Genomic DNA, 56,005 nt, shown 5'->3' with positions numbered 1-56,005 from the left:
CCGGCCGGACAATCTCTTCGTGGCCGGCTTCATCGGCTCGCCCGCCATGAACATGATGACCGGGGCCGTCGATCCGAGCGACCGCGCGACCTTCGTCACCGGCCACGGGCACCGGCTGCCGATCGCGCGGCCTGGCAAGGCCGAGCCGGGCCGCGAGACGATCTATGGCGTCAGGCCTGAATCCTTCCGCCTCGGCGGCGACATTCCGCTGCGGGTGGAGGTGGTCGAGCCGACCGGCTCGGAGACCCACGTCATCGCCAAGCTGGGCGACAGCGACGTGATGTGCGTGTTCCGCGAGCGGATTTCGGCGGGGCCGGGCGACGAACTGCCGGTCTCGATCGACGCGGAAGCGGTGCATCTGTTCGACGCGGCGACGGGCGCGCGCGTTTCGGCCTGAAGCCGGCAGGGCTTCGGGCGGCCGGTCGGGTTGGAGGACCCGGCCGGCAAGGGAGGACGGCCGTGACGGCAGCGGGAGCGCCGTCACTTCGGGGCACAGAATCGCACGCTCCCGCGCAAGTGGAGGAGATCACGATGACCATCAATCGCAGGACGCTTCTGGCCGGCACGGCCGGCCTCGCCGCCAGCGCGGCCTTCATCGGGCCGTTCGGCATGCGCGGTGCGCTGGCCCAGGCGGCCGCGCCGAAATTCAAGCCGGAGGAAGGCGCCTCGCTGCGGCTTCTGCGCTGGGTGCCCTTCGTCGCCGGCGAGGAGGAAGCCTGGAACGCCAATACCAAGGCCTTCACCGAGGCGACCGGCGTCGAGGTGCAGATCGACCAGGAAAGCTGGGAGGACGTGCGCCCGAAGGCCGCCGTGGCCGCCAATGTCGGCTCGGGCCCCGACATGGTGATGAGCTGGTTCGACGACCCGTTCCAGTATCCCGACAAGCTCGTCGACGTGACCGACCTTGCGACCTCGCTCGGCGAGCAGCATGGCGGCTGGTACGAGGGCCTGGAAGGTTATGCCAAGCAGGGCGACAAGTTCATCGCCGTGCCGCTCTGCGCCATCGGCAACGCCATCTGCTATCGCGACAGCCACATGAAGGCGGCGGGCTTCGAGGAATTCCCCTCCGACACGGCGGGCTTCCTGGAACTGTGCAAGGCGATGCAGGCCAATGGCACGCCGGCCGGCTTCCCGCACGGCAAGGCGGTGGGCGACGGCAACAACTACGCCCACTGGCTGCTGTGGAGCCATGGCGGCAAGACCGTCGACGAGGCCGGCAAGCCGGCGATCGACAGCCCCGAGACGCGGGCGGCGATCGAATACGCCAAGGCGCTCTATGCCACCTTCATCCCCGGCACCGAGAGCTGGCTCGACATCAACAACAACCGCGCCTTCCTGGCCGGCCAGATCTCGCTGACGGCGAATGGCGTGTCGCTCTATTACGCGGCCACCAAGGACCCGGAGATGGCCGAGATCGCCGAGGACATCCGCACCACCACCATGCCGGTCGGGCCGGTCGGCCAGCCGGCGGAGCTGCACCAGACCTCGACGCTCAACATCTTCCAGCACACGAAGTACCCGGAAGCGGCCAAGGCCTATATCGAGTTCATGTTCCAGCCGGAGCAGATGAACGCCTGGATCGAGGGCGCCAGCGCCTATTGCTGCCAGTCGCTCAAGGCCTATGCCGACAATCCGGTGTGGACCTCGAACCCGATCCACGAGCCCTATTCCAAGGCCTCGGCCAGCCTGCGGCCGAACGGCTTTGCCGGGCCGCTCGGACCCTCGTCGGCCGCCGTCATGGCCGATTACGTGCTCGTCGACATGTTCGCCGAGGCGGTGACAGGCCAGCGCACCGCGGACGAGGCCATCGCCAACGCCGAGCGGCGCATCGCCCGCTACTACCGCTGAGGCTGCCGGCACCGGCCTGAACGGCCGGTGCCACGAGACGCGGGCGCGCGGGCGTTGCTGCCCGGGCGCCTGTCGGCGGCGGCTTCGGCCGCACGTCCTTTCGGCAACGGAGACGATCGACGATGTCCAGCATAGAGGCGACCGCCAGGCCCTCGGCATTCCGCCGGTTCGTGCAGAGCCGCGGCGGGCTCGGCCTGTTGTTCATGCTGCCGGCGGCGGCGTTTCTCTTGTGCTTCCTGACCTATCCGCTCGGTCTCGGCATCTGGCTGAGCTTCACCGACACGACCATCGGCCGGACCGGCATCTTCATCGGCCTGGAGAACTATGCCTGGCTGTTCGACGATCCGGTGTTCTGGCTGTCGGTCTACAACACCATGCTCTACACGACGGTCGCCTCGGTGCTGAAATTCGGGCTCGGCCTGTGGCTGGCGCTGATTCTCAACGAGCATCTGCCGTTCAAGAACTTCTTCCGCGCCATCATCCTTCTGCCCTGGGTCGTGCCGACCGTCCTGTCGGCGCTGGCCTTCTGGTGGATCTTCGACAGCCAGTTCTCGATCATCTCCTTCGTCCTGATGAAATGGGGCTGGATCGATGCGCCGATAAACTTCCTGGGCGATCCGACCAATGCGCGGGCCTCGGTGATCGCCGCCAATGTGTGGCGCGGCATTCCCTTCGTGGCGATCTCGCTGCTCGCCGGCCTGCAGACCATCCCGCAATCGCTGAACGAGGCGGCGGCGCTGGACGGCGCGACCTCCTGGCAGCGCTTCACCAAGATCACCCTGCCGCTGCTGACGCCGATCATCGCCGTGGTGATGACCTTTTCGGTGCTGTTCACCTTCACCGATTTCCAGCTGATCTACGTCCTGACCCGCGGCGGCCCGGTCAACGCCACCCATCTGATGGCGACCCTGTCCTTCCAGCGGGCGATCCCCGGCGGCCAGCTCGGCGAGGGCGCGGCCATCGCCGTGGCGATGATCCCGTTCCTTCTCGCCGCGATCCTGTTCTCCTTCTTCGGCCTGCAGCGGCGCAGATGGCAGCAGGGAGGCGGCGAATGAGGCGCGTTCAGATGCGGGGAGGAACGATCCGATGAGCAAGCAATCGGCGGCCGCCAAGGCGGCGAACGACCGGGCTGAAGCCTCCGGCCTCAGCCAGTTCGACACGCTGCCGCGGCGGATCCTGACGCTCTACCTGCCGCTGTTCGTCTTCGTCTTCGTCCTGCTGTTCCCGTTCTACTGGATGGTGATCACGGCGGTGAAGCCGGACAACCAGCTCACCGACTACCAGACCTACAGCCCGTTCTGGGTGGTCGGGCCGACGCTGGAGCACATCAAGTATCTCCTGTTCGAGACCTCCTATCCGGGCTGGCTGTGGAACACGATGGTGGTCGCCGTCTGCTCGACCTTCCTGGCGCTGGCCGCGTCGGTCTTCGCCGCCTATGCGATCGAGCGGATCCGCTTCACGGGGGCGCGGGTGACCGGCTTGATGATCTTCCTCGCCTATCTGGTGCCGCCGTCGATCCTGTTCATTCCGCTGGCCTTCATCGTCTTCCAGGTCGGCATCTTCGATTCCATGTTCGCGCTGATCCTGACCTATCCGACCTTCCTGATCCCGTTCTGCACATGGCTGCTGATGGGCTATTTCCGCACCATCCCCTTCGAGCTGGAGGAGTCGGCGCTGGTCGACGGGGCGACGCGCTGGCAGATCCTGACCAAGGTGGTGCTGCCGCTGGCCGTGCCCGGGCTGATCTCCGCCGGCATCTTCGCCTTCACCCTGTCCTGGAACGAGTTCATCTACGCGCTCACCTTCATCTCCTCCTCGGAGAACAAGACGGTGCCGGTCGGCGTCCTGACCGAACTCGTGCGCGGCGACATCTACGAATGGGGAGCACTGATGTCCGGCGCGCTGCTGGGCTCGCTGCCGGTGGTGATCCTCTACTCCTTCTTCGTCGATTACTACGTCTCGTCGATGACCGGGGCCGTGAAGGAGTAGCGCGGCGATCCGGGACGCCGATCAGTGGCAGGCGGCGCACCGAGGCGCGCGCCGGTGTGGTCGCGGCTGCCAAATTTTCCGACATCCGCGCGCATCCTTTAGGGGGCTACGAGTCTTATCCGAGTGAACATCCCTTCACCCGGAGCAGACATGACTCAGCAATCGAACGCGGATAAGCCGCTGAACGCCGGTACGACGCAGGACTATCGCGGCGAGGGCGGCGAGCTGCACCAGGTCGCCGGCGGCGACGTTCCCCAGATGACGACCCAGGGCGGCGCCCCGATTGGCGACGACCAGAACACCCTGAAGGTCGGTCCGCGGGGCCCGACGCTGATCGAGGACCAGGCGTTCCGCGAGAAGATCTTCCATTTCGACCACGAGCGCATTCCCGAGCGCGTGGTCCATGCGCGGGGCTTCGGCGTCCATGGCGTCTTCGAGACCTATGAATCCTTGTCGGACATCACCCGGGCGGACATGTTCCAGCGGGCCGGCGAACAGACCGAGATGTTCGTCCGCTTCTCGACCGTGGCCGGCAACAAGGGCTCGGCCGACCTTGCCCGCGACGTGCGCGGCTTCGCCTGCCGCTTCTACACCAAGGAAGGCAACTGGGATCTCGTCGGCAACAACATCCCGGTGTTCTTCATCCAGGACGCCATCAAGTTCCCCGACCTGATCCATGCGGCCAAGCAGGAGCCGGATCGCGGCTTCCCGCAGGCCCAGACCGCGCATGACAATTTCTGGGACTTCATGTCGCTGACCCCGGAAGCCATGCACATGGCGATGTGGATCATGTCCGACCGCACGATCCCGCGCTCCTTCCGCTTCATGGAAGGCTTCGGCGTCCACACCTTCCGGATGATCAATGCCGAAGGCAAGTCGACCTACGTCAAGTTCCACTGGAAGCCCAAGCAGGGCCTGCAGTCCGTCGTGTGGAACGAGGCGCTGAAGCTGAACGGCGCCGATCCGGACTTCCATCGCCGCGACCTGTGGGACGCGATCCAGATGGGCGACTATCCGGAGTGGGAGCTCGGCCTGCAGATCTTCGACGACGAGTTCGCCGACCGCTTCGACTTCGACATCCTCGACGCCACCAAGATCATTCCCGAGGAGGAAGTGCCGATCCGCGTCGTCGGCAAGATGACGCTGAACCGCGTCGTCGACAATTTCTTCCAGGAGACCGAGCAGGTGGCGTTCCAGACCGGGAACATCGTGCCGGGCATCGACTTCACCAACGACCCGCTGCTGCAGGGCCGCAACTTCTCCTATCTGGACACCCAGCTGAAGCGTCTCGGCGGCCCGAACTTCACCCATATCCCGGTGAATGCGCCGCGCACCGAGGTCCGGCACTTCCAGCAGGACGGCCATATGTCGATGCGCAACCCGAAGGGTCGCGCCAATTACGAGCCGAACTCCTGGGGCGGTGCGGCCGGTGGCCCCCGCGAGGCACCGCGGGGCATGTATCAGAGCTTCCCGGCCGAGGAAGCCGGCCAGAAGCGCCGCATCCGCTCGGAGACCTTCGCCGACCATTACAGCCAGGCGCGGCAGTTCTACCTGTCGCAGACCCAGACCGAGCAGCAGCACATCGCTGACGCCTTCGCCTTCGAGCTGTCCAAGGTCGAGACGGTGGCGATCCGCGCGCGCATCGTCTCGCATCTCCTGAATGTCGACGAGGATCTGGCCAAGACGGTCGCCAAGAGCCTGCGTCTGAAGGAGATGCCGGCCCCGGCCGAGGCCGCCATGCCGACGCGCATGGATCTGAAGACCTCGCCGAAGCTGTCGATCATCCTCAACGGTCCGGAGAGCTTCAAGGGCCGCAAGGTCGGCGTGCTGGTCACCGACGGTGTCGACGCCGCGCTGCTGTCCGGCCTGAAATCCGCCATCGAGGCGGAGGGCGCGATGATGGAAATCGTCGCCCCGATGGTCGGCGGCGTCGAGGCCAGCGACGGCAGCTGGATCGAGGCCAAGCAGAAGGTCGATGGCGGTCCGTCGCTGCTCTACGACGCGGTGGCGGTGCTCGCGTCGAAGGACGGCGCATCCACCCTGACCAAGGAGGCGACGGCCCGCGACTTCGTCACCGACGCTTTCGCCCATTGCAAGTTCATTGCCTATTCGGCCGAGGCGATGCCGCTGTTCGAGAAGGCCGGCGTCGCCGGTGATCTCGACGAGGGCTGCGTGAAACTCGCCAGTGCCGAGGACGCGAAGGGCTTCATCGTCCAGTGCCGCAAGCTGCGCCACTGGCAGCGCGAACCGAACGTCAATGCGGTCTGACGCTTCGACCATTGGACGGGGCGCCCTGCGCGCCCCGTCAGGCGGCCTTGATTATCGGCCGATCGTGGCGGTTCCCGCCCGCAACGAGGAGGAGCGCCTGCCGGCGCTTCTCCGCGCGCTTGCCGAACAGTCCTGGCTTGCCGGCACTGGCCGGCAGCTCGACGTCGTCATCGTTCTCAACAACACCGACGACCGGTCGCGCGCGGCAGCGGAGGCGGCGGCGGCCGGCACCATGCTGCGGCTGCATCTGGTCGAGTGCCTGTTTCCGGCGCCCTTCGCCCATGTCGGCGCGGCGCGCCGGCTCGGCATGGACCTCGCCTGCACCCTGTCGCCGGATACCGGCCGCACGATCCTGCTGACCACGGATGCCGACGCCGTGCCGGCACCCGACTGGATCGCGGCCAATCTCGCGGCGATCGAACGCGGTGCCGATGTGGTCGGCGGCCTGATCATCGGCGACCGGCGCGAAGAGGCCTTGCTCGGGCCGGCCTTCGCGGCGCGCGCCAGGAATTACCTTCTCTATGCCGAATTGTGCGACCGGCTCGCCTGTCATGTCGATCCGCTGGCTCACGATCCCTGGCCGCGGCATCGCGACCACACCGGCGCGAGCCTGGCCGTGCGCGCCAGCGTCTACGAGGCGGTCGCCGGCCTGCCGGCGGCGTCCTTCCGGGAGGATCTCGCCTTCGTCGCCCGTGTCCGGCAGGCTGGCTTCAGGCTGCGCCACGATCCGGCCGTGCGGGTCGAGGTGTCGGCGCGCACCCATGGCCGGGCGGCCGGCGGCATGGCCGATACGTTGGCGCAATGGGTGGCCGAGGCGGAAGCCGGGCGTCCGCATCTGGTGGAGGCCCCGCAGCGCGTTCTGGCGCGGGCCATCCGCCGCAGCTTGCTGCGCGACGCGGCCCATGTCGAACCGGACGGGCTCGCGGCCATCGCGACGCGGCTCGGGCTCAAGCCCGCAGAGCTCCATGATCGCGACGGCCGGGTCCTGCCGCCGCACCTGCTGGTCGAGCGCCATGCGCCGGACGAGCCCGATTCCCCCGGCACGGTACCGGTGCTGGATGCGATTGCGGAATTGAGAGCGTTGATCGGCGAGGATGAGGCGAGGGAACATGCTGCATAAGCTCCGGCCACAGGACGAGGCGGCGTCGCTGCGACGCGCATTGGTGGCGCTGCCGCGCAGCTACGAGACGGAGGCCGAGTTCCCCCATGCGGGTTTCGCGCTGCTGTCGGGCTCGTCGCTGGCCGCCGATCCGCCGCTGGAACCCGCCGCCATCGGCGATCTCCTGCATCTTCTGGCGGAGGTGGGGCGCGGCGATCTCGGCGTCGGCCGCATCTATGAGGGGCACGTCAACGCGCTCTTGCTGATCCGCGCCTATGGCAGCGAGGCCCAGAATGCAGCGGTCCGCAATGCGGCGACTGAGGGCGCATGGCTGGGCGTCTGGAATACCGATGCGCCCGGCAAGCCGCTGACCGAGAATGACGGTGTTCTCTCGGGCGCCAAGAATTTCGCCTCCGGCGTCGACGGGCTGACCCGTGCGATCGTCACGGTTCCGGACGAGGCGGGCCGGAAGATGCTGCTGATGCCGCTGGCCGATGCGCCGGTCGACCGGTCGTGGTGGGACCCGATGGGCATGCGCGGCTCCGGCAGCCACGTCGTCGACTTCACCGGACTGGAGATCGAGGACGCACATCGTCTCGGTCAGCCGGGCGACTATACGCGCGAGCCCTGGTTCAGCGGCGGGGCGATCCGCTTTGCCGCGGTGCAGACCGGCGGCCTGCACGCCGTCTTCGACGTGGCGCGGGACCACCTGCTGCGCACCGACCGGGCCGGCGATCCCTATCAGGCACAGCGGCTCGCCCGCATGGGCCTGCATGTCGATGCCGCCCATGGCTGGCTGGCGCGCGGCGCAGAGGCCTGGAGCGCGGCCGCGGCCGACCCGGACGATACCGCAAAGGCGAGGCGTCTCGTGGCGACGGCTAATGCCGTGCGCTCAACGGTGGAAGCGGCGGCGCTGGCGGTGCTGGAAGAGGCGGAGCGGGCCGTGGGCGCTGCCGGCTTCAACCGGCCGCATCCGCTGGAGCGGCTGGTCCGCGACCTGCGCACCTATCTGCGCCAGCCCAATCCGGATGGCGCCCTGCGCAATCTGGGCGATGCCATCGCCGCCGGCGACTGGCTGCCGGGAGAGGGCGCATGAGCGAGGCGCGCGATCCGCGCACTTTGACCGCCCGCAGCATCCTCATCGTCGCGCCCCATGCCGACGACGAGTCGCTTGGATGCGGCGGGCTGGCGGCCATCCTCGCCAGGGACGGCCGGCAGTTCCATACGCTGTTCGTCACCGATGGCGGGGCGTCGCATCGCAATTCCGCGACATGGCCGCGGGCAGCACTGGCTGCCAAGCGCCACCGCGAGGCCGAGGACGCGCTCGCCATTCTCGGCCTCGGCACCATGCCGCGCAGCTTTCTCGGCCTGCCCGACGCCGATCTGCCGCCGGAAGGCTCGCCCGGCTGGGACGCGGCCCGCGCCCGGGTCGTCGAGATCGTTGCCGACGCTGCGCCCGACCTGGTGCTGCTGCCCTGGCGGCGCGATCCGCATTCGGACCATCGCGCCGCCTGGCATCTGGTCACCCAGGCGCTGGAACAGACGGGACTCGCCCCGGCGCGGATGGAATATGCGATCTGGCTCGACGAACTCGGGGCGCCGGAGGATCATCCGCGTCCCGGGGAAATGCACCGGGTCTCCTTCGACATCGCCGATGTCGTCGAGATCAAGCGGGCGGCGGTGGCCGCGCATCTGTCCCAGACCACGGCGCTGATCGACGATGACCCGGACGGGTTCATGCTCGACGCGGCCACCATTGCCCGGCTGACGGGCCCGATCGAAAGTTACTGGCAGGATGGCGAAGCCGATTGATCTGGACGGGTTCGAGGCGATGTTCGCCGCCGATCCCGATCCCTGGGGTTATGCCGCCTCGCCCTTCGAGCAGTTCAAGCGCCGCATCCTGATGGAGGCGGTGGGCACGCGGATCTATGGCCGCGGGCTGGAGCTGGCCTGCGCCAATGGCGAGAACAGCGCGGTGCTGGGCCGCAAATGCCTGCGGCTCGTCGCGCTGGACGGCTCGCCGACGGCGCTGGCCATCGCGCGGGACCGCAACCGGGCGACGCCGCGCATCCGTTTCGCCGAGGCCGTGCTGCCGGGCGGGATGCCTCGCGGGCCGTTCGACCTGATCGTCGTGTCGGAACTGCTCTATTATCTCGCGCCGAACGATCTGCAGGTGATGCTCGCCCGCTTGCGCGCGGCCGTCGCGCCCGGCGGGCGGATCGTGTTCCTCCACCATTTCCTCGATTTCGACGATGCGGCGACGCCGCCGGCCCTGGTCGCCGAGGCCGTCGATCGCGCCTTCGCAGCGGGCTTTGGCGTCGGCTACCGCGCCCGGACCGGCCGCTTCGTCGCCGTCGCCTTCGACCGCTGAGGCGGGTCCGGCGGTGTGCGGCGGGCGGTCAGTTCCCGCCGGCGGCGCCCAGCAGCGTGCCGACGAAGCGGGTCGTCCTCGGATCGGTGGGCGTGCGGAAGATCGTCTCCGGCGGTCCCTCCTCGACGATCTGGCCGCCGTCGAGAAAGGCGACATGATCGGCGATCTGGGCGGCCAGCCGCAGATCGTGGGTGGCCATCAGCATGGTCATGCCCTCCTCGGCGAGGGTCCGCAGCACCTCGACGACCTCGATGGCGAGTTCCGGATCGAGCGCCGAGGTCGGCTCGTCGCACAGAAGCAGCCTCGGCGAGGCGGCGATGGCCCGCGCGATGGCGACGCGCTGCTGCTGGCCGCCCGACAGCGTTGCCGGCCAGGCATCGGCCTTGTGGGCCATGCCGACCTTTTCCAGAAGCGTCATTGCGTGGCTTCGCGCCTTGGCGGCCGGCCATTTCCAGACGGTGGTGAGCCCTTCGGTCACATTGTCGGCGACCGAGCGATGCGGAAACAGCTGGAAGTTCTGGAACACCATGCCGGTCCTGCGGCGCAGCGCCAGGATCTCGCCCTGCGAAGGGCGCCGGCCCGGCGCAAAATCGACCGTCGCATCGCCGATCTCCAGCGTGCCGGCTTCGGGCATTTCCAGAAGGTTGGCGGTGCGCAGCAGCGTGCTCTTGCCGCTGCCGGACGGGCCGATCAGGGCGGTGACGCGGCCCTCGGCGATGGTCAGATCGACGCCGTCGAGGACGGTGTTCTCGCCGAAACTCTTGGCAATGCCGGACAGGCGGATCATGCGCCGGACTCCAGATAGCCGCCCTGACGCCCGAAGCGCGCCTCCAGTCGGCTCTGCAGGGCGGAGAGGACCGAGGACAGGACGAGGTAGAGCAGCGCCGCCTCGACATAGAGAATCAGCGGCTCGTAGGTCGTCGCGACGATGCGCTGGGCCTGCTGGAACAGCTCCGGCACGGTGATCGCCGCGGCCAGCGAGGTGTCCTTGACCAGCGAAATGAAGGAATTTGACAGCGGTGGCACGGCGACGCGCACCGCCTGGGGCACGATGGTGCGCTTCATCGCCTGGTTCCGGGTCATGCCGATCGCATAGGCGGCTTCCCACTGGCCCTTGTTGATGGAGGACAGGGCCGCGCGGATGATCTCCGACGTATAGGCGCCGACGCTGAGGGTGAAGCCGATCAGCGCGGCCGGAAAGGCGTCGATCAGGATGCCGACGCTGGGCAGGCCGTAGAAGATGACGAAGAGCTGGACGAGCAGCGGCGTGCCGCGGATGAACCAGACATAGAAGCGGGCGATGGCGGCCAGCGGCTTCGGCCCGAACAGCCGCACCACGGCGGTCATGAAGCCGAGCGACAGGCCGAAGGCGAAGGACAGGATCGCCAGCGGCACGGTGAAGACGAGACCCGCCCGGACCAGTGGCCAGAGCGAGTCGAGCATCAATTTGCAGGGTGGGGGGCAAGGCACGGTCCGATCCTGTCGCGGCAAGCGGGCGCGGGTAACCCGGTTCCGGTGCTCGGCCGGAACCTCACCCTTCGGCGACGATGTAGGGCAGCGGCAGCGGCGGGCATCCCGCCGCCGCCGTCGAAGATCAGCGCGAGACGTCGGCGCCGAAATATTTCTGGGAGATGGTCTCGTAGGTGCCGTCGGCGCGGATCGCATCGAGCGCCTTGTCGATCTCGGCGACGAGCTCGGGATTGTCCTTCTGGACGACCACGCCGGAAGCGGCGGCCTCGGCCTCCGAGGCGACGATCTTCACCGGCGCGTCGGGCTTCTGCTTCTTGAAGTCGAGATAGGAGAGGTTGTCGTTGATCGTCGCGTCGGCGCGGCCGGTGAGAACGAGCTGGATCGACTGGTCGAAGCCTTCCGTGCCGACGAGGCTGGCGCCGGCTTCCTCGGCGATCCGGCCGTAATTGGAGGTCAGCGACTGGGCCGCCCGCTTGCCGTCGAGATCGGCGAAGCTGGCGATGTCCTCATTGTCGTCCTTCACGATCAGGACCGCCTTGGAGACGATGTAGGGCTTGGAGAAGTCGAAGCGGGCCTGCCGCTCCTCGGTGATGCCGACCTGGTTGATCACTGCGTCGTAGCGGTCGGAGGCGAGGCCGGCGATCAGGCCGTCCCACTTGCCTTCGACGAACTCGACCTCGACGCCGAGCCGTTCGGCGATTTCGCGGCCGATCTCGACATCGAAGCCGACGAGGGCGCCGGAGGCATCGTGATAGGTGAAGGGGGCATAGGTGCCCTCGGTGCCGATCCGCAATGTGCCGGCGGACTTGATGTCCTCGAGGCTGCCGGCATGGGCGGCGGTGCCGAGGAGGAGGGCGGCGGTGAGGGTTGCGAGCGTGAGCTTCATGGGGGTCATTCCTGGATCGGGGGGACGCCTGTCGCGCATTGACCGGAAACTCGGTATTCGCGGGGCCTCCATCAAGGAATGGATTGGCGCGGGGACGCCGGATCGGAGTTGGTTCTTCCCATCTTCGCCATTCGGCGCGCGTGGAGCATGGGAGCGGACGACCGGTCGCGGTCGCCCGCCCTTGCGACGTCAGCCTTCGGCGAAGAAGACGCCGTCCTGCTCGCTGCGCAGCCGGTGCAGCGTGCTCGCCGTATCGAAGGCGACGGCGTCGCAGGTGACGATCTCGCCGGCCGCGACCGGGGCGCGCAGGGTGCGCCCGTCCAGCAGATAGTAGGGCGCGGGCGCGCCTGATCCGAGCGGCCGGGCCGGCATCAGCAGGTGATCCAGCGGCTCGATCTGGTGGCGCGCACCGATGGCCAGCGTCTCGCCCGCGGCGAGATCGCGCCGGGCGCGCGCGACGAGGTCGTAGCGGGGCCTCACCTCGGTGCCGCCGGTCGAGCTGCCGAGACGGGCCGCCGACAACACCGACATCGGCGCCTCGACGCCGAGAAGATGCACCGGGTTGTGGATCAGGAGATGGCGGCCATCCGGGCTCGCCGGAATGCCCTTGCCCGCGAGCAGCCGGCCGGTCGCCGCATCGGGCGCCTCGACGATGACGAAGACGCCGCCGGCAAAGCTGAGCTCGTCGGGCCGGCGCAGGCAGTTGAACATGTCCACGACGCCGGAGCGGCCGAGAAGGCCACCGGCGGCGCAGGGCCGCATGAGATGCGGCAGTTCCACCGTGCGGGCGATGGGCGCATGCAGTTCCGGCACGTCCGGATCGAGATCGGTGTGATTGGCGACGATGCCCATCTCGCAGAGATCGGGCACGGTGGTGCGGGCAAATTCCGCCAGTTCGCGGGGCAGGATCGCGGCGGTCGGATCGCCGGTCGCGAAGAGATCGCGAAAATGCGGCGCCGCCACCGACCGCCCCCAGGCGGTGACGGTGTCGTCGGCCGGGTTCCAGACGAAGTCGGATTCGCTGGCCTTGCCGGCGGCGACGATCTTGAGGCCGAGAAGCCGCGCCCAGCCGATCAGGCCGATCAGCAGGCTCGGCTGGTCGCCATCCACCGGCGTGTGGACCACGCCGGCCGAAGCGGCGCGCCGGGCGAGGATCGGGCCGACGACGATCTCGGCTTCCTTGGTGGCGATGACGCTGTGGCGGCCGTTGTCGATGGCGGCGGCAGCCGTCGCGGCGGCGCCTTCGGGATGGCCGGTCGCTTCGACGACCACGTCGAGCGGCAGGGCGGCCAGAAGCATGGCATCGTCGACGACCGCCGTCCGGCCTGCTTCGATGGCCGCCAGCGCGTCGGCGCGCGTGTCGCACAGCGCGATGGCCTCCGCCGCGACGCCTGCCGCCAGCAGCGAGCGGCGGGCACGGTCCATGTCGCGGTCGCAGATCGCCGGGACGACGAGCCCCGGAATATGCCGCGACTGCGCCACGAAGGTCGCACCGAACTCGCCGGCACCGACCAGCCCGGCCCGGATTTCGCGTTCCTCGCTCCGCGCGAAAACTGCATGCAGGTTCATGGATCCCCTCCCGAAATGAATTCCCCCGCGGCTGGTCTAGGCCAGATTGTCGCAGGGCGGAAGGGTCCGGCCGCGAGACCCGGCCGGCCGCAAGATGGCATGCCAGGCGTCGGGCGGCGCCCGGCGAGGCTGGCGCCGCGCCGCCGTCAGCCGGCCGCGATCCGGTTGCGGCGCGCGATGGCCGTCGGGGCAGCGGCGACGACGAGCAGGGCAAGGCCGGCCATGTCGATCCAGATGTTGGTCGGGAACATCAAGAGGCCGCCGGCAACGAGGAACAGCGCGCGGCGCAGCGGCGTGACGACACCGCCGACAGGCTCGGTGCCCTGCAGCGCGATGGCGAAAAGCACGCAGCCAAGGGCGTAGAGCGCCGTCGTGTAGGCGATGTCGAGCGGCGTTCCTTCGAGAAGCAACTGCGGGACGTAGACGAAGCTGAAGGGCATCAGCACCAGCGTGGCGCCGAACTTGAGGGCCGCGAAACCGGTCTTCATTGGCGGCGCGTCGGCGATCGCGGCACCGGCGAAGGCGGCGACGCAGACCGGCGGCGTGATGTTGGACAGGCACGCAGCGTAGAACACCGCCAGATGCGCGGCCACCACGGGAACGCCGAGATTGATCAAGGCGGGCGCGGCGACCACCGACAGGATGATGTAGGAGCCGGTGGTGCTCGACCCCATGCCGATGATGATCGAGACGACCGTCACGAGGCAGAGCGCGACGAAGAGATTGCCGCCGGAAAAGTCGATCAGGACGGCGGAGAATTTCAGCCCGAGGCCGGCCAGGACGATGCCGCCGATGATAATGCCGAGAGTACCGATGGCCGCGCCCGCCGCCGCGTTGCTGCGGGCGCCGCCGACCATGGCCTGGGCGATGGCGGTCGGTCCCATGCGGGTGTCGCGGCGCAGCCAGGACAGGGCGGCGGCCGAGACGGTGCCCCAGAAGGCGCAGAAATCGGCCGAATAGCCGGAAAACAGGAGGCCGATCACCGCGATCAGCGGCACGAAGAACTGCCAGCCCTTGGCCAGCACCGAGCGCAGGCTGGGGATTTCTTCCGCCGGCAGGCCCTTCAGGTCGAGGCGGACGGCTTCCAGGTCGACCATGGACAGGAGGAAGATGAAGAAGACCACGGCCGGGATGACGTTCATCAGGGCGATGGTCAGGTAGCTGGTCTCGGTCAGCGTCGCGAGAATGAAGACGCCGGCGCCCATGACCGGGGGCATGAACTGGCCGCCGGTGGAGGAAATCGCCTCGATGGCGCCGGCATCATGGTTGCGGAAGCCGGTGCGCTTCATCAGCGGAATGGTGAAGGCGCCGGTGGTCACGACATTGGCGACGGAGGAGCCGGAGATGGAGCCGAACAGCGCCGAGGTCATCACCGCGATCTTGGCCGGGCCACCGCGCCAGCGACCGGCCAGCGCCGTGCCAAGATCCATGAAGAAGGCGCCGGCGCCCGAGCGCTCGAGAAAGGCGCCGAAGATCATGAAGGGGAAGACGAAGGTGGCGAAGGTCGCGGTGACGACGCCGAACAGCGCTTCCTGGGTAGAATAGGTGAATTCCAGGATACGCTCGACCGACATGCCGGGATTGGCGAGGCGGCCGGGCAGATATTCGCCGAAATAGAGCTGGCCGAGAAAGACGATGGCGATGATCGAGATGATCGGGCCGAGCGCCCGGCGGCTGGTCTCCAGCATCACGCCGATGGCGATGGCGCCCATCACCAGATCGGCGGTGTTGGGCGAGGAGACGCGGAACATCGCGTAGCTGACATACTGGTCGATCCAGTACCAGACGCTGGCGACGGTGGCGGCGACGAGAACGAGGTCGACGATGCTCGGGCGGTGGGACGGCGAGCCGGCGCGTGCCGGATAGAGCAGGAACACCAGCACCGAGGTCAGCATCAGATAGATGCCGCGATTGGTCTGGGTCGAGACGAGGCCGAAGCCGGAGGTGTAGAGGTAGAAGCCGGTGAAGCCCAGCGCCACCAGATTGAAGGCGAGGGCGTAGAAACCGGTCAGGGACCGGCGTGCGCCATCGACGCGCAACAGCCAGGATGCGTCCACCATCGTCTCGTCTTTTCGTGGTTGAAAGGCCCCCGCCTTCCGGTCAGCCGGAAAACGGGGGCGTCAGCAATGCGTTGACTGCAGCGGGTGGCTACTTCGCCGCGCCGCTCTCGGCGTAATAGGCGGCGGCGCCGGGATGCATCGGGGCGCCGAGCGCCTCGAAGTTCTCGACGTCGGGCTTCATCTGGGCCCAGGCCTTGTGGCCGTTGGCCAGCGCGTCCTGCCTCTCATAAGCCGAGGCCACCATCCGCTTGACCACGTCCTCCGGCACGCTCTCATGGGCGACCCAGTAGACGGTGGTGTAGGGCATGTCGGTGGCCGGAACGCCCTTGTAGGTGGTCTCCGGCATCGTGCCCGTATGGTAGAAGGGATAGGTCTCGCTGATCTTGGCGAGCTGGTCCTCCTCATAGGGCAGCACCACCACGTCACGCGTCTCGGCGAGCTCGGTGACGGCCGCGGCCGGCGAGGAGGACTGGCAGAAGGCGTCGATCTGGCCGTTGCCCAGCGCCCGGCCGGCGTCGGCGAAGGTCATCATCTGCGGCTCGACCTGGTCGAGGATGCCGAGCGCCGTCAGGATGTTGGAGCAGTTGAAGACGGTGCCCGATCCCGGCGGTCCGAGCGCCACCTTCTTGCCGGCGAGATCGGCGATCGACGACAGGCCGCTGTCGGCGAGGGTGACGAAATAGGTCGGGCCCTCATAGGCCATGGCGACGCCGCGCAGCATGTCGCCCTTCTCCCCGTCCTTGAACGGGCCGGTCGGCTCCTGCGCCATGAAGACGTGGCTGCCATAGACGATGCCCATGTCGAGCTCGCCCTTGATCAGCCGCTTGGCGTTCTCGGTGGAGCCGCCGGTGGTCACCTGGGTGATGTTGACGTCCGGCAGGTCCTTGCCGAGCTCGGTGCCGGCGACGCCGACCATGTAGTACATGACGCCGCCCGGATTGGAGCCGCCCCAGGCGATGCTGGTCTTGTCCTGCGCCACGGCGTCGGTTGCGAGCGATGCGGCGGCGAGCCCTGCCGCGAGCGTGCAGGCGATTGTCCTGAGTGTCATCCTGTCTTCCTCCCCATTGTTGTCGTTACTGGCGGACGGGATTCTCCAAGGTCCCGAGCCCGTCGATCGTGACCGCCACGCGGTCGCCGTCGGCGAGATAGCGCGGCGGGTCGAAGCCGATGCCGACGCCGGCTGGCGTGCCGGTGGCGATGATGTCGCCCGGCAGCAGCGTCATGGTGGCCGTCATCGTCTCGATCAGCGTCGGAATGTCGAAGATCAGATCGGCGACGCTGGCCTTCTGGCGGGTCTCGCCATTGACCGTGGTGGTCACTGTGAGCTTGGTGACGTCCGGCACCTCGTCGGCGGTGACCAGCACCGGGCCCATCGGCGCGAAGGTGTCGATGCCCTTGCCAATCACCCACTGGCTGTGGTGGCGCTGCAGCTCGCGCGAGGTGACGTCGTTGATGACGACATAGCCGAAGACGTAGTCCATGGCGTCGGCCTTCGTCACGCCGAAGGCGCGCTTGCCGATGACCACGCCGAGCTCACCCTCGTAATCGACGGTGCGGGTGCGATCGAGGCCGGCCTCGATGGTCGCGCCGGGTCCGATGATCGCCGACAGCGACTTGGTGAAGATGACGGGCGCGACCGGGATGGCCTGCTTGCCGCCGGAATCGAAGCCGCTGTTGTGAAACTCGGAGGCATGCTCGCGGTAGTTCTTGCCGACGCAGAAGATGTCGCGGCGCGTCTCGGGCAGCGGCGCGAGAAGGGTCACGTCGGACTGCGAGAGGCGCTCGGCGCCATTGGCAGCCTTGGTCTTCCACGCATCCAGCAGCTCCGCGTCGCCCTCGGCGATGCGCCGCACCGCAAGGCGGGCCGCCGCGCCGGTCTCGCAGACCACGATCTCGTTCCCATCCAGCAGGCCGGCGCCCGGAACACCGTCCCGTTCGAATGTCAGCAGCTTCATTTCCGCAATGCTTCCTTGTTTTATCGATAAAACATGCAAACATATGGAAAGTGACGGGTCAAGCGGCCTTGTGCCGGGAGCCCCGCGGATTGCCAAGTCGGCGCGGAGCCGGCATGCGGGCGCCAGCGAAGGAAAGGCTGCCACACTCATGGATCTGGACGTGTCGACGCGCCCCCTGAAACCGGACACCGGCATGACGCTGACCGACGCGGCCTACCGGCAGTTGCGAACCGACATCATCGCCGGGGTGCGGGCGCCGACGGAGCGGCTGCGGATCGAGCGGCTGAGCCGGATCTACGAAGTCGGGCCGACGCCGCTGCGCGAGGCGCTGCAGCGGCTGGCGGCCGACGGGCTTGTCATCGCGACGGGCAATCGCGGCTTTGCGGTGGCGCCGCTCGATGCCGACGAGTTCGAGGACCTCAATACCGCCCGGACCGCCATCGAGCTGCAGATGCTGCGCATGGCGATCGAGAAGGGCGACGCGATGTGGGAATCGGGCGTCGTCGCCGCGGCCTACCGGCTGGGCAAGCTGGACGACCGGATCATGTCCGACGATCACGAGACCCTGTCGGAATGGGAGACCGCCAACCGGGACTTCCACTACGCCACGGTGTCGGCCTGCGGGTCGAAATGGCTGCTGCATGTGCGCAGCCTCCTGCACGACCAGTGCGAGCGCTACCGCCGGGCCTCGGTCGATCTGAAGCGCCACGAGCGCGATCTGGCCGAGGAACATCGGCAGATCGCCGCGGCGGTTCTGGAGCGCGATGCCGACCGGGCGAGCGATCTGGTGGCGGCGCATTTCGAGCGCACGACGCGGTTCCTGGTGCAGGTGCTCGGCGCGCGGGCCTGACCCGCGTCGCCGTCAGCCCTGACGCGCGAAGCGCTGGATGATGGCGTCCGCGATCGCGCCGAGATCGGCGGCGACGATGTCGGGCCTTGGTGTTTCGGGCACGTGCAGCACGGCGTTGCCGGGCCGGGTGACGAGCGCGCCGTGACAGCCGGCGGCCTATGCGCCGATCGTATCCCAGACATGGCAAGCGACGAGGCAGAGATCGCCGGTGGCAACGCCGTGGGCCTCGGCGACGAGGCGATAGGTCTCCGGCGCCGGCTTGAACCGGCCGACGCTGTCGACGCTGTGGGATGCCTCGAAGAACTCTGCGATGCCGGCCTTGTCCAGCGGGGTCGGCGCGGCCGACGGCGGCGAATTGGTCAGGGTAACGAGGCGAAAGCCGGCGTCGCGCAGCTTTGTCAGCGCCGGGGCGACGTCGGGATGGGCCGGCATGCTGCCGATCCGCTGGCGCAGTTCGGCGACATCGTCATCGCTGACGGCGACATTCCGGGTCTCCCCGACCATGCGGATGACCCCCGCGGCGATCTCGCCGAAGGGTGTGTAGCGGCCTGACAGGGTCAGCGTCTGGGAATAGAGAACGAGCTGGGCGAACCATTCCCGCATCACCGCCGCATCGCCGAAGATCCGCTCGAACAACGGCTCCAGCGTGGTGATGTCGAGCAGCGTCTCGTTGACGTCGAAGACGATGATCGGCGGAACCCGGCTGGTCATGGCTGAACGCTCCCTGGTCGGCGCCGATCCTCACCGGATCGGCATCCCTTCTAGATGGGCGCTCCCTTGCAACATCCAGCCCGGCATCTGATCTGCGTCACAACCGGACACAAGGATTGCGACCATGATGCAGGACAATGAAATGATGATGGATTCCGGCCCGATGGGCTGGATGATGGGCGGCATGGGGATCGGCGCGGTGCTGGTGCTCGCCATCCTGGTGCTGGGGGTCTTCGCCCTCGTCAAATATCTGCGGAGCTGACGACGCCGGCACGCCGTCGCGGCCGACCTGATCGGGCGTCCGACGCGGGATCGCCCGGTCAGGCCGCCTCGGTCGTACTGATCCTGACGGGGCCGCCGCGGGCCAGCATCGCCTGGATGTCGGACCATGGCTGGGGCCGGGCGAAGTAATAGCCCTGCAAGAGCTTGCAGCCGGCGGTGCTGGCCAACAGCATCTGTTCGGCGGTCTCCACGCCTTCCGCGACGATGGCCAGCCCCATGGCGTTGGCCACGCTGGCAAGGGCGGTGATGAGGACGTTGTCGGCCTCGCTGTCCCCCAGCTTGACCACGAAGCTGCGGTCGATCTTGATCGAATCGATCGGAAAGGCGCGGAGGTACGAAAAGCCGCTGTAGCCGGTGCCGAAATCGTCGAGCGAAATGCGCAGGCCGAGGGCGCGCAGCGCGGCGAGACGGCGAATGACGCCGTCATTGGCGTTCATGGCGACGGATTCGGTGATCTCGATGACGATGCGCCTTGCCGGCATGCCGGTTTCCGCCAGGACGCGTTCGACCATCGTCACGACGTCGTCACGCTTGAGCTGGCTGGCCGAGAAATTGACGCCGATGGACAATCGGTCCGTTTCGACGCCATCCCGGCAGGCACGGCGGAACACCCATTCGCCGAGCAGGTAGATGAGCAGCGACTGTTCGGCAATGGGGATGAAGTCCACCGGCGGAATGATGCCGCGCGACGGATGGCGCCAGCGCACCAGCGCCTCGCAGCCATGCAGCTTGCCCTCGGCGGTGACGATCGGCTGATAGGCGAGTTCCAACTCGTTCAAAAGGATCGCGGCGCGCAGCTCGCGTTCGATATAGCGGGTGTGCTTCTGGTCCCGGAGCATCTCGTTTTCGAAGAGGGTCGCCTGGGCGCGGCCGTTCCGCTTGCTCTGGTAGAGCGCAAGATCGGCATATTGCATCAGCTCGTCGAACAGGGCGGTGTCGCCCGGACCAAAGGCGATGCCGATCGAGGCCGACAGGTTCAGCGGCCGGCCGGCATGATAGGCGGTGTGGTCGAGCGCGATCAGGAAGCTCTCGGCCAGCCGGGTCGCCGCCTCGGGCGAGGCGCATTCGATCAAAAGCGCGAATTCGTCGCCGCCGACCCGGCCGATGAGGCTGCCGGGGAAGATGCGTCGGGCGACCGTCGCCAGATGACGCAGGGCGGCATCGCCCATGTCGTGTCCGTAGGCGTCGTTGATCTGCTTGAGATAATCCATGTCGACGAGGAGCAGCGCGTAGCCGCCGGATGCGGGGGCGATCTTGAGCTGCGCTCCGCAGCGGGTGATGAAAACCCGGCGGGTCAATGTCCTGGTGACGCCGTCGCGCTCGTGGATCAGCGCATTCTGGCGGTCCGTGGCGTCCTTCTGGCGAACCAGCTCGGTCTCAAGGCGATGCTGCCGGCACGCCCAGAACAGGGCGATGATGGCGACCGCAGTCGTCGCGGCGAGAATCCGGGTATGCCAGAGATCCTCGCTGCCGGCGCCGGTGAGGCCCAGGACGGACAGGCCGATGATGGCGAGAAGCCAACCCACCATCGAATAATGGCTGATCCGCATCATGGCGCGAGGGTCGCGAAAACCGGACAATTCATTACCCTGACAGTTGCATATGCGACTTTGTGCAGGACGAACTCATAAGACCGGGTAAACAGTTTGTGATGACCTCATGACAGTTCACGTTCGGTGAATCGTTCCTTATCGGCCCTGTCTGCCGGACGTCCGTCGCGCGGCTTCTACCGGCGGCCGCCGCGTGACCGGTAGTTCTTGCGGCTAGGCGGATGTGCGCGCCACGATCCGGAATCCGAGATCGGTGACGGGTGCCTGCGGGCCGGTGCCATCGAAACGGGCGAGGATCGCTTCCGCCGCGGCGCGCCCGAAGGCCGGGCGGTCGACCCGCACGGTGGTCAGCGCCGGCTCGACATGGGCGGCAAAATCCTGGTCACCGAAGCCGATCACGGCGATGTCCGCCGGAACGGCGAGCCCGCGGGCCCTGGCTTCGATCAGCACGCCATGCGCCAGGAGATCGGAGCTGCAGAAGACCACCCCGCCGGCGAAGCCTCGTGTATCGATGAGTTCGGCAAGGCCCTGCCGGCCCCGTTCCAGGCTGGCCGGGCCGTCGAAATCGACCGCCTCGATCGCCCTCTCCGCGGCGGGAGCAAAGCGCGCGACGAAGGCCGCCTTGCGACGTGCCGCCCGCTCGTCGTCGGCCGACACCGTGCCGGCCCGGACGTAGCCGGCTGAGATGGCATAGTCGGCCGCCGCGCGCCCGGCTTCGGCATGGGAAAAGCCGACGCACAGATCGATGGGCGAGTCGGTGATGTCCCAGACCTCGACCACCGGAATGCCGGCGCCCAGCAGCATTCGGCGGGCCCGCGGCGTGTGATGGATGCCGGTCAGGAGCATGGCGTCCGGCCGGCGGGACAGATGCGTCTCGATCAGCACTTCCTCGTCGGCCGGATCGAGCCCGGTCTCCGACAGCAGAATCTGGTAGCCATGGGCGCGGATCCGCTCGCTGAAGGCCTTGGTCATCGCGGCGTAGACGATGTTGGTGATCGACGGCACCAGGGCGGTGATCAGCCGGCTGCGCCGCGAGGCGAGGGCGCCGGCCAGGGCGTTGGGAACGAAGCCGGTCACCGCGATGGCCTCGCGGATCTTCTCCAGCGTGGCCGGCGAGACCTTGGACGGATCGCTGAGGGCTCGGGAGACGGTGACCTGCGAGACGCCGGCGAGCCGTCCGATCGTCGCCATGGTGACCGGGCCGCCGCCGGGAGGTGCGCCTTTCGACGGTGGAGCCTGATCGTCCGTCAATCGCCTCGTCTCCACCTCTCGTCCCGACACGGGTCGCCTGCCGGTTCAGCGAGCCCGGCTGTCTCGCTGCAGACGGGACCTCTGGACCCGTATCCGGCGGGCTTCAGCGCGAGCCCATGTATACGTATTCGGACTGATTTTCCATCTTGTGATCGTTCGCGCTGCTGTGCTGTCCGTTTCGTTGACAGCCTGATTATGTAAGCGCATACATGCCGCCGCAATCTGCTGCCGAGGACGAGGAAACCATGGCCGAAACCCGCCGGAAGACGCCGGACACGCTGCGCAGCGCGCGCTGGTTCGCGCCCGACGATCTGCGCAGCTTCGGCCATCGCTCGCGGATGATGCAGCTCGGCTATGCGGAAGAGGATTTTCGCGACAAGCCGATCATCGGCGTCCTCAACACCTGGTCGGAGCTCAATTCCTGCCATGGCCATTTTCGCGAGCGCGCGCAGGACGTGAAGCGCGGCGTCGCTCAGGCCGGCGGCTTCGCCGTCGAACTGCCGTCGCTGTCGGTGGACGAGAGCTTCACCAAGCCGACCTCCATGCTCTACCGCAACATGCTGGCGATGGAGACGGAGGAGATGATCCGCTCGCACCCGCTCGACGGGGTGGTGCTGATGGGCGGCTGCGACAAGACCACGCCGGGTCTCGTCATGGGGGCGCTGACCGCCGGCGTGCCGATGATCTACCTGCCGGCGGGGCCGATGCTGCGCGGCCATTATGCCGGCAAGATTCTCGGCTCGGGATCGGATGCCTGGAAATACTGGGACGAGCGCCGCGCCGGCAACATCACCGACGAGGAATGGCTGGGCATCCAGGGCGGCATCGCCCGTTCCGTCGGCACCTGCATGACCATGGGCACCGCCTCGACCATGACCGCGATCGCCGACGCCATGGGGCTGACCTTGCCGGGCGCCTCGTCGATCCCGGCGGCCGATTCCGGCCACCAGCGCATGGCCTCGGCCTGCGGCCGGCGGATCGTCGACATGGTCTGGGAGGATCTGACGCCGGACCGGATCGTCACCGAGGCGGCGGTGCGCAATGCCGCCATCGTCGCCATGGCCACCGGCTGCTCGACCAATGCGGTCGTCCACATCATCGCCATGGCGCGCCGCGCCGGGGTCGAGCTGACGCTGGACGATCTCGACGAACTGGGCCGCACGACGCCGCTGATCGCCAATGTCCGCCCCTCGGGCAAGGACTATCTGATGGAGGACTTCTTCTATGCGGGCGGCCTGCGCGCGCTGATGAAGCAGCTCGAGGAACGGCTCGACACGTCCTGCCTCACCGTGACCGGCCAGACGCTGGGCGCATGCCTGGAAGGCGCGGTCGTCTACAATGACGACGTCATTCGGCCGCTCTCCAACCCGGTCTATCACGAGGGCTCGCTGGCACTGCTGCGCGGGAATCTCTGCCCGGACGGAGCAGTGATCAAGCCGGCGGCCTGCGACCCGCGCTTCCATGTGCATGAAGGGCCGGCGCTGGTCTTCGATTCCTATCCGGAGATGAAGAAGGCGATCGACGATGAAAACCTCGACGTGACGCCCGACCATGTGCTGGTGCTGCGCAATGCCGGACCGCAGGGCGGGCCGGGCATGCCGGAATGGGGCATGCTGCCAATCCCCAAGGCGCTGATCAAGCAGGGCCATCGCGACATGCTGCGGATTTCCGATTCGCGCATGTCGGGCACCTCCTATGGCGCCTGCGTCCTGCATGTGGCGCCGGAATCCTTCGTCGGCGGCCCGCTGGCGCTCCTGAAGACCGGCGACATCGTGCGGCTCGACCTGCCGAACCGGCGGCTCGACATGCTGGTGGACGAGGCCGAGCTGGACGCGCGCCGCGCGGCATGGACGCCGCCCGAGCCCCGCTATGGCCGCGGCTATGGCTGGATGTTCTCGCGCCACGTCACCCAGGCCGACAAGGGCTGCGACTTCGACTATCTCGAGCGGGGCTTCGGCCCGGCGGTTCCCGAACCCGACATCTTCTAGAGGGCCGCGATGCGCCACGATCTCGACACGGCCCTTGCGGGCATTTCCGGCATTCTGGTCACCCCCTATGACGCGGCCGGCGACGTCGCGCCGGCGAAGCTTGCGCCGATCCTCGACCGGGCGCTGGCCGCCGGCGTCCACATGCCGGTGGTCAATGGCAATACCGGCGAGTTCTATGCCCTGACCACCGACGAGGCGGTGACCATGGTGCGCGAGGTCGCCACCCTGGTGGACGGGCGGGCGCCGCTCCTTGCCGGCGTCGGTCGCGGCATCCGCGATGCCTGCCGGCTGGCCCGTGCTTCGGCCGATGCCGGCGCGACCGCGCTGATGATCCACCAGCCGCCGGACCCGTTCGTCGCGCCGCGCGGCACCGTCGACTATGTCCGCGCCATCATCGACGCCTCCGGCGGGCTGCCGGTGATGCTGTATCTGCGCAATGACGCGATCGGCACCAAGGGCATCGCCGCGCTCTGTGCGCTGCCGGGCGTCATGGGCGTGAAATGGGCGACGCCCAACCCGATGAAGCTCGCCGAGGCGATCGCCGCCTGCGACCCGTCGATCACCTGGGTCGGCGGCCTCGCGGAAGTCTGGGCTCCGGCCTTCTATGCCGTCGGCGCACGAGGCTTCACGTCCGGGCTGATCAATGTGTGGCCGGAGCGCTCGATGGCGATCCATGCGACGCTGGAAGCCTCGGACTACGCGACTGCCCGCGACCTCATCGCCGGCATGCGCGCCTTCGAGGAGATCCGGGCCGAAGAGCTGAACGGCACCAATGTCGCCGGCGTGAAGGCCGCGCTCGCGGCGATGGGTGACGATTGCGGGCCGACACGGCCGCCCTCGGCCTGGCCGTTGACCGAGGCGCAGCAGGCCCGCATGACAGCTTTTCTGACGGCGAACGGCCTGATCTGATCCAGCCGGTGCCGTTCCCGGCGCCCGACCGACGCATTGGAGCGAGACCTTGGCGATGAACGAAGCGACACGGCAGAAACTGATGGGCGTCTCGGTGGCGACGCTCGCCACGGCGCTCTACAAGCGCGGCCTGCGCAACCAGGTGATCCAGGAGGTGCATCCGGTGGCGCCGAAGGGCCGCAACATGGTCGGCCCGGCCTTCACCCTGCGCTACATGCCGGCCCGCGAGGACCGCAACCAGCTCGCCGAGTTCCGCAAGCCCGACCATCCGCAGCGTGCCGCGATCGAGGCCTGCCCGTCCGGCCACGTCATGGTCATCGACAGCCGCAAGGATCCACGGGCGGCCAGCGCCGGCGATATCCTGATCACCCGACTGATGGTGCGCGGCGCCGCCGGTATCGTGACCGACGGCGGCTTTCGCGACGCGGCGACAATCGGCGGCCTCGACATGCCGGCCTATCACACGCGGCCGTCGAGCCCGACCAACCTGACGCTGCACGAGGCGATCGAGATCAACGGCCCGATCGGCTGCGGCGACTCGCCGGTGTTTCCCGGCGACGTCATCGTCGGCGACGACGACTGCGTGATCGGCATTCCGGCGGACATTGCCGACGAGGTCGCCGACGAGGCGGTGGAAATGACCGCCTACGAGGATTTCGTCATCGAACGGGTGCGCGAGGGCGAGACGATCATCGGCCTCTATCCCTGCACCAAGGACGAGCACCAGGCTCGATTCAAGGAATGGCGGGCGAAGAACGGCCGCTGATCGCGCGGCCGCCGAGCCGCCCGGTCCGCTCTAGCCGAGACTTCTGACGTCCGCGCCGTCGCGCGGCGAGGTGAGCTGGCAGCCGGGATTCATCAGATCCGCCGGGTCGAGCAGCTGCTTCAGCCCGCGCAGCAGGGTCTCGTGCACCGGCGAGCGCCGCGCTTCGAAGTCTCCGCGCTTCAGGCGTCCGATGCCATGTTCGGCGCTGATGCCGCCGCCATGGCGATCGACCACGGCGTTGAGGATGGTCTTCGCCTCGTAGAGCATGGCCTCGCGCGCCTCGCGTTCGAGGCCGCGCGGCGGAATGACGTTCAGATGGATGTTGCCGTCGCCGACATGGCCGTAGGCGACAGGCAGGCAGTCCGGCAGTTTTTTCGCGAGTTCCTCGATGGATTGCGTGATGAAGCCGGCGACCTGCGACGGCGAGACCGACAGGTCGGTGCGCAGATGCGGGCCGCGCAGCGCCTGTCCCTCGATCATCCCCTCGCGGATCTGCCACAGGCCGGCGGCCTGGCGTTCGGAGGCGGCGAGCACGCCGTCGATCACCAGATCGCGCGTCATGGCGGTTTCGAGGAAGGCCTCGACCATGGCGCGGAGGTCGATCGGACCGGTGGCGGCCACGTCGATCAGCGCATAGGCCGGCGCGTCGGCGATCTGCGGCGGCACGAAGTCGGCATCGGCTTCCTTGGCGAAGGCCAGGCCCTCGGGCGGCACCAGCTCGAAGGCCGACAGCAGGTCGCAGCATTCGCGCCGCGCCAGCGCGTAGAGCGCCATGACGTCGTCGAGGGAACGCAAAGCCAGAAAGGCGGTCTCATTGCGCGTCGGCTTCGGCACGAGGCGCAGCGCCGCCCCGGTGATGATGCCGAGCGAGCCCTCGGCGCCGATGAAGAGCTGCTTCAGGTCGACGCCGCTGTTGTTCTTGCGCAGGGTGGAAAGGCCGTTCCAGATCGTGCCGTCGGGCAGCACCACCTCCAGGCCGAGGATCATCTCGCGGGTCATACCGTAACGCAGGACATTGATGCCGCCGGCATTGGTGGCGATGTTGCCGCCGATCTGGCAGGAGCCCTCGGCGGCCAGCGACAGCGGGAAGAGCAGATCCTGTTCGGCCAGCGCCGCGTTGATCGCGGCAAGGATGCAGCCGGCATCCACCACGGCGGAGAAGTCGTCGGCGGCAATGGTGCGTATGCGGTTCATGCGCTCCAGCGTCAGGACGACATGACCTGCCGCATCGGTCGGCAGGCCGCCGAGCACCAGCCCGGTATTGCCGCCCTGGGGCACGATGGCCAGGCCGGCCGCCGCGCAGGCGCGCACCAGCCGCGAGACCTCCGCGGTATTGGCGGGGCGCAGCACGGCAAGGGCACTGCCCTCGACGTCGCCATGCCAGTCGCGGCAATAGCGCTGCATGTCGGCCGGGTCCGACAGCACCGTCTTCGGCCCGAATTCGGCGACGAGCCCGGCGAGATTGGCGTCCGGGGCGGGCTTCGCATGGGTTTCGGCGATGGATGCGGTCATGGATGGTCCTCGCTGGTCCTGGCCGATGCCTAGTGGCCTTCCCAGGCCGGCGGCTCGCCGCTCAGGAAGCCGGCGACCCCGGCCTTGAAGTCACGGCTGCCGTAGCATGACGCGATGAGATCGTCGCCGTCGGCGCCCGGGTCGTCGGCGAGGCGCGCAATCGCCGCCTTGCTGACCCGTAGCGTGACCGGCGCGTTGGCCAGGATGGTGTCGCAGATGCGGGTGATGGCGTCGTCGAGGGCGTCCTTCTCGACGATCTCGGCGAGAAAGCCGCAGGCGCGCGCTTCGTCCGCATCGAGGATTTCGCCCAGGAGCAGCATGCGCTTGGCCCGGGCGGCGCCGAAGCCGGCGACCAGCCGGGCGTAGTTCGCCATGGACAGGCAATTGCCGACGGTCCTGGCGATGGGCACGCCGAAGCGCGATCCGGCGGTGGCGATGCGCAGGTCGCAGACGGCGGCGAGATTCAGCCCGCCGCCCACCGTCCAGCCGTCGATCGCCGCGAGGGTCGGGACGGGGATGCGGGCCAGCGCCAGCGTGTGCTCCTCCATCTCGCGCTCATACGCGATGCCGTCCTCACCGGTCTCGAAGCCGGAGAAGATGCGCACGTCCGAGCCGGCGACGAAGGCCTTGCCGCCGGCGCCGCGCAAGACCACGGCCCGCAGCGTGGCATCGGCCTGCAGCTCGTCGCAGATGGCGTGGAGCTGCCCGTACATCTGCCGCGTCATGGCGTTGCGGGCGGCCGGGCGGTCGAAGGTGACATGGGCGACGGCGCCGCGCCGCTCCAGCGTGACGGCGCCGTCGGCGTCGTTGGCGCTCATTGCGAGAAGGCTCCGCCGCCGGCCAGCTCGTCGTAGCGGTCCGACAGGCCAAGTTCGTCGACGAGGTCACGGGTGTGCTGGCCGAGCAGCGGCGGCGGATAGCGCACTTCTTGCGGTGTGCCGGACAGCTTGACCGGGAAGCCGAGCGTGTTGATCTCGCCTTCCACCGGATGCTCGACCTTCATGACCATGTTGCGCGCCGCGACATGGTCGCTCGCCATCACCTGGGCATAGTCGTTGATCGGCCCGGCCGGCACGCCCGCGGCGATGAAGGCATCGACCCAATGGTCGACGGTCTCGGTCTTGAAGACGGCATTCAGCTCGGCGACCAGCGCCGGCAGGTTCTGCAGCCGGTCGCGATTGTCCCGGAAGCGCGGGTCTTCGGTCAGGTCCATGCGGTCGATGACCTGGCAGAAGGTCAGCCAGATCTTCTGGTTGGCAGCGCCGACGACGAAATGGCCGTTGGCGGCGGCGAAGGCCTGATAGGGCGCGCTCATGCGGTTGGCCGTGCCCAGCGGCTGCGGCGAGCGGCCGGTGGCCCACAATTCGGTGCTCTCCCAGACCGAGAGGCCGAGCGCCGCCTCGAAGAGCGAGGCATCGACATACTGTCCGCGACCGGTGGCCTGGCGGCCGATGATGGCGCTCAAGATGCCGTAGACGGCGAGGAGACCGGCGCCCAGATCGCCGATCGGCACGCCCGATTTGATCGGTTCGCTGCCGGGCAGCCCCATGGCGCTGATGACGCCGGACATCGCCTGGGCGATCAGGTCGAAGCCCGGGCGCTGCGACCACGGTCCGGTCTGGCCGAAGCCGGAAATACTGGCATAGACCAGCCGCGGATTGCGCTTGGACAGGGTTTCGTAGTCGATACCCAGCCGCTTGGCGACGCCGGGCCGGCTGTTCTCGACGACGATGTCGGCGGTCTCGGCCAGCGCGTAGAAGAGTTCGCGTCCGGCCTCGGTCTTCAGGTTGATCGTGACGCTGCGCTTGTTGCGGTTCAGCGCCAGAAAGCCGGGGCTGTCCTCGCCCTTCATGCGGAAGCCCATGGAGCGGCGCGTCTGGTCGCCGCCGGCCGGCGGCTCGACCTTGATGACGTCAGCGCCCATGTCGCCGAGCAGCATGCAGCCGAACGGTCCGGCCATCACTTGGCTGAGATCGAGAACCCGCAGTCCTGCCAGCGGCAAGGGCCGCGGGGCCTCCTGCGTCGCCACGCGGTCGTCCGGTGCCGGATTGTCCATGCTTTCCCCCCTGATGCCGGGCGGTCGTGCCTGTCGTCAGGCCGGCGCCGCCGCTCCCACCGCATCTGGTATGCAATATCGGGCAATGCCAGGTCAACGGGCATAACCGCTGGCGGGCCATGCATCAAGTCCTCGATGCGGCGGCCCATATTGGCATACAATGGCGCTTGTGCGCTGATGGTAGAGGGTGGAAAGGTGTGGCCCGGACGCCTGAACCCCTCGGAAAATCGAATCCGGACCCGCTCTGCGTGCCATGCGGTCTGCCACTTTGGTATGGAACGCGGCCTGCGGCGACGTGAACGCCGCGAACCGTGCTATGCTGGGTGGCAAATGCACGGGGCCGACCCCGGCAATCGGGCATTCACGGATGGGGCCGAGCCGCGGGAACGCGGCGCAGGCGGACAAACGGCAACAGAGCGACGATGACCAAAACGCAATCCGCGGTGGTGACCGCGTTTCCCCGCCGGGTCGATGCGACCCCGTCGCAGGATCTGAAACCGGCCCTCGTCGCCAATCGCATTCGCGAAATGATCCTGGAAAGCCAGCTTCTGCCGGGCGAGCCGGTGCGCGAGCGGGCCCTGTCGGAAATCCTGCAGGTGTCACGCACGCCGCTGCGCGAGGCGCTGAAGATCCTGGCCTCGGAAGGGCTGGTGAAGCTACATCCGCGGCGCGGCGCCACTGTTGCGGTGCTCGGCGCCAATGATGTCCGCCATCTCCTGGAATTTCTCGGCGGGCTGGAAGCCTTTGCCGGCAAGCTGGCATGCCGCCATGCGACGCCAGAGGAATTGCGGGAGCTGCGGGCGCTGCATCACGAGATGCTGGCGTCCTATCTGCGCGGCGATCGCATCGGCTATTTCGACCGCAACCAGCAGATCCACCAGGCGCTGGTGCGCTGCGCCATGAACCCGGTGCTGGCCGAGCACCACAGGGTGGTGAACGCCCAGCTCTATCGCATCCGCTACGAGTGCAATCTGAAGACCAACCGATGGGAGGCGGCGATCAAGGAGCACGAGGCGATCCTCGACGCGCTGGAAGCGCGCGACGAGGCGGCGATCGAGAAACTCCTGGAAACCCACGTCCTGAAGGCGTTCGACCTGATGCAGGCGGCCGGCGATTTCGCCAAGGCGAAATAGCCGGGCCGCGACGACTCAGAGGCCGGTCAGAGCCAGCCGGCCGAAGCCGGACATCGGGCCGGCCGGGGGATCGCCCCGGACCGGCCGATGAGGCTGGTCAGGTGCGCGGGGTGCCGATGAGGCCGCGGGCGGCCAGATTGCGCATCAGCTCCGTGATACCGAAGGTCCACTCGGGCGCCTTGTCGGTATGGGTGACCGTGTTCACCAGCCGGCCGAGGCGCGGGCTGGCGATCTCGACCGTGTCGCCCAGCTTGTGGGTGAAGCCCTGGCCGGCCACGTCACGATCCTCGACCGGGGCGAAGAGCGTGCCCAGGAACAGCATGAAGCCGTCGGGATACTGGTGGTGGCGGCTGCAGGTCTGGGCGACGAGATCCAGCGGATCGCGGCTGATCTCGCGCATCGAGCTGCGCCCTTCCAGGACGTAGCCGTCGGTGCCGGTGACCGTCAGGTCGAGCTCGGCGGCGCGCACGTCGTCCATGGTGAAGCGGTCGTCGAAGAGCCGGATCAGCGGGCCGATGGACGAGGAGGCGTTGTTGTCCTTGGCCTTGCCGAGGAGCAGCGCGCTGCGGCCTTCCACATCGCGCAGATTGACGTCGTTGCCGAGCGTCGCGCCGACGACCTCGCCGCGCGAATTGGCGGCCAGCACCACTTCCGGCTCCGGGTTGTTCCAGGCCGAGGAGGGCAGGATGCCGATCTCGGCGGCATGGCCGACCGAGGACAGGACCGGCGCCTTGGTGAAGACCTCGGCATCCGGGCCGATGCCGACCTCCAGATATTGCGACCAGTAGCCGCCCTTCTGCAGCACTTCCTTGGCGTGGCTCGCCTCGGGGGAACCGGCCTTGATGTCGGAGAGGGCGCCGCCGATGACCGCGGCGATCTCCTCACGGATCGCCTTGGCGCGGGCGAAATCGCCCTTGGCGCGTTCCTCGATGACCCGCTCCACCATGGAGCGCGCAAAGGTGACGCCGCAGGCCTTCACCGCCTGCAGGTCGCAGGGCGCGAGCAGATGCGGGCGGGTCGAATCCGACGGCGAGGCCGACAGGATCTCTTCGGCCGACCAGCTCTTGCCGCCGCTCGCGCTGGCGAGGTGGGCGACCGGATCGTTCGTCTCGAGAAGCTCGGACATGGTCGCGGCGACGGCCGAGACATCGACGAAGCGGTCGCCCTTCAGGACGACGACGGTCGGGCCGGAGACTTCCGGATCGTGGATGCGGCCGACGAGGACGGCGTCGCCATGGTCGGCGGGAAGATAGTCGGACAGTGTCATGGCGGGCTTCCTGTTGGCGGCGGGGCCGGCGCGAATGCGCGTCGGCGATGGGCGGTAGGGATCACATCGGGCGTGGCCTGCGCAACCCTTTCGGGCGGTCTTTGCGAGGCCTTCGCGACACGGTTCGTCGCCGGGCGCGTGGTCAGGCGAAGCGGTAGAGCCGCCGGGCGTTGTCAGCGAACAGGGCGGCGCGCTCGTCACGGGAGAAATCGGCCGTGATCTGCGAGAATCCCTCGAAGATCGTGCGGTAGGAGGCGACGAGGCTGTCGACCGGGAAGTTGCTGGCAAACATGCAGCGCGCAACGCCGAAGGTCTCGATGGTCGTCAGCACGATCTCGCGGTTGCTCTCGGCGGTCCAGGGGGCCCCGGGCACGCCGAGGCCGGAAATCTTCACGGCGACATTTGGCGCTTCGGCGAAACGTCTCATCGCCGCCGTCCAGGCATCAAGGCCGTCGCGGCTGCGGTCGGAGGGCAGGCCGGTGTGGTTGAGGATGATCTGCGTATGCGGGAAGGAGGCCGCCAGATCGGCGGCTTCCGCCAGATGCCACCAGGGCGTCTGCAGATCGAAGGACAGGCCGTGCGGTTCCAGCAGCGCGAAGCCGCGCCGCCAGTTCATGTCGCCCATCGATCCGGGGGCATCGCGCACCACCGCGTCCGGCGTGCTTGCGGCCTTCGGCTTGTGACGGACGCCGCGCACGCGGGCATAGGCGCTCTGGCGCGCCAGAACGTCACCGACGTCATCGGCGTTGAGCCAGGCCTGACAGACCACGGCATCGGGAAAGCCGTTCGCCTCGGCAACGCCGTGAATCCAGGCGGTCTCGCCGACCGGGTCGCCCGGGTCCCATTCGGTCTCGATATAGACGCTGCCGGCGATCGTCAGCCCGGCGGTGTCGCGGCGATAATCCTCGGGCATGTAATCGCGCCGGATGGCGCCGTAGTCGCCATAGCGAAACGGGATCGGCGGCGCATCGCACAGCCAGGGCAGGTAGTTCTCGCTGATCTTCCACAGATGGTGGTGGGCATCGACGATCGCGAGGTCATCGAGAAGGGGCGCGTCCATGGCGGTCTCCCGTGAGGCTGGCGAAGGGCAGGGCCGCCGGCGCTCGAAGGTCCAGTTGAACCCCCGATGCGCCGCCGGTGCCGCGAGGCGTCAGGCCTTGCGGCCGACCTTCGGAAGGAGCTTGACGACGGCCGACCCGTCAAGCTCGCCATCGCCCTGCGCAACCAGCATGCGGAACATCGTCATAGCCTGAGCGCTCATCGGAAGAGCGAGATGCTGGGCCTTGGTGGCCGAATGCAGCATCTCAAAATCCTTCAGGATCTGGCGGGCATAGCCGCGCGGCGCGAAATCCTCCTCCACCATGCGCGGATAGATCGCCTGCAGGACGGCCGAATTGCCGAGGCCCGGCTCCAGCGCGTGCGGGATCTTGGCGGCGTCGACGCCATAGGCCTGGGCCAGCCGCAGCGCTTCGGCGGCTACGCAGTAATTGGTCAGGCACAGCACCTGGTTGACCAGCTTGGTCGCCTGGCCGGTGCCGATGGCGCCCATATGGGTGGCGCGGCCAAGCTGCTCGAGCATGGGCGTGACCACTTCCGCCGCCGGCTCGGAGCCGCCGAACATGATCGCCAGATTGCCGGTCTCGGCAGCGCCCGGCCCGCCGGAGACCGGAGCATCGACGAACCGGCCGCCGACCGCTTCGATCGCCGCGGCGACCTGGTGCGTCACCGCCATCTCGGTGGTCGAGAAGTCGACCACGGTGCGGCCCGACAGCTTGCGCGAGGCGACGAGGCCGTCCGCGCCGGTGACGACGGACGCCACCGCGTCGCTGGTGGTCAGGCACAGCGCGATGATGTCGGCCTCAGCGCACAGAGCGGTCAGCGAGCCGGCCGGCTCGACGCCCCAGGCGGCGGCGGCCGTGACCTTCTCCGCCTCGCGGTCGTGGCCGATCACGCGATAGTCCAGTTCGCGCAGCCGCTTGGTGAAGCCGCTGCCCATCAGGCCCAGGCCGATGAATCCGATCGTCGTCATGTTCCGTCCTCCCATGTGCGCCTTGCCCTCTCGACGCGGCGCGAAAAACCTGCCGGCCCGATCGTCCTCCGCACCGGGCTAGGCAAATGTAATTTGGTATGCCAGAATTCTCTAGTCCGTTGGAGGAGCCTTTGGCAAACGGACGGGGGACAATCGTCAATTCGGGAGGAAACGACGTGTCATTGATCAAGAAACTCGCTCTGGGGCTTGCTGCCTGTGGGTTCTCGCTTGCTGGCGCCACCGCCGGCGCACAGGCCGTGGACCTGCGTTACGCCCATGTGGGCTCGGAAGGTGACATCCAGCATTGGTATGCGGAACGTGCGAAGGAGCGGATTCCGGAGGCGACGGAGGAGCGTGTCACCGTCACCGTCTTCCCGAATTCGCAGCTCGGCGGCGTGCAGGAACTGATCGACGGCGTGCGCAGCGGCTCGATCTCCATGGGGCACCATGAATTCGCCTCGCTGGCGCAGCTCGTCGACGACATCGCGGTGTTCTCGGCACCCTTCGTCTATCGCGACGGCGCCCATGCTCTGGCCGCCACCGATCCGCAGACCTCCGACGTCATGCAGGAATTCAACGAGCAGCTCGTCGAGAAGGGCGGCATGCGCATCATCGGCCGGCTGTTCCGCGGCGCCCGGCAGATGACCGCCAACCAGGCGGTGAGGACGCCGGCCGACCTGGAGGGCAAGCCCTTCCGCGGCGTGCCGCTGCAGCTCTGGACGACGATGGTCTCCGGCTTCGGCGCCATCCCGACCCCGGTGGAGGTCAGCGAGCTGCCGACCGCGCTGATGACCGGCATGGTCGTCGGTCAGGAAAACCCGCTCACCATGATCAACGCCAACGGCCTCTACGAGGTGCAGACCCACGTCATGCTGACCGGCCACATGCAGAACGTGCTGCCGGTCTTCATCAACGAGGATGTCTGGCAGTCGATCGACGAGAAGGACCAGACCGCGATCCTGGAAACCCTCGACACGCTGGCCGACGAGACGCTCGAGCAGGCGATGACGGCCGAGAAGGACCTCGTCGGCGAACTCACCGACAAGGGCATGACCTTCATCACCGCCGATGATGGCCTCGACATCGAGGCCTTCCGCGCCGGCGTCGACGCACAGGTCGCCAAGGACTTCCCGAGCTGGGGTCCGTACATGGAGCGCATCCGCGCCATCCAGTAGGCCACGATCAACAACCCGCGAACCCCCGCCGCCTGCCGGTGGGGGTTCCCTGCCGTGGATTGTGCCATGAGCGATCTGAATTCAAACGACTATCTCGACGTCACCCATGCTGATGCCCGGGTGGGCACGGCCGACCGCGTTCTCGAACCGGTCCGGCGGGTGTTCCGCGCCGTTTCGGTGCTGCTGCTGGCGGTGATGATCGGTCTGCCCGTGCTGCAGGTGGTGCTGCGGCAGTTCTTCTCGCGCCCCTTCATGGGCGCCGAGGAGCTGGCGCGCTTTATGCTGATCTGCGTGGTGTTCGTGACGCTGCCCTATGTCGTCTCGTCCGGGGCCTCGATCCGCATGGAAGAAGTGCTGTCGGCCCTGCCCGAGCGGCTGCGCCGGGTGCTGCGGGTGGCGATCCCGGCTACCGGCGGCATCGCCTTCGCCGTGGCCGCGACCTCGGTCGCCATCGCTACGCTGCGCAATCTCGACAATGCGACGCCGACGCTGAACATCCCCTACTGGATCTTCTTCGCGTCCGGCTTCCTCGGTCTGACGCTGGCGGCCGTCGAATGCGCGCTGCAGACCCTGAAGGCCTGGCGCCATGACCCCCTCTACGTGACCTTCGCGCAGGAACAGCCGAGCGAAGACGTGGTGCACATCTAGGGCCACGCGCCCGCACGAGGCCTATTCGATGAGCAGTTTCGCAATCCTGGGCGGCTTCGCGCTGTCCTTCATCCTGGGTTGGCCGGTGGTGCTGGCCATCCTGATCCCGTCGGTGCTGTACGTTCTTCTCGGCAACATCCCGATCGAGCTGATCGGCCAGCGGATGAGCTACGCGCTGGATTCCTTCCCGCTGGTGGCCGTGCCGATCTTCATCTTCGTCGGCAATCTGATGAACCAGGCCGGCATCACCGAGCGCATCTTCAAGTTCGCCGACACGCTGGTCGGCCGGGTGCCGGGCGGGCTGGGCCAGGTCAATGTCGTCTCCAGCCTGATCTTCTCGGGCATGAGCGGCGCGGCGCTCGCCGATGTCGGCGGCCTCGGCAAGATCGAGGTGAAGGCGATGGCCGAGCGCGGCTTCGACCGCGGCTTCGCCGGCGCGCTGACCGGCGCCTCGGCGGTGGTCGGGCCGATCTTCCCGCCGTCGATCCCGCTGATCATCTACGGTTCGGTGACCAGCGTCTCGATCGTGCAGCTGCTGCTCGCCGGCATCATCCCGGCGATCATGTGCGTGATCCTCTTGATGATCACCGTGGCGATCCTTGCCTATCGCAACGACTTCCCGCGCTCGGACCGCTGGCCGACCCTGCGCCAGCTCGGCGCCGATTTCGTCCCGGCGCTACCGGCCCTGATGACCCCGGTGCTGCTCGTCGCCGGCATGCTGCTCGGCTATTTTACGCCGACGGAAGCGGCGGCGGTCACGGTGGTCTACGTGCTCCTGATCAGCGGTCTCGTCTATCGCACGCTCACCGTCGAGCATCTGCTCAGCTCGGCCTACGAGACGGTGAAAAGCAGCTCGGCGATCCTGATCATCGTTGCCGCGGCGTCGATCTTCGGCTGGATCCTGGCGATCGAGCAGATCCCGCAGATGGCGGCGCGCTGGCTTTTGACCGTCAGCACCGATCCGCTGATGCTGCTTCTGGTGGTCAACATCCTGCTGCTGATCGTCGGCATGTTCCTGGATTCGACCACGGCGACGCTGCTGGTCGTGCCGATCATCGCCCAGCCGCTGCACATGGCCGGCGTCGACCCGGTGCATCTGGGCATCGTGACGATCTTCAACCTGATGCTGGGCCTCCTGACCCCGCCGATGGGGCTGGCGCTGTTCCTGCTCAGCGACATCACGCGAGTGTCGATGCGGCAGATCCTGATCAAGATGATGCCGCTCTACGTGCCGCTGGTGCTGACGCTGGTCATCCTGACGGTGTTCCCGGAAGTTTCGCTCTGGCTGCCGAAGATGATCCGCAACTAGGCGGCGTATTCGCTGCTGAGCGGCGCCCCGAACACCGCGCGTCCACGACCCCGCCGGAACCCGGCGGGGTCGTTGCCGTTTGGCCCCCGCAAAGGGAAGGGCCGAGATGGACAGCCGCGAGCGCAGGAGAGGGGAGCCGGCCGGGTCACCCCGGATCGACCGTCTGTTCGCCTATGGGGCGATGCTGCCGCTGATCGCCGGCACGCTGGCCCTATGGTTCGCGCCGGAGGCCCAGTCCTTCCTGGCGCTGAATCTCACCCTGTTCTGGGGCGCATCGGTGCTGCTGTTCATCGCCGGCGTGCGGCGCGGGGCGAGCCTCAGCCGGTCGGGCGGTACGGCGATCGCCGAGATCGTCGCCATGCTCGGGCTGTTTCTCATCGGCGTCGCCAGCCTCGTCGCGACCATCTGGGCGTTTCCGCTGGTCGCGGCGCTTCTGCAGATCGCCGGCTTTGCCAGTCTCGCAATCCTTGACCGGGTCGCAGCGCCCAACGAGGGGCCGCTGCCGGTGGAGCGGCTGCGGCCGTTGCAGATCTGTGTTCCCGTCGCGGTGCTCGCCGCTGTGGCGATCTGGATCTGGCGGAGCCCGTTTCTCTAGACAATCCGTCGCGGATTTTCGTGATCCGCGCCACCCTATATCCGGTGAGCGTCCGCCCCTGTGGACGGCGCCACGATCCATTCCGATCGGGAGATCATCATGAGCCTTGCGGCGATCGCCAGCCTTTTCGTCTTCATCGCCATCGTCGCGGTCGTCGCGATCAGCGGCGTGGTGTTCAAGCCGGGGCCCTGGTACGCCCGCCTCGAAAAGCCGGGCTGGACGCCGCCGAACCTCGCCTTTCCGATCGTCTGGACAATTCTCTATCTGATGATCGCGGTGGCCGGCTGGCGGGTCTACGAGACCGCTGGCCTGGTGGCGATGCCCTTCGCCGTCTACGGCCTGCAGCTCGTCCTCAACGCCGCCTGGTCGGGCCTGTTCTTCGGCCTGCACCGGCCGGGTCTCGCCTTTGCGGACGTCGTGGCGATGGCCGGCGTGATCGCCGTGAACATTGCGCTGTTCGCGCCGATCGATGCAATCGCGGCCTGGCTGCTGGTGCCGTATCTCGCCTGGGCCGGGCTGGCCGCCTGCCTCAACTATTCGGTCTGGCGTCGCAATCCCGGCGCGTTCGCGGACACCTGAGACAGGCTCCCGTCGTGGCGGGTGCTTACTTGCTGAGCGCGATATTGCCGCCGACCGGGCCGACGCCGGCCGGGACCGGCACGTCGGAATCGGCGTAATTGGCGTTGAGGACCAGTTTCACGCCCGAAGTGATGGTGATCTTGTCCGCGACGAGGGCCGTCCAGTCCGAGAACTCGCCGACATTGGACTTGCAGCCGGGCGAGCCCGTCTCGGCCGGATCGTCGGCGGTAGTGATGTCGCATTTGCCATCGGCATTCTTGTCGCCGCCGATGGTGAGCTCGTCATTGGGCAGATAGATCGTGCCGATCATGCGCCGGGCGTTGGCGCTTTCGATCTTGAAGCTGCGGCCGCTGTCCTTCTCGCTGTCGGCATAGATCAGGATGCCGGCCATCGGCCCGTCCTTCGCGGCCGACAGCGAAATCGACGAATCGTTCTTCAGATCGAGGCTGGAGTTCTTGCCGATGAAGACGAGGCTGACATCGTCGCCGGTGATCTCGGTGCCCTTGTGGAGCTTCACCTTGGCGTCCCAGAAGATGTAGGTGCCGGGCCGCAGGGTGATCTTCGACCCGCTGACCTGGAGATTGCCGCAATAGGTGCCGGGCCACAGGATCTGGTTGTTGTTCGAGATCTTCTGGTTCTTGTGATCGCATTTCGTCGGGACCGGCGGAATGCGCGAGGTCAGGGGATCGCTGACGGCCGGGCAATCGGTCAGCGGCAAGGGTTCGTAGTTCGACTCGATCCCGTCATAGCCGCCGGAGGAGCAGGCGAGTTCGCTCGAAAGCTTCGCGACCCTGGTGACCGACAGGCCGCTGGGATCGATCGAGTTGGAATAGACCGCGCAATCGGCCGCCTGGACCTGGGCATTGCCCGAAATGTCGATGGCCTTCTTGCCCTCCTTGGTGAGCGCGATCGCGCAGATGCGGCCGCCGCCGGCAATCCGTGCCGTGGCGCTGGCCGTCAGCGTGCCGATCGCGCCGGTCAGGTCGGGCATGGGAAGCGACTTGCCGAAATCCTTGTTGAGCGTGACCGTGACCTCGGTGGAGATGGCGGATTCCGCAGCAGTCGCATCCGATCGGCCGCCGATCTTGACGTCGATCGAGACGCCTTCCGCCTGGTTGCCGAGATTGGTCATGGCGAAGGAATAGGCGACGCTCTTCAGCACCTCCGGCCGGCTGTTGGCCATGTAGAGTTCGCGCGCGGCCGCCAGGGCTGCGCTGTCGGCGGCGCTCTGCAGGCGGGAATGGGCGGATTGAGCGGTCGAGAGATTGACGACGCTGCCCATGATGAAAATCAGGAGCGGCGTGAGCAAGGCCACGATGGCGGCGACATTGCCACTGGTCGAGGCTGCGAAGGCATTCAGACGGTGCGTCATGTCATGCCTCCTCTGTCAGGGTGCCGGTTGTGGTGAGATGACGAATTCTTCTTAGCTCACAAGCCTTTAGGACGAGGTGAATCCGGCGTTTCGCATTTGAGCTTTCGCGTGTCCGAGGCGTCGTCCGGGCGGTGATGTCCCGGACCTCCTTCATGCCGACTGCTCGGCTGCGTCGGCGTCCGGCGCGGTCGCGAGTGCCGCAAGGGCAGCGTGGCTGTCGGCCAGCGTGGCCGCGATCTCGTCGAGCATGCCGGGCGCGATCGGCTCGCCCGCCTGGGCCGCCGCCTCGACAGCGCCGCAGAGCCCGGCTGCGCGGGCGGCACCGGCGCTGTTGCACATGGATTTCAGCGCGTGGGCAAGCCGGGCCGTCTCGTCGCTGCCGGCCGCGACGGCCTCCCGGAGGTCGGCGAGCGCCTTCGGTGCATTGGCCGCGAACAGGCCGACGATCTTCTGCAGAACCGCCGGGCCGCTGCGTGCGACCAGCGATGCCAGCATGTCCAATGTCGCCGGATCGAGGAGGGGACCGTTCGCGTGGGCCGGCAACGGGGCGTCGGTGGACGGACCCTCCGGCTTTGACCCGGGCTGGTCGTTCGCCGGGCGGGTGCCGGCAAAGTCGCCGAGGACCCGCGAGATCTGCGGGATCGTGAAGGGCTTGGTCAGATAGGCGTTCATGCCCGCGCTCTGCCACTCGCCGGCGCTGCCCGGGTCCTTGTGGGCGGTCAGCGCGACGATGGTCGCGGGCTGGCGGCCGGCATGCCGCTCGCCGTCGCGGATGAGGCGCGTCGCAGTGAAGCCGTCCATGCCGGGCATGGAGCAGTCCATGAAGATGATGTCGTAGGCGTCGCGCTCGGTCATCGCCACGGCGGTTTCGCCGCTCTCGGCCAGCGCCGCGGTGACGCCGAGCGTGGCCAGGGCTTCCTTCAGCACCTCGCGATTGACCGCGACGTCGTCGACCGCGAGGACGCGCAGGCCGGACATGTCGGGCAGTTTCTCCGCTTTCTCCATGGCCGGAGTGTCGTCGCGCAGGGCCGCGAAATCGCCGGTCGCGAGCGCCTGCGCCAGATGCTCGATCTCGCTGCGACGCAGCGGCAGCGCCATGGCGCCGGCGACCGCGAGGTCGGCAGTGTCGCCCTCCGCGACGCGGGCGTCGCTGGCCCGCAGCACCACGATCGGCGGATGTGCGGGTGAAGTGGTCGCCAGCTGTGCCAGGTGCGCCTCGCGCGTCAGGATCAGCGCCGGGGCGGGGCCGATCTCGTCGCCGCGCAGAACCGTGGCGCCGCGCCGGGTGAGAAGGGTGGCGGTCGCCTCGGCGGTGATCGGGTCGGCGTCGAGAAGCCGGATCGTGCGGCCCGAAAGGCTCTGCGGCCGCCGCGCGGGGCGGTGAATCTCCAGCGCGACCTCGAAGCCGAAGCAGGATCCGACGCCTTCCTCGCTGGTCACCCGCACGGCGCCGCCCATGGCCTCCACCAGCTGCTTGGAGATTGCGAGACCCAGGCCGGTGCCGCCGAACTTGCGGGTGATCGTCTGGTCGGCCTGGGTGAAGCGGCCGAACAGCTTGCCCAGCTTGTCGGCGGGAATGCCGATGCCGGTGTCGCGGATGGTGAAGCCCAGCATCGGGGGCCCGCCGGCGTCCCTGGGCGCGAGGCACTCGACCGCGATGGTGACGCCGCCGGTCTCGGTGAATTTCAGGGCGTTGTTGACGAGGTTCGTCAGCACCTGGGAAATGCGGACCGGATCGCCGATCACCTCGGCCGGCACGTCGGCATCGATCATCGTGGCGAGGGACAGGGACTTCTCGCGGGCCTTTTCGGCGAACAGGCTGGCGACGTCCTCGACCAGGGTGTCCACCGACAGCGGGATTTCTTCAAGATCGAGGCGGCCGGCCTCGATCTTGGACATGTCCAGAATGTCGTTGAGGATGTTCAGGAGCCCGCGCCCGGAGCGCAATATGATCTCGGCATGGCGCAGATAGCGGCCCGGGATCGGTGCCGCCGACAGCATTTCCGCCATGACCAGCATGCCATTCATCGGGGTGCGGATCTCATGGCTGACCGTGGCGAGGAATTCCGACTTCGCGGCATTGGCCCGCTCGGCCTCGTCCCTGGCGCTGCGCATTTCGGCGGTGCGCAGGGTGACCGTGTCCTCCAGCGTCTCGCGGTGGCGCTGCAGCAGCCGGTCGCGTTCGTCGATGCGGGCGAACATGTCGTTGAAGGCCCCGGAGAGAACGCCGACCTCGTCGTTCGAGACCACCTGCAGTCGTTTCGACAGATCCGAACGCGCGCCGATATCGGCAAATTCGCCGGCCAGGGCCCGCAGCGGATCGATGATCCGGGCGATTCTCACCCACGCAACCAGAACCGTCACCGCCAGGACGGAGGCGCCGACCAGGAGCGAGATCAGGAGATTGTGGAGATACAGGCCGCGCAGCCAGGCGATGTCGGCATGGATGGCGATCGTGCCGACGACGATGCCGCCCTTGCGGACGGGAGCGGCCCCGGTGATCGTGTCGGCGAAGAACACCGACGTCAGCGTCCCGTCGCCGAGACTGCGATCGGTGCTGACAAGGGCTTCCGAGGTTCCGATCTCGGCCACCGTCCGGCCCTCGGAATCGGCTGCGCTGGCGTAGCGCACATGGGCCAGGTCACGGATCCCGCGCAGGACCTCCAGCGTGCCGCGGCGGTCGTTTTCGGCGATGGCGTTGGAGGCGGCGGCGGCGAAAGCGGCGGCCGAGCTCTTCAGGCGGTTCTCTTCGGCGGTGACCGTCTGGCGGAAATCCTGGTAGACGAAGAAGCCAACGGTGCTGGTGACGCCGACCATGACCGCCAGCACGACGACCAGCGACAGGCGGAACCCGAGGGAGCGCCAGAGCCGGACCCGCGGGGCGGAGGGCTGTCGTGATGCGGGCATGGGTCTATCCTGCGCGCACGGTTCTGCGCCACCGTGACCGCGGCGCCGTCACGGCCGGACGGGCCGGCGCGGAATCAAAACCCGTTTGTGGCCCGGCCACCGGGTCAGGCCGAGCCGAACCGGCGCGCGGCATGCGCGAAGTCGGTGAGGACGAAGGCGTCGGCGGCCGGCAGCGGCTTGCTGTACATATAGCCCTGGACGATGCGGATGCCGGCCTCGCGGACGATGGCGAGTTCCTCGGTCGTCTCGACCCCCTCGGCCACCACCGCCATGCCGAGATCCTTTGCCGTGGTCGCCGTGTTCTCCAGGAAGCGCCGCGAGATGCGGTCGTGGACGCAGGCCTGGACGATGGAGCGGTCGACCTTCAACTCGCTGAACGGGCACAGGCGCAGCAGCGCGAAATTGGCGCTGCCGGTGCCGTAATCGTCGATCGAGACGCCGAAGCCCGCCATGCGCGCCCGCGTCAGGATCTCGATCATGTCGGTCATCGAGTTGGGCAGGGCGGTTTCGGTCAGTTCGAAGGTGATGCCGGACGGGTCGAGGTCGCGCTCGGCCGCCAGGCCGAACAGTGCCGGCATGACATGGGGGACCTCGATGATCCGGGCATCGAGATTGATCGAGACGCGACGCGTGAAGCCCTTGGCTCGCCATGCGGCGATATCGTCCATGACCCGCGTTGCGATCTCGATGGTCAGGGGCGGAAGGTCGGCCTCGCGAAGACCGGGATGAAAGACCGCCTGCGGCCCGAGTATCTCGCCGCCGACGGTGTCGAGCCGGATCAGCGCCTCGAGGCCGGTGACTTCCAGAGAGACGATATCCACCTGGGGCTGGTAATAGGGCAGCAGCGTTCCGCGCGCGGTGGTGGACGCGGCAGTGCTGGCCGGCTTCCTGGTGGATTTCTGCTGTTGCAGGCACGCTTCGCAGGCTTCCAGGAGCGCGACGAAATCGGCTGTCCGGATCGGCTTCTTCATGGAGCCGCAGATGCGCACGCCGAGCATCTCTCCCATGCGGCGGGCCGCATCGAGAATGGCCTCGGATTCGCCGCTCGACAGCAACACGGCACCGCCATAGCCCTGCTCGCCGAGGCTGCGCAGATAGGCGAGACCGTCCATCTTCGGCATGTTCAGGTCGAGCACGATGACGTCGATCGGATGGCGTGCCGCGCGCAGCGCCGCCAGTCCCTCGACGCCGTCGCAGGCCGTCGTCACCGTATGGTCACCCAGGGACAGCACGACGCTCTCGGCCACTGCGAGGAAGACGGGGTCGTCGTCAACGACGAGAATATGATGCGCAGTCGCCATGAAGCCTCCTGGGGACCGCTAACATCCCAGCCGGGAACGAAAAAACGGTTACCAGAGCAGGGCAGATGCGCGATTGTCTGACGGAAAGGTCAGATTTCCGGCTGCCATGGTTCGGCGCCGGCGCGTGAGGTGGGGGAGCCCGACGCGTTGGCAGCCGCGCAGGGCAAGCCGCCTATGCCGGTCCGGGATCGCCACCGGCGAGGATCTTCAGGCTCGCAAGGCTCGGGGCAAAGAACAGCGACAACCCCTTGTAACGGATGAAGTCCCGCAAGGGCAGGTCCAGCGCGGTTCCGTCAGACAGGGGGATGTGAGCCGAGGCGAATGCCTTCAGCTTGTCCCGCAGCCCGAACATGCTGTCCTGGCGCCGCCAGCCCTGTTTCACATCATAGAAGCGATCGCTGAAGCCGGTTTCCTGCATCCAGCGAATGATCGTGTAGAGTTGTTCGTTTATGCGGGCGCAGGCGAAGATGCCGACAAGGCCGCGGTCCCGGCCGTCGTCGACGGAGCCGGCGAGCGGCGGGCCGTAGGAAAATCCGCGCCGCACGAGCGAAGCCCCTCGGATTGTCACGCTAGTCTTTGCTTTGCCCGTACAGGGTCGAGCTGGAACGGCATCGCCGTCACCGAGCCGCGCGCCGGGCCGCGCCGGTGCGGCCGTTCTACCGGTCGATCATATGTCGGCCCGGCGGCGGATGACCCGAAACGGGATCAGAGCTGCCGCCAGCCCAGCATGTAGCATCGCATGAACTTACGATAGGGAAGGTTCGCGCATAGTGTGTCGGCGCACGCCACGAACGCCCGACGATGCCGTCTCCTGAAAGACACCGGACATCGACGACAAACGACGCGACCGGGAACGCTGGCACCGTGCGACGCGGACGGACCGGCGGTCGGCAGCCGGCCATCAAAACAGCAACGGATCAAGGTCCGGCCGTCTGAGTTGATCTTCAATGCAGTGGCACAGTCCGCCGCGTCTGCTGTCGCTGTTGCTTGCTCCATCGAAGCGAGCCACCACGCATAGCTACGAGGATCCAGAAAATGAGAGCTGTCGTTTTTCACGGTATCCGCGACATTCGCCTGGACACGGTCCCCGATCCGACCATCAAGAACCCCACCGACGCCATCGTGCGGATCACGTCGAGCGCCATCTGCGGCACCGACCTGCACATGATCCGCGGGTCGATGCCGGGGATGGTCGAGGGCACCATCATGGGGCACGAGGGTGTCGGCGTGATCGAGGAGGTGGGCAGCAGCGTCCGCAATCTGCGCCCTGGCCAGCGCGTCGTGATCCCGTCGACGATCGCCTGCGGCCACTGCTCCTACTGCCGCGACGGCTATACCGCCCAGTGCGACGATGCCAATCCGAACGGGCATCTGGCCGGGACGGCGTTTTATGGCGGCCCGCAGCCGACCGGCCCCTTCGACGGGCTGCAGGCGGAATATGCCCGCATTCCCCATGCCAACGTCAATCTCGTGCCGCTGCATCCGGAGATCACCGACCATCAGGCGATCTGCCTGTCCGACATCGCCTCCACCGGCTGGTTCGGCGCCGACATCGCCGATATCGAGGCCGGCCGCGGCAAGACGGTGCTGGTGATGGGCTGCGGTCCGGTCGGGCTGTTCAGCATATTGGGGGCTTGGCACAAGGGCGCCCAGCGGGTGATCGCCGTCGACCGCCTGCCGGACCGGCTGGACAAGGCGCGCGAACTGGGCGCCGAGACGATCAATTTCGAGGAAGAGAACCCGATCGAGGCGATCCGCGAACTCACCGGCGGCATCGGTCCGGACCGGGCGATCGACGTCGTCGGGGTCGATGCCTTCATGCCCACCAAGGGGCCGATGCGGGTTCTGGAAAAGCGCGCCGCGCAATATGCCGAGCAGGTCGAGCGGCTGGCCGAGGCGGGCGCCGACACCAATGCGGCGCATTTTGCCGCCGGCGACGCGCCGTCGCTGTCGCTGGAATGGGCGACCGAGGCGCTGGCCAAGGCCGGCACCCTGGCGATCATCGGCGTCTATCCCCAGAGCCACAACGCCTTTCCGATCGGCACGGCGATGAACAAGAACATCACCATGCGGATGGGGAACGCCAACCACAAGAAATACGTCCAGGAACTGGTGGAATTGGTGCGGCGCGGCGGGCTGAAGCCCGAACATATCCTGTCCCAGATGGAACCGATGACCGACGTCATCGCTGCCTATGAGACCTTCGACGCCCAGAACAAGGGCTGGGTGAAAGTGGAACTGAACCCGGATGCATGAGGCGCGTCGCCGTCCGCCTCGCGGCGGTTCACATGTGAAGGAAAGGAGAATGTCATGTCCGATACCCGGACCCTGCAGACCGGCCGTTACGCCATCGACCACATCCGCAAACCAGTGACGGTCTATTTCCACGACGACATCATCGCCAGCACCGACCACGCGCTTCTGGTGCGCGAGGAGGGCGCCGAGCCGATCTATTATATCCCAAGGGATCGCGTTCACACGGCGTTCTTCGTCGACAGCGACCGCGGCGGCGTGCCCGAAGCCAAGGGGCAGGCGCAGTTCTGGACGATCTCGGCGATGAACCGTGCCGGCCAGGACGCGGCCTGGGCCTATACGGACCCGGTCGACGAACTGAGCGCCGTGCGCGACCATATCGCCTTCGATCCGACCCAGGTCCGGGTCGAGGTCGGAGGACCGCCCGCCGGCGCGGTCGAAGAGACCCTGTAAGGCGGAGTCGTGCGGCGCCGCGCGGTTCAGCGGCCGGCGTGCGTGCCGGCATGGAGCGCCGCCGCCGCATCGCCGCCCGTCTGCCGGATGGGCGGTGGCTTTCCAATGGTGTTCGGCGGCGGCGAACGGCCGGCGCCCGGCCTCGCCGGCCACCGACTTCTTGCGATCGGAGACGAACATGGATGCGGATGCGAAGGGTCGATGGCTGACCTGGCTCTGGCGCATCGGCATCGCCAGCTTCGTGGCGCTGGCCGGCTACCTGATCTGGCGGACGCTGCGGGACTACAGCCTTGCCGAACTGATGCAGGCGCTGCGGGCGTTTCCCCTCGACCATCTGGCCCTGTCCGGCATGTTCGCGGCGGGAAGCTACGCGACGCTCACCCTGTTCGATCTTCTCGGCACCCGCTATGTCGGTCACCGGCTGGCCTATCCCAAGGTGGCGCTGGCCTCCTTCGTGTCCCTGTCGCTCGGCCATTCCATCGGCTTTGCCGGCCTGAGCAGCGGCGCCATCCGCTATCGCTTCTACCGGCGTTGGGGCCTGTCGACCGGTGGCGTCGCCAAGCTGATCCTGTTTTCCGGGCTCACGGTGACCGTCGGCCTCGCCACCCTCGGCGCACTGGCCGTCCTTCTGCGCCCGGCGCTCGCGGCGGAGGTGACGGGTCTCGGCCAGGGCATGGTCCTCGCCATTGGCGCCGCCGCCGCCCTGGGGGTCGGGATCTATCTGCTTCTCGCCGCCTTCCTGCGCCGCCCCCTGAGATTCCGCTCCTTCGTTCTGGAAATGCCGAGCCTGCGTCTGGCGCTGGGGCAGGTCGTGCTCGGCGCCACCAATTTCGCCCTGGTCGCGGCCTGCCTCCATCAGGCGCTGCTCGGGATCGCCGAGGTGCCGTATCTGTCGGCGGCGACGGTCTATGTCCTGGCCAATGCCGGCGTCATGCTGACCCACGTGCCCGGCGGGCTCGGCGTCTTCGAGGCCGTCGTGGTGACACTCCTGTCCGGCCGTGGCCTGCTGACGGCGGTGCTGGTCTTCCGCTTTACCTATTTCCTCGTGCCGCTGGCCATCGGTGGCCTGGTTCTGGCCGTCACCGAAACCGTCTGGCGCTCGAAGACGTCGTCGGACGCCTCGGTCAGGAGCAGCTGAAGCGGCCGCGCCACCAGGCTGCCGTGCCGAAGGGGGCGATCGGATCGAGCAGACGCGTGCCGAGTTGCGGCCGCCGCGGGCCTGAGGAGGCGAGGGCGGGAAAGCCGACGAGGCGCCGGTTGCCACCGTTCAGCCGGTCGATGGTACGGATCAGCGAACCGGTCTCCGCGAGCGTCTCCAGCACCGTCGCCGGATCGGCGCCGAGATGTTCGCCGACCAGCCGGGCCATGATTGTGCGGATCGCGGCCCGATGCTCGGTCGTGTCGGCGACGAGGCCGAGGTCGCATTCGGTGTCGACGCCGATGGAGCGGTTGTTGAAATTCGTCGAGCCGACCCGAAGGAAGCTGTCGTCGGCGACGAGGATCTTGGAATGAATGAAGATCTCGTCGGGGTCGGAGACCGGGCCCTGCATCGGGTGGAACACCCGCAGCCTGTCGTGCCGGTCGAACCGCTTCAGATGGCGCAGGAGCCGGTCCCGGTTCGTGCCTTCTGACAGCTGCTCGACGAAACCGTTCATGCTGCGCGTGGTCACGACCACGATCTCCGGGCCGTCCGGGGCCTCGAGCAGTTCGGGCAGGATCGTGCGGGCAAGCGCGCCGGCGAAATACTGGTTCTCGATATAGATCGTCCGCCCTGCGCTGCGCAGCGCGTCGACCGTCAGCCATGCCGCATGGCGCACGGGCGGTGGACCGCGCCAGCCGCCGCCCGGATCGGTGACGGCGATGCCCGCCGGCACATGCTGAAAATCGGGGGACCGTTCCGGTTGCCGGGCGACCGGTCCTGGGGGCGGGCCGGCAAATCGCGGCGTCTCCTCGGTAGCCCGCTGCCAGCGCTCGGCCGCAATGGCCAGCAGGTCGTCGACGACGGGGCCCGTCAGGGCGACCTGGCAATCATGCACCGGCCGCGCCTTCGAGCCGTCGGCCTCGACCCGTCTTTCGTCGGCGGGGCGATGCTCCTGCGTATCCCAGCGGCCGACGGTCAGGTCGATCCCGCCCACGAAGGCGAGCATCCCGTCGACGAGGACGATCTTCTGGTGATGGGACGCGTAGAAGCGGTTCGTGCGGTCGAGCTTCAGATGGATCCGCGGATGATCCTGCCAGTCGTCGCCGAAGAGCAGCGACATGCCATGGCTGGGGGCATGCGCGACCGCGAAACTCCAGATCAGGATATGGATCTCGAGCGTTTCATGCGCTTCGACCAGCGAACGCAGGCGGTCACCCAGCGTGGTGCCGCTGCCGTCCGCATCGGGGCGCAGGCGGACACTGGCGTCGAAGTCCCAGCCGACGATGACGATCGAGCGCCGGGCCTCTTCGAGGCACTCGTCCAGACGCGCGAAATATTGCGCGCCATCGATGAGAACCGTGGCCGTCTCGGCGCGTGAGACGCTTCGGCAGTTCCGCCCTGCCTGCAACAGGGCGAAGGGTGCCGGCGCGTCTGCCGCGTCATGTCCGTACATGGTGGGGGCCTGGGTCGTGTCCTGCCTCATTCCGTCTCGCGTGTTCGTGAGGGAAGCGTCAACCGACGGATATAGTCGTGCACATTCCGCCGGGAACGGGATGAGCATTGCTCCGGGAGCGCCGTCCGGCCGGCGGCGATCACGCGGCGGCGCATAAGTCGCGAATTGCCCGGCCGAACGCGCTTCGTTGTCAGGCAACAGAAATTTCCATGCGCCCCTGGCGGCGCCTTAGGACCCGAGGGACCGGCGGTCGCCGGTGCTGCGCTATCATACTTTAAAGACACGTTCCCGCGGCTTCGCCAGAACGAAGGAAACGTGGAGGCATTCGATGGATCAGACCCAGAAACAGGCGGTGGAAGCCGTCGCACGCGCAGCAGCCACGGGCTCGCTGATGATCGTCCGCCAGACCGCCGGGCGCATCGCCGCGGCCAACGGTATCACCGACGAGGAGCGGGTCGACGATCTCGCCCGCTTCATCATCGCCGAAGGCGGACGGCTCGGCGTGGCCATGGAACCGGGATCGCGGGAGGCCGTCGAGCGTCTGAAGGACGACGGGGCCGGCACGATCGTGGCCCTCTGACCCGCGGATGAGCGCGGTCGATCAGTCGGTTGGCGCCCTCGCGGCGAGCATGCGCGAGGCGGAACGCGAGCGGGCCGTGTGGGCCGAGGGCCGCCGCGCCTGTCGCGAAGAGGGCCCGAATGCGCGCTTCGCCGGCACCAGCACCGCCGACCATGCCATCTGGCTCGCCGGCTTCGCCTATGAACAGGGGCGGCGACGGGCCGGGCGATCCTGGCCGGATCGATGATGGCGGGGTCGCGGCGATGCTGCCCGTTCAGGCGGTGTCACAACCGTAGAAGCCGCGATAGCCGATGGTCAGGCCCTGATCGAGCGTGAAGACCAGCTCGGCATCGGAGCGCCAGTCGGCCTCTTCCCCCAGGGGACGGACGGCGATGGACACGCCCGGCGCGCCGTAGACGACGCCGGTCTCCGTCCGGTCCTGCGCTTCCAGCGGCAGGAGGACGCCGTTCAGCTTCATGGCTCCGTCGGCGCCGTCCCGCGCGGCCCAGAAGATGGGATCGGTCTCGCGGCTGCGGTGGAAGACGCAGCGCGATCCGGCTGCAAGGATCTCGTCTGCCTCGGCCTTCGGCATCGGGGAGGGATCGAGCGTCGAGACCAGGGCCTGGCCGAGGGCGTCCTCGATGGTGCCGATTTCGGCCGGCGGGTCCTGATAGACCGAATCCACCGTGTTGCCGTCCGACACCTCGGCGATGAGGTAGCGCATCTCGGCGATCTCGCGCCGCTGCGCCTCGATGATCTCGTCCGCCATCTTCCGCACGCGCGGATCGCGAATCTGTGCCCGCTCGGAGGTCATGATGGCGATGGAATGGTGCGGGATCATCGCCTGCATGTAGCTCGGCCCGGAGACCGTGACCTGGCTGCGCACGAGCCACAGGGAGAGCGCGAAGACGACGATGGCGCCCGCGAAGATCGCGATGTTCAACGCCTTGTTGGCATACATTCCCAGCATGTAGGCCAGCATGATGACGGCCATGGTGGCGCCCATCAGGATCGCCATGTAGGTGCGCGTCTCCGAAAAGAAGACGTGCTCCAGAGCGTAGGTGTTGAGATACATCAGGATGAACATCACCACGGTCGAGGTGAGGATCATCAGTCCAAATCGCACATAGGACATCGGTCTGGCTTCTCCTTGATCGGCCTGGCGGCGGGGCGGCGGTGCCGACCTCGTTTCAACGTCACTGGCAGGCGTGAGGCACTGTTTCCGCCGGTGTCGGCGACGTCGCCTCTCCCGCCTGTTGCCTGCGGGGCATCGGCCGGACGTCAGGCGGTGCGCTCGCCGACCGCGCAGCTTTTTGGCCGAACGGGTCGCGGCGCGACGGGTTCCTCACGACTTCGAGAGGCGCCTACTCACCCCAGGTCAGGGACAGGTGCCATGCACCATTGCCATGCTCGGTGGAGCGCTGCGTTCGCGACCCTATCCGCGCGCTAACGTAAGCCAGCCACATGATCGACGCCGGTCCCGGCGGGGCGCGCTGTCAAATGTGCGACCGTGGCGTATATCCAAGGGGGAATGACGCAGATTCGATGAGGCTTCATGTCCGACGGGAGCGCTGGTCCAGGCGCCAATATGCAACGCTTCACGCCGGTCTGCGCCATCGGCGCGTCCGCAGGTGGCGTCTCGGCGCTGCGCAGCTTCTTCCGGCAGATTCCCGACGATCTCGGACTGGCCTATGTGGTCATTGTCCATCTCGCGCCGGACCATCCGAGCCTCCTCAGCGAGATCCTGGCGGCCTGCACCTCCATGCCGGTCCACGAGGTCCATGACGGGCCCGCCCTGAAGCCCAACTGCGTCTATGTGATCTCGCCCGATCGCGAACTGGTCATCGAAGGCGATTCGATCGCCGCCCGTCCCTTCACCGAACCCCGCGGGCATCGCGCGCCGATCGACATGTTCTTCCGCTCCATCGCGGCCGGACGCGGCGATGGTCTGGCGGTGGTCATGACCGGGGCGGGCTCGGACGGCGCGATCGGCATTCGCTCGATCAAGGAGGCGGGCGGCGTCGTCTTCGTGCAGGAGCCGGCCGAGGCGGGCTTTCCGTCGATGCCGCACAGCGCCATCGCCACCGGCGCGGCGGATTTCGTCGGCCCCATCGCCCGGCTGGTGGAGCGGATCGGGGAGGTCGCGCGCAGCAAGGAGGCGGTTCGCTCGCTCGACGAAGGCGGCGCGGCCAACGATTTGCGGCGCATCACCACCTTTCTGCGGGCCCGGACCGGACACGATTTCTCCAGCTACAAGCGCGCGACGGTGATGCGCCGCGTGCTGCGCCGCATGCAGGTCAACCGCATCACCAGCATCGCCGAATATGCGGACTATCTGAAGAGCACGCCGGAAGAGGCGCAGGACCTGTTCGGCGACCTCCTGATCTCGGTGACCATGTTCTTCCGGGACAATGACGCCTTCGCGTCGCTCGCGCGCTGCGCGATCGCGCCGATCTTCGACAATCTGGAGGAAGAGGGCATCCGCGCCTGGGTCGCCGGCTGCGCCACCGGCGAGGAGGCCTACAGCCTGGCCATCCTGATGCTGGAGGAAGCGGAGCGGCGCAAGGTGCAGGTGCCGATCCAGATCTTCGCCAGTGATCTCGACGAGGGCGCTTTGGCGACGGGGCGGCAGGGCCGCTACCCCCATTCGATCCGTGCCGATGTCAGCGACGAGCGTCTCGCCCGCTACTTCCACGACGACGGCACCCATTACCGCGTCAACCAGGAGGTCCGCGACTGCGTCCTGTTCGCGTCGCACAGCGTGCTGCGCGATCCGCCCTTCCTGCGGCTGGATCTCGTCGCCTGCCGCAACCTGCTGATCTATCTGGAGCGCTCGCTGCAGAAGCAGATCTGCTCGATCTTCCATTACGGGCTGCGGGGCAACCGCTATCTGTTCCTCGGCTCGGCCGAGACCGCGGATTCCAGCCCGGACCTGTTCGCCACCGTCGAGCGGGACGCGCGGATCTATCGCAGCCTGCCCAAGGCGCCCGGCATGCAGCCGGAACTGCCGCAACTCGTCGCCGACCATCGCGCCACGGGCTACGCGCAGGCCGCCGAGCCGCAGGCCGCGCGCGACGGACGGGCGCCGACGCCGACCGATACCCACGCTTCGGCCCTCGAACGCTTCGCGCCGCCCAGCGTGCTGGTCGATGCCGGCTACAACATCCTGCACATGTCGCCGACGGCAGGCCGGTACATCCTGCACTCGTCCGGTCCGTTCACCAGCCGGCTCTCGGCGGTCGTGCGGCCGGAACTGCGCCTCGACCTGAAGATGGCGCTCGGCAAGGCGTTCGATCAGAAGCTGCCGACGGTGACCCATCCGGTGGCGGTGGACATGGAAGGGGCGATCCGCAGGATCACCCTGTCGGTGATCCCCGTGACCCACGGAACGGTCGCTCCCGTGCAGACGCTGGTCCTGTTCAATGACGGGGGGCCGGCCGAGATCGACGAGGGCCCGGATCCCGAAGCCCTTGCCGAGCCCGGCGAGATGCGCCGCCTCCATGCCGAGCTGAAGGCCGCGCAGGAGGCGCTGGTCGCCAGCCGCCACGAGCACGAGTCCTCGATCCAGGATCTGCGGGCGGCAAACGAGGAACTGCAATCCATCAACGAGGAGTACCGGTCCACCTCCGAGGAACTGGAAACCTCCAAGGAGGAGCTGCAGTCGATCAACGAGGAACTGCAGACGGTCAATGCCGAGCTGAAGGTCAAGCTGCAGAGCATTTCCTCGGCGCACAGCGACCTGCAGAACCTGACCACGGCAACCGAGATCGGCACGCTCTTCCTCGACGCCCAGCTGCGCATCAAGATGTTCACGCCGCCGGTCGCGGCATTGTTCAACATTGCCGAGAGCGATGTCGGCCGGCAGATCACCGACTTCACCCATCAGCTCGAGCATGACGGCATCGAGCGGGAGGTGAAGAAGGTGCTGCGCGATCTGGCGCCGCTGGAAAGCGAGGTCTGCAGCCGCGACGGACGCTGGTACATGATGCGGGTGCGCCCCTATCGCACCATCGAGGACCGGATCGACGGCACGGTGATGACCTTCGTCGACATCACCGAGCGCCTCGAGATGGAGCGCCGGCTGGCGGAGTCGGAACGCCGGCTGCGGGCGCTTGTCCAGGCCAGTGCGCAGGTCATGTACCGGATGAACTCGGACTGGTCGCGCATGCGCGAACTGTCCGGCGAGGCGGGCCTTGGCGATGACGACAGCGGCGGCGACAACTGGTTCGCGCGCTTCATCCAGCCCGAGGACCGTCAGCAGGTCGAGGAGACGGTGACCGCGGCCGTCGCGCGCCAGGCCCCCTTCGAGATCGAATACCGGACCCGGCGCGCCGATGGCACGGGCGCCTGGGCGCTGGCGCGGGCCGTCCCGATCTTCGACGAGTCCGGCGCGCTGACCGAATGGTTCGGTATCGCCAGCGACATTACCGAGAGCAAGGATTTCCAGGAGCGTCAGCGGGTTCTCGTCGCCGAATTGCAGCACCGCACCCGCAACCTTCTCGGCGTGGTCCGCTCGCTGGCCGAAAAGACCGCCGAAGGGGCAGAATCCACCCAGTCCTTCCTGGCGAAATATCACACCCGTCTCGACGCCCTTTCGCGGGTCAACGGCATGTTGTCGCGACTGGAAAGCGGCCAGCGCGTGACCTTCCTGGAACTCGTCCATGCCGAGCTGGCCGCCCAGGGCGGCGATCCTGACACGCTGGGCGATCGGGTGATGCTGGACGGGCCGGCGGATGTCGAGCTGCGCTCCTCGACGCTCCAGACCTTCGCACTGGCGATCCATGAACTGACCACGAATGCGACCAAATACGGTGCGCTGGTGGGGAACGGCCGGCTGGCCGTATCGTGGCGCCGGCAGACGGACGCGAACGGCGTGGAATTCCTGCATCTCGAATGGATCGAAACCGGGGTGGAGATGAGCCTGGAACGCAAGAGCCCGATGTCGGCCGGCGGCTTCGGCCGGGAACTCATCGAGAAGGCTCTGCCTTTCCAGCTTGATGCGCGTACGACCTATCGCCTGACCGACGATGGCGTCGAATGCACGATCGACCTACCGGTCAGGCGGATATCGCAAGGCGGTAACGAGAGGAGCGAACCATGAACATGGTGGCGAACAGGCAGAGTGATCGCCGGCTCGACCTTTCCGGCAAACGCGTGCTTCTCGTCGAGGACGAGTACTTTCTTGCGGAAGACATGAGCCGCAGCCTGCGATCGTCCGGCGCCGAGGTGCTGGGGCCCTTTGCCGATGTGAACGGCGCCATGCGTTGCCTGGAAACCGAGACGGAGGTCAGCGCGGCGATCCTCGACATCAATCTGCGCGGCGAGATGATCTTCCTGCTTGCCGACGCCCTCGGCGCGCGCAAGGTCCCCTATGTCTTCTCTAGCGGCTATGAACGCTGGGCCATTCCGCAATCCTACAGCAAGGTCCCGCTCTACGAGAAGCCGACCGACGCCGCCAGGCTGATGCGCGAGCTGTTCGGCCAGGGGCGGTAGCCTTTCGGCGCGCAGCGGCCGGCTCCCGCAGGCGGATCGGTCCGCTTGGGTCATGCCTACGGAAACAGTGCTTTACAGAGAAAGTTGAGGCCACCATCCAGCGGGGTGATAGGCTATCGGGCTGAGCGGCGTCGATCGCTGCAGCCCCCTCGCGGGCATGATCTTTCGAGGAGGATTCTCTTCGACAGGCGATCGTCCGGAATGGAGTGAAATGCCCCACAAGCTGATCCGCAAGCTCGAGCATTTCACGCGGCTGGCATCGGACGATCGGGCCGCTCTCGAGGCGCTCGCACAGCATCGGCAACGCGTCTACCGGGCCCGCGAAACGATCATCAACGAGGGCGACAAGCCGGAGGTCATCAATCTGTTCCTCGACGGATGGGCCTGCCGCTACAAGGATTTGGAGAACGGCAAGCGGCAGATCATGTCGATCTTCGTTCCCGGCGACATCTGCGACCTGAACATCTTCATCCTCAAATACATGGATCATTCGATCGCGGCGCTGACCCCGGTGACGGTGCTGGAGATCTCGCGCGATGCCTTCGAACGCGCCATCGCCCGGTGCCCCCGCGTGATGCAGGCGCTGTGGTGGGACACGCTGGTCACGGTGGCGGTCCAGCGGGAATGGACGATGAATGTCGGCCAGCGCGACGCGCGCGAGCGCATCGCCCATCTGATCTGCGAACTCTACACGCGGCTCGACTGCGTCGGGCTCGTCACCGAGGGCGCCTGCCTGTTTCCGCTGACCCAGAGCGAACTCGGCGAGGCAACGGGCCTGACACCCGTCAGCGTCAACCGCGTGCTGCAGGATCTGCGCAGGTCCAACCTCATACCGGCCCGCTCATGAACTGACCGCTTTAATGTACGGGTAGTTGCAAAGGGACCGGATGCGGCTTGGATCTCTGGTGGCGCGGTTCCAGGCATCGCAGCAAGCGTCGATGATGGCTT

At 67.5% G+C, this 56,005-nt stretch carries 50 protein-coding genes (1 of these 50 cut by a window edge); 28 read left to right on the top strand and 22 right to left on the bottom strand.

The window, feature by feature from the left end; translation table 11 throughout:
* The 9 genes from ugpC to H9Q09_RS18725 all read left to right on the top strand — a co-directional run.
* Window positions 1-397, top strand: the end of a protein-coding gene (gene ugpC / locus H9Q09_RS18765; protein WP_187392302.1) for a sn-glycerol-3-phosphate ABC transporter ATP-binding protein UgpC. Its footprint begins 668 nt before the window's first position; 397 of the gene's 1,065 nt are visible here — the last part of the coding sequence; the start codon falls outside the window, past its left edge; its stop codon occupies window positions 395-397.
* A 134-nt stretch (window positions 398-531) separates the two neighbouring features.
* Window positions 532-1,848: an ABC transporter substrate-binding protein gene (locus H9Q09_RS18760; protein WP_024352150.1), complete on the top strand. Its 1,317-nt coding sequence runs from the start codon at window positions 532-534 to the stop codon at window positions 1,846-1,848.
* A 122-nt stretch (window positions 1,849-1,970) separates the two neighbouring features.
* Entirely contained in the window at window positions 1,971-2,903 is a 933-nt protein-coding gene (locus tag H9Q09_RS18755; RefSeq protein ID WP_187392301.1) for a sugar ABC transporter permease, read from the top strand.
* Between the two features lie 31 nt (window positions 2,904-2,934).
* A complete protein-coding gene (locus H9Q09_RS18750; RefSeq protein ID WP_024352152.1) occupies window positions 2,935-3,837 on the top strand; it encodes a carbohydrate ABC transporter permease in 903 nt (300 codons plus the stop codon).
* 150 nt (window positions 3,838-3,987) lie between these two features.
* Window positions 3,988-6,105 carry a catalase gene (locus H9Q09_RS18745; RefSeq protein ID WP_187392300.1) on the top strand — a complete coding sequence of 706 codons (2,118 nt, stop codon included), beginning with the start codon at window positions 3,988-3,990 and terminating at the stop codon, window positions 6,103-6,105.
* Entirely contained in the window at window positions 6,095-7,225 is a 1,131-nt protein-coding gene (locus H9Q09_RS18740; RefSeq protein WP_187392299.1) for a glycosyltransferase family 2 protein, read from the top strand. Before H9Q09_RS18745 ends, H9Q09_RS18740 begins: the two co-directional genes overlap by 11 nt.
* Window positions 7,215-8,300 carry an acyl-CoA dehydrogenase family protein gene (locus H9Q09_RS18735; protein WP_187392298.1) on the top strand — a complete coding sequence of 362 codons (1,086 nt, stop codon included), beginning with the start codon at window positions 7,215-7,217 and terminating at the stop codon, window positions 8,298-8,300. Before H9Q09_RS18740 ends, H9Q09_RS18735 begins: the two co-directional genes overlap by 11 nt.
* Window positions 8,297-9,016 (top strand): PIG-L deacetylase family protein, encoded by a 720-nt coding sequence (locus H9Q09_RS18730; RefSeq protein ID WP_187392297.1) that lies wholly within the window; start codon window positions 8,297-8,299, stop codon window positions 9,014-9,016. The genes H9Q09_RS18735 and H9Q09_RS18730 overlap by 4 nt, the downstream gene beginning before the upstream one ends.
* Entirely contained in the window at window positions 9,000-9,575 is a 576-nt protein-coding gene (locus H9Q09_RS18725) for a class I SAM-dependent methyltransferase (RefSeq protein WP_187392296.1), read from the top strand. The genes H9Q09_RS18730 and H9Q09_RS18725 overlap by 17 nt, the downstream gene beginning before the upstream one ends.
* A gap of 28 nt (window positions 9,576-9,603) precedes the next feature.
* On the opposite strand, the gene H9Q09_RS18720 is transcribed toward H9Q09_RS18725, so the two are convergent.
* From H9Q09_RS18720 to H9Q09_RS18690, 7 genes are all read right to left on the bottom strand, one after another.
* Complete coding sequence (locus H9Q09_RS18720) at window positions 9,604-10,362, bottom strand: amino acid ABC transporter ATP-binding protein (protein ID WP_187392295.1); 759 nt, start codon at window positions 10,360-10,362, stop codon at window positions 9,604-9,606.
* The gene (locus H9Q09_RS18715; protein ID WP_187392294.1) at window positions 10,359-11,018 is read right to left on the bottom strand and encodes an ABC transporter permease subunit; all 660 of its coding nucleotides are present in this window, start codon (window positions 11,016-11,018) and stop codon (window positions 10,359-10,361) included. The genes H9Q09_RS18720 and H9Q09_RS18715 overlap by 4 nt, the downstream gene beginning before the upstream one ends.
* Window positions 11,019-11,169: 151 nt before the next feature.
* On the bottom strand, window positions 11,170-11,931 hold the full coding sequence (locus H9Q09_RS18710; RefSeq protein ID WP_187392293.1) for an amino acid ABC transporter substrate-binding protein: 762 nt from the start codon (window positions 11,929-11,931) through the stop codon (window positions 11,170-11,172).
* Between the two features lie 189 nt (window positions 11,932-12,120).
* Window positions 12,121-13,500 (bottom strand): flagellar biosynthesis protein FlgA, encoded by a 1,380-nt coding sequence (locus tag H9Q09_RS18705; protein ID WP_187392292.1) that lies wholly within the window; start codon window positions 13,498-13,500, stop codon window positions 12,121-12,123.
* A 146-nt stretch (window positions 13,501-13,646) separates the two neighbouring features.
* Window positions 13,647-15,560 carry a TRAP transporter fused permease subunit gene (locus H9Q09_RS18700; protein WP_187392291.1) on the bottom strand — a complete coding sequence of 638 codons (1,914 nt, stop codon included), beginning with the start codon at window positions 15,558-15,560 and terminating at the stop codon, window positions 13,647-13,649.
* 88 nt (window positions 15,561-15,648) lie between these two features.
* Window positions 15,649-16,608, bottom strand: a complete 960-nt coding sequence (locus tag H9Q09_RS18695; RefSeq protein ID WP_187392290.1) for a TAXI family TRAP transporter solute-binding subunit — start codon at window positions 16,606-16,608, stop codon at window positions 15,649-15,651.
* Window positions 16,609-16,633: 25 nt separating this feature from the next.
* Window positions 16,634-17,515, bottom strand: coding sequence for a fumarylacetoacetate hydrolase family protein (locus H9Q09_RS18690; RefSeq protein ID WP_187392289.1), 882 nt, complete (start codon window positions 17,513-17,515; stop codon window positions 16,634-16,636).
* A 160-nt stretch (window positions 17,516-17,675) separates the two neighbouring features.
* Between H9Q09_RS18690 and H9Q09_RS18685 the strand changes: the two genes are divergently transcribed.
* Window positions 17,676-18,365: an FCD domain-containing protein gene (locus tag H9Q09_RS18685; protein ID WP_230788450.1), complete on the top strand. Its 690-nt coding sequence runs from the start codon at window positions 17,676-17,678 to the stop codon at window positions 18,363-18,365.
* 156 nt (window positions 18,366-18,521) lie between these two features.
* On the opposite strand, the gene H9Q09_RS18680 is transcribed toward H9Q09_RS18685, so the two are convergent.
* Window positions 18,522-19,076: a haloacid dehalogenase type II gene (locus H9Q09_RS18680; RefSeq protein WP_246716231.1), complete on the bottom strand. Its 555-nt coding sequence runs from the start codon at window positions 19,074-19,076 to the stop codon at window positions 18,522-18,524.
* 124 nt (window positions 19,077-19,200) lie between these two features.
* Between H9Q09_RS18680 and H9Q09_RS18675 the strand changes: the two genes are divergently transcribed.
* Entirely contained in the window at window positions 19,201-19,338 is a 138-nt protein-coding gene (locus tag H9Q09_RS18675) for a hypothetical protein (protein WP_187392341.1), read from the top strand.
* A gap of 58 nt (window positions 19,339-19,396) precedes the next feature.
* Here the strand turns inward: H9Q09_RS18675 and H9Q09_RS18670 are convergent, their stop codons facing one another.
* The gene (locus H9Q09_RS18670; RefSeq protein ID WP_187392288.1) at window positions 19,397-20,911 is read right to left on the bottom strand and encodes a bifunctional diguanylate cyclase/phosphodiesterase; all 1,515 of its coding nucleotides are present in this window, start codon (window positions 20,909-20,911) and stop codon (window positions 19,397-19,399) included.
* Between the two features lie 210 nt (window positions 20,912-21,121).
* Entirely contained in the window at window positions 21,122-22,099 is a 978-nt protein-coding gene (locus tag H9Q09_RS18665; RefSeq protein WP_187392287.1) for a LacI family DNA-binding transcriptional regulator, read from the bottom strand.
* A 305-nt stretch (window positions 22,100-22,404) separates the two neighbouring features.
* Between H9Q09_RS18665 and araD the strand changes: the two genes are divergently transcribed.
* The 3 genes from araD to H9Q09_RS18650 are packed head-to-tail and all read left to right on the top strand — an operon-like array spanning window position 22,405 to window position 25,822.
* Window positions 22,405-24,147, top strand: coding sequence for an L-arabinonate dehydratase (araD, locus tag H9Q09_RS18660; protein ID WP_187392286.1), 1,743 nt, complete (start codon window positions 22,405-22,407; stop codon window positions 24,145-24,147).
* Between the two features lie 9 nt (window positions 24,148-24,156).
* Complete coding sequence (locus H9Q09_RS18655) at window positions 24,157-25,056, top strand: dihydrodipicolinate synthase family protein (RefSeq protein ID WP_187392285.1); 900 nt, start codon at window positions 24,157-24,159, stop codon at window positions 25,054-25,056.
* A gap of 55 nt (window positions 25,057-25,111) precedes the next feature.
* Window positions 25,112-25,822 (top strand): ribonuclease activity regulator RraA, encoded by a 711-nt coding sequence (locus H9Q09_RS18650; protein ID WP_187392284.1) that lies wholly within the window; start codon window positions 25,112-25,114, stop codon window positions 25,820-25,822.
* A 30-nt stretch (window positions 25,823-25,852) separates the two neighbouring features.
* Here H9Q09_RS18650 and H9Q09_RS18645 read toward each other — a convergent pair whose 3' ends face one another.
* From H9Q09_RS18645 to H9Q09_RS18635, 3 genes are read right to left on the bottom strand one after another with little or no spacing between them, the layout of a single operon-like run.
* Window positions 25,853-27,334, bottom strand: a complete 1,482-nt coding sequence (locus H9Q09_RS18645) for an FAD-binding oxidoreductase (protein WP_187392283.1) — start codon at window positions 27,332-27,334, stop codon at window positions 25,853-25,855.
* Window positions 27,335-27,363: 29 nt separating this feature from the next.
* A complete protein-coding gene (locus H9Q09_RS18640; protein ID WP_187392282.1) occupies window positions 27,364-28,152 on the bottom strand; it encodes an enoyl-CoA hydratase in 789 nt (262 codons plus the stop codon).
* Window positions 28,149-29,390: a CoA transferase gene (locus H9Q09_RS18635; RefSeq protein WP_187392281.1), complete on the bottom strand. Its 1,242-nt coding sequence runs from the start codon at window positions 29,388-29,390 to the stop codon at window positions 28,149-28,151. The genes H9Q09_RS18640 and H9Q09_RS18635 overlap by 4 nt, the downstream gene beginning before the upstream one ends.
* 422 nt (window positions 29,391-29,812) lie before the next feature.
* Between H9Q09_RS18635 and H9Q09_RS18630 the strand changes: the two genes are divergently transcribed.
* Window positions 29,813-30,523: a GntR family transcriptional regulator gene (locus H9Q09_RS18630; protein WP_187392280.1), complete on the top strand. Its 711-nt coding sequence runs from the start codon at window positions 29,813-29,815 to the stop codon at window positions 30,521-30,523.
* 97 nt (window positions 30,524-30,620) lie between these two features.
* Here H9Q09_RS18630 and H9Q09_RS18625 read toward each other — a convergent pair whose 3' ends face one another.
* The 3 genes from H9Q09_RS18625 to H9Q09_RS18615 form a co-directional block, all read right to left on the bottom strand.
* A complete protein-coding gene (locus tag H9Q09_RS18625; RefSeq protein ID WP_187392279.1) occupies window positions 30,621-31,790 on the bottom strand; it encodes a fumarylacetoacetate hydrolase family protein in 1,170 nt (389 codons plus the stop codon).
* Between the two features lie 142 nt (window positions 31,791-31,932).
* Window positions 31,933-32,850 (bottom strand): amidohydrolase family protein, encoded by a 918-nt coding sequence (locus H9Q09_RS18620; RefSeq protein ID WP_187392278.1) that lies wholly within the window; start codon window positions 32,848-32,850, stop codon window positions 31,933-31,935.
* Window positions 32,851-32,940: 90 nt separating this feature from the next.
* Entirely contained in the window at window positions 32,941-33,819 is an 879-nt protein-coding gene (locus H9Q09_RS18615) for an NAD(P)-dependent oxidoreductase (RefSeq protein WP_187392277.1), read from the bottom strand.
* 176 nt (window positions 33,820-33,995) lie between these two features.
* On the opposite strand from H9Q09_RS18615, the gene H9Q09_RS18610 reads away from it, so the two are divergent.
* The 5 genes from H9Q09_RS18610 to H9Q09_RS18590 all read left to right on the top strand — a co-directional run bounded on the left by H9Q09_RS18610 (window position 33,996) and on the right by H9Q09_RS18590 (window position 38,125).
* A complete protein-coding gene (locus tag H9Q09_RS18610; RefSeq protein WP_348646331.1) occupies window positions 33,996-34,994 on the top strand; it encodes a TRAP transporter substrate-binding protein in 999 nt (332 codons plus the stop codon).
* Between the two features lie 66 nt (window positions 34,995-35,060).
* Entirely contained in the window at window positions 35,061-35,642 is a 582-nt protein-coding gene (locus H9Q09_RS18605; RefSeq protein WP_187392275.1) for a TRAP transporter small permease, read from the top strand.
* Window positions 35,643-35,670: 28 nt separating this feature from the next.
* On the top strand, window positions 35,671-36,951 hold the full coding sequence (locus H9Q09_RS18600) for a TRAP transporter large permease (RefSeq protein WP_187392274.1): 1,281 nt from the start codon (window positions 35,671-35,673) through the stop codon (window positions 36,949-36,951).
* Between the two features lie 106 nt (window positions 36,952-37,057).
* On the top strand, window positions 37,058-37,546 hold the full coding sequence (locus H9Q09_RS18595) for a DUF3429 domain-containing protein (protein WP_187392273.1): 489 nt from the start codon (window positions 37,058-37,060) through the stop codon (window positions 37,544-37,546).
* A 99-nt stretch (window positions 37,547-37,645) separates the two neighbouring features.
* Entirely contained in the window at window positions 37,646-38,125 is a 480-nt protein-coding gene (locus H9Q09_RS18590; RefSeq protein ID WP_187392272.1) for a TspO/MBR family protein, read from the top strand.
* A 25-nt stretch (window positions 38,126-38,150) separates the two neighbouring features.
* Here the strand turns inward: H9Q09_RS18590 and H9Q09_RS18585 are convergent, their stop codons facing one another.
* The 4 genes from H9Q09_RS18585 to H9Q09_RS18570 form a co-directional block, all read right to left on the bottom strand.
* Window positions 38,151-39,497: a pilus assembly protein TadG-related protein gene (locus H9Q09_RS18585; RefSeq protein ID WP_187392271.1), complete on the bottom strand. Its 1,347-nt coding sequence runs from the start codon at window positions 39,495-39,497 to the stop codon at window positions 38,151-38,153.
* Between the two features lie 150 nt (window positions 39,498-39,647).
* On the bottom strand, window positions 39,648-42,404 hold the full coding sequence (locus tag H9Q09_RS18580; RefSeq protein ID WP_187392270.1) for an ATP-binding protein: 2,757 nt from the start codon (window positions 42,402-42,404) through the stop codon (window positions 39,648-39,650).
* A gap of 104 nt (window positions 42,405-42,508) precedes the next feature.
* Window positions 42,509-43,705 (bottom strand): EAL domain-containing response regulator, encoded by a 1,197-nt coding sequence (locus tag H9Q09_RS18575; protein ID WP_187392269.1) that lies wholly within the window; start codon window positions 43,703-43,705, stop codon window positions 42,509-42,511.
* 172 nt (window positions 43,706-43,877) lie between these two features.
* The gene (locus H9Q09_RS18570; protein ID WP_187392268.1) at window positions 43,878-44,273 is read right to left on the bottom strand and encodes a hypothetical protein; all 396 of its coding nucleotides are present in this window, start codon (window positions 44,271-44,273) and stop codon (window positions 43,878-43,880) included.
* Between the two features lie 467 nt (window positions 44,274-44,740).
* On the opposite strand from H9Q09_RS18570, the gene H9Q09_RS18565 reads away from it, so the two are divergent.
* From H9Q09_RS18565 to H9Q09_RS18555, 3 genes are all read left to right on the top strand, one after another.
* Complete coding sequence (locus H9Q09_RS18565) at window positions 44,741-45,961, top strand: zinc-dependent alcohol dehydrogenase (RefSeq protein WP_187392267.1); 1,221 nt, start codon at window positions 44,741-44,743, stop codon at window positions 45,959-45,961.
* 54 nt (window positions 45,962-46,015) lie between these two features.
* Window positions 46,016-46,411, top strand: a complete 396-nt coding sequence (locus H9Q09_RS18560; RefSeq protein ID WP_187392266.1) for a DUF427 domain-containing protein — start codon at window positions 46,016-46,018, stop codon at window positions 46,409-46,411.
* Window positions 46,412-46,589: 178 nt separating this feature from the next.
* Entirely contained in the window at window positions 46,590-47,549 is a 960-nt protein-coding gene (locus tag H9Q09_RS18555) for a lysylphosphatidylglycerol synthase domain-containing protein (protein ID WP_187392265.1), read from the top strand.
* Here H9Q09_RS18555 and H9Q09_RS18550 read toward each other — a convergent pair.
* On the bottom strand, window positions 47,536-49,035 hold the full coding sequence (locus tag H9Q09_RS18550) for a phospholipase D-like domain-containing protein (RefSeq protein WP_187392264.1): 1,500 nt from the start codon (window positions 49,033-49,035) through the stop codon (window positions 47,536-47,538). The genes H9Q09_RS18555 and H9Q09_RS18550 overlap by 14 nt on opposite strands.
* A gap of 298 nt (window positions 49,036-49,333) precedes the next feature.
* Here H9Q09_RS18550 and H9Q09_RS18545 point away from each other — a divergent pair, with 298 nt between their 5' ends.
* Window positions 49,334-49,585 (top strand): hypothetical protein, encoded by a 252-nt coding sequence (locus H9Q09_RS18545; RefSeq protein ID WP_187392263.1) that lies wholly within the window; start codon window positions 49,334-49,336, stop codon window positions 49,583-49,585.
* Between the two features lie 7 nt (window positions 49,586-49,592).
* Window positions 49,593-49,811 carry a hypothetical protein gene (locus tag H9Q09_RS18540; protein WP_187392262.1) on the top strand — a complete coding sequence of 73 codons (219 nt, stop codon included), beginning with the start codon at window positions 49,593-49,595 and terminating at the stop codon, window positions 49,809-49,811.
* Between the two features lie 27 nt (window positions 49,812-49,838).
* Here H9Q09_RS18540 and H9Q09_RS18535 read toward each other — a convergent pair whose 3' ends face one another.
* On the bottom strand, window positions 49,839-50,699 hold the full coding sequence (locus H9Q09_RS18535) for a DUF305 domain-containing protein (protein ID WP_187392261.1): 861 nt from the start codon (window positions 50,697-50,699) through the stop codon (window positions 49,839-49,841).
* A gap of 453 nt (window positions 50,700-51,152) precedes the next feature.
* Between H9Q09_RS18535 and H9Q09_RS18530 the strand changes: the two genes are divergently transcribed.
* From H9Q09_RS18530 to H9Q09_RS18520, 3 genes are all read left to right on the top strand, one after another.
* On the top strand, window positions 51,153-54,665 hold the full coding sequence (locus H9Q09_RS18530) for a chemotaxis protein CheB (protein ID WP_246716230.1): 3,513 nt from the start codon (window positions 51,153-51,155) through the stop codon (window positions 54,663-54,665).
* Complete coding sequence (locus H9Q09_RS18525; protein WP_187392259.1) at window positions 54,662-55,057, top strand: response regulator; 396 nt, start codon at window positions 54,662-54,664, stop codon at window positions 55,055-55,057. The genes H9Q09_RS18530 and H9Q09_RS18525 overlap by 4 nt, the downstream gene beginning before the upstream one ends.
* A gap of 211 nt (window positions 55,058-55,268) precedes the next feature.
* Window positions 55,269-55,904 carry a Crp/Fnr family transcriptional regulator gene (locus H9Q09_RS18520; protein WP_187392258.1) on the top strand — a complete coding sequence of 212 codons (636 nt, stop codon included), beginning with the start codon at window positions 55,269-55,271 and terminating at the stop codon, window positions 55,902-55,904.
* Window positions 55,905-56,005: the final 101 nt, after the last annotated feature.

Origin of the sequence: Aurantimonas sp. DM33-3, from assembly GCF_014334315.1 — a bacterium.
GTDB lineage: Bacteria > Pseudomonadota > Alphaproteobacteria > Rhizobiales > Rhizobiaceae > Aurantimonas > Aurantimonas coralicida.
Note: the sequence above shows the minus strand (reverse complement) of the source record. Positions and strands in the feature narration are given on the sequence as shown.

What these genes read in the sequence shown, in the direction of transcription:
- H9Q09_RS18760 (WP_024352150.1), top strand. Translation starts at nt 532, where the DNA reads ATGACCATCAATCGCAGGACGCTTCTGGCCGGCACGGCCGGCCTCGCC.
- H9Q09_RS18755 (WP_187392301.1), top strand. Translation starts at nt 1,971, where the DNA reads ATGTCCAGCATAGAGGCGACCGCCAGGCCCTCGGCATTCCGCCGGTTC.
- H9Q09_RS18750 (WP_024352152.1), top strand. Translation starts at nt 2,935, where the DNA reads ATGAGCAAGCAATCGGCGGCCGCCAAGGCGGCGAACGACCGGGCTGAA.
- H9Q09_RS18745 (WP_187392300.1), top strand. Translation starts at nt 3,988, where the DNA reads ATGACTCAGCAATCGAACGCGGATAAGCCGCTGAACGCCGGTACGACG.
- H9Q09_RS18740 (WP_187392299.1), top strand. Translation starts at nt 6,095, where the DNA reads ATGCGGTCTGACGCTTCGACCATTGGACGGGGCGCCCTGCGCGCCCCG.
- H9Q09_RS18735 (WP_187392298.1), top strand. Translation starts at nt 7,215, where the DNA reads ATGCTGCATAAGCTCCGGCCACAGGACGAGGCGGCGTCGCTGCGACGC.
- H9Q09_RS18730 (WP_187392297.1), top strand. Translation starts at nt 8,297, where the DNA reads ATGAGCGAGGCGCGCGATCCGCGCACTTTGACCGCCCGCAGCATCCTC.
- H9Q09_RS18725 (WP_187392296.1), top strand. Translation starts at nt 9,000, where the DNA reads ATGGCGAAGCCGATTGATCTGGACGGGTTCGAGGCGATGTTCGCCGCC.
- H9Q09_RS18720 (WP_187392295.1), bottom strand. Translation starts at nt 10,362, where the DNA reads ATGATCCGCCTGTCCGGCATTGCCAAGAGTTTCGGCGAGAACACCGTC.
- H9Q09_RS18715 (WP_187392294.1), bottom strand. Translation starts at nt 11,018, where the DNA reads ATGCTCGACTCGCTCTGGCCACTGGTCCGGGCGGGTCTCGTCTTCACC.
- H9Q09_RS18710 (WP_187392293.1), bottom strand. Translation starts at nt 11,931, where the DNA reads ATGAAGCTCACGCTCGCAACCCTCACCGCCGCCCTCCTCCTCGGCACC.
- H9Q09_RS18705 (WP_187392292.1), bottom strand. Translation starts at nt 13,500, where the DNA reads ATGAACCTGCATGCAGTTTTCGCGCGGAGCGAGGAACGCGAAATCCGG.
- H9Q09_RS18700 (WP_187392291.1), bottom strand. Translation starts at nt 15,560, where the DNA reads ATGGTGGACGCATCCTGGCTGTTGCGCGTCGATGGCGCACGCCGGTCC.
- H9Q09_RS18695 (WP_187392290.1), bottom strand. Translation starts at nt 16,608, where the DNA reads ATGACACTCAGGACAATCGCCTGCACGCTCGCGGCAGGGCTCGCCGCC.
- H9Q09_RS18690 (WP_187392289.1), bottom strand. Translation starts at nt 17,515, where the DNA reads ATGAAGCTGCTGACATTCGAACGGGACGGTGTTCCGGGCGCCGGCCTG.
- H9Q09_RS18680 (WP_246716231.1), bottom strand. Translation starts at nt 19,076, where the DNA reads ATGACCAGCCGGGTTCCGCCGATCATCGTCTTCGACGTCAACGAGACG.
- H9Q09_RS18675 (WP_187392341.1), top strand. Translation starts at nt 19,201, where the DNA reads ATGATGCAGGACAATGAAATGATGATGGATTCCGGCCCGATGGGCTGG.
- H9Q09_RS18670 (WP_187392288.1), bottom strand. Translation starts at nt 20,911, where the DNA reads ATGATGCGGATCAGCCATTATTCGATGGTGGGTTGGCTTCTCGCCATC.
- H9Q09_RS18665 (WP_187392287.1), bottom strand. Translation starts at nt 22,099, where the DNA reads ATGGCGACGATCGGACGGCTCGCCGGCGTCTCGCAGGTCACCGTCTCC.
- araD (WP_187392286.1), top strand. Translation starts at nt 22,405, where the DNA reads ATGGCCGAAACCCGCCGGAAGACGCCGGACACGCTGCGCAGCGCGCGC.
- H9Q09_RS18655 (WP_187392285.1), top strand. Translation starts at nt 24,157, where the DNA reads ATGCGCCACGATCTCGACACGGCCCTTGCGGGCATTTCCGGCATTCTG.
- H9Q09_RS18650 (WP_187392284.1), top strand. Translation starts at nt 25,112, where the DNA reads ATGAACGAAGCGACACGGCAGAAACTGATGGGCGTCTCGGTGGCGACG.
- H9Q09_RS18645 (WP_187392283.1), bottom strand. Translation starts at nt 27,334, where the DNA reads ATGACCGCATCCATCGCCGAAACCCATGCGAAGCCCGCCCCGGACGCC.
- H9Q09_RS18640 (WP_187392282.1), bottom strand. Translation starts at nt 28,152, where the DNA reads ATGAGCGCCAACGACGCCGACGGCGCCGTCACGCTGGAGCGGCGCGGC.
- H9Q09_RS18635 (WP_187392281.1), bottom strand. Translation starts at nt 29,390, where the DNA reads ATGGACAATCCGGCACCGGACGACCGCGTGGCGACGCAGGAGGCCCCG.
- H9Q09_RS18630 (WP_187392280.1), top strand. Translation starts at nt 29,813, where the DNA reads ATGACCAAAACGCAATCCGCGGTGGTGACCGCGTTTCCCCGCCGGGTC.
- H9Q09_RS18625 (WP_187392279.1), bottom strand. Translation starts at nt 31,790, where the DNA reads ATGACACTGTCCGACTATCTTCCCGCCGACCATGGCGACGCCGTCCTC.
- H9Q09_RS18620 (WP_187392278.1), bottom strand. Translation starts at nt 32,850, where the DNA reads ATGGACGCGCCCCTTCTCGATGACCTCGCGATCGTCGATGCCCACCAC.
- H9Q09_RS18615 (WP_187392277.1), bottom strand. Translation starts at nt 33,819, where the DNA reads ATGACGACGATCGGATTCATCGGCCTGGGCCTGATGGGCAGCGGCTTC.
- H9Q09_RS18605 (WP_187392275.1), top strand. Translation starts at nt 35,061, where the DNA reads ATGAGCGATCTGAATTCAAACGACTATCTCGACGTCACCCATGCTGAT.
- H9Q09_RS18600 (WP_187392274.1), top strand. Translation starts at nt 35,671, where the DNA reads ATGAGCAGTTTCGCAATCCTGGGCGGCTTCGCGCTGTCCTTCATCCTG.
- H9Q09_RS18595 (WP_187392273.1), top strand. Translation starts at nt 37,058, where the DNA reads ATGGACAGCCGCGAGCGCAGGAGAGGGGAGCCGGCCGGGTCACCCCGG.
- H9Q09_RS18590 (WP_187392272.1), top strand. Translation starts at nt 37,646, where the DNA reads ATGAGCCTTGCGGCGATCGCCAGCCTTTTCGTCTTCATCGCCATCGTC.
- H9Q09_RS18585 (WP_187392271.1), bottom strand. Translation starts at nt 39,497, where the DNA reads ATGACGCACCGTCTGAATGCCTTCGCAGCCTCGACCAGTGGCAATGTC.
- H9Q09_RS18580 (WP_187392270.1), bottom strand. Translation starts at nt 42,404, where the DNA reads ATGCCCGCATCACGACAGCCCTCCGCCCCGCGGGTCCGGCTCTGGCGC.
- H9Q09_RS18575 (WP_187392269.1), bottom strand. Translation starts at nt 43,705, where the DNA reads ATGGCGACTGCGCATCATATTCTCGTCGTTGACGACGACCCCGTCTTC.
- H9Q09_RS18565 (WP_187392267.1), top strand. Translation starts at nt 44,741, where the DNA reads ATGAGAGCTGTCGTTTTTCACGGTATCCGCGACATTCGCCTGGACACG.
- H9Q09_RS18560 (WP_187392266.1), top strand. Translation starts at nt 46,016, where the DNA reads ATGTCCGATACCCGGACCCTGCAGACCGGCCGTTACGCCATCGACCAC.
- H9Q09_RS18555 (WP_187392265.1), top strand. Translation starts at nt 46,590, where the DNA reads ATGGATGCGGATGCGAAGGGTCGATGGCTGACCTGGCTCTGGCGCATC.
- H9Q09_RS18550 (WP_187392264.1), bottom strand. Translation starts at nt 49,035, where the DNA reads ATGAGGCAGGACACGACCCAGGCCCCCACCATGTACGGACATGACGCG.
- H9Q09_RS18545 (WP_187392263.1), top strand. Translation starts at nt 49,334, where the DNA reads ATGGATCAGACCCAGAAACAGGCGGTGGAAGCCGTCGCACGCGCAGCA.
- H9Q09_RS18540 (WP_187392262.1), top strand. Translation starts at nt 49,593, where the DNA reads ATGAGCGCGGTCGATCAGTCGGTTGGCGCCCTCGCGGCGAGCATGCGC.
- H9Q09_RS18535 (WP_187392261.1), bottom strand. Translation starts at nt 50,699, where the DNA reads ATGTCCTATGTGCGATTTGGACTGATGATCCTCACCTCGACCGTGGTG.
- H9Q09_RS18530 (WP_246716230.1), top strand. Translation starts at nt 51,153, where the DNA reads ATGCAACGCTTCACGCCGGTCTGCGCCATCGGCGCGTCCGCAGGTGGC.
- H9Q09_RS18525 (WP_187392259.1), top strand. Translation starts at nt 54,662, where the DNA reads ATGAACATGGTGGCGAACAGGCAGAGTGATCGCCGGCTCGACCTTTCC.
- H9Q09_RS18520 (WP_187392258.1), top strand. Translation starts at nt 55,269, where the DNA reads ATGCCCCACAAGCTGATCCGCAAGCTCGAGCATTTCACGCGGCTGGCA.